We start from the raw sequence: 57,671 nt of genomic DNA, 5'->3' as shown, positions 1-57,671 counted from the left end.
GTTAATTTACGTTACCCGCAAGCATACAGAGACTCGCCAGAAGAGCTAATGTTGTTACCTATTGTAACGCCTACAGGGCAGCGTATAGCACTTGGTGATGTAGCCGATGTATTTATTGAAGATGGACCGCCTGGTATAAAAAGCGAAAATGCACGTTTAAACGGTTGGAGTTTTATTGATATAGATGGCGTTGATATTGGTACTTACGTTGAGCACGCTCAGCAAGTGCTCGATAAAGACCTAATACTACCAGCTGGCTACTCAATTACGTGGGCTGGGCAATATGAATACATGCAGCGCGCTAAAGACAAACTGACTTATGTATTACCACTCACATTAGCAATAATTATTGTGTTGCTTTACCTTAATTTTAGAAGCTTTGCTGAGGTCACTATTATTATGGCTACGTTGCCACTGGCAATGATTGGTGGCGTATGGCTAATGTATTTAGAGGGCTTTAACTTTTCAGTTGCAGTAGGTGTAGGCTTTATTGCCTTAGCTGGGGTAGCGGTAGAAATTGGGGTCATTATGTTGGTGTATTTAAACCAGGCCTATCAAGAAAAATGCATCGAAGCAGAGCAGACTGGTAAGCCACTTAGTTTAGTGCAATTACAGCAAGCTATTATTGAAGGTGCAGGGCTTCGAGTACGCCCGGTTATGATGACTGTTGCGACCATTATTATCGGTTTATTACCTGTACTTTATGGCACGGGCACCGGAAGCGAAGTCATGAGTCGAATAGCTGCGCCTATGGTTGGCGGTATGGGCAGTGCTATTGTACTCACCTTACTTGTTATTCCTGCGGTTTACCTACTGTGGCGCAAACAAGGACTTAAATAATATAAAGCAACAAGACGACAGAGCAGTGCGGTTACTACCCACGCATTGCTCTATAAAAATTACCTATAATTTGTAAGTTATTCTATTAAATTGCTAATTAATATTCATTTTAAAATTAACCTTCTGTTTTTAAATGGTTTTTTAATTGGCACGCTTTACGCAATGTAGTACCTATACAGTCAACTAAGTAAGGAATGCACATGCAAGTTAAAACAATTAAAGAGGTATACGATTGGACCGTTTTGTTTCATACGCAAATGGCGGCTAATTTTCATAGCGTAAAGGATTTACTCGATGAACATAATGCAATGCTGGTGGACTACTACCTAAATTACGAAAAAAAACTCGCTGAAGATTTAGTCGGGTTTAAAGCGATAACCGAAATAAATACGCTCGATACGTACTGTTATGAATACTTTGCTAAAAATCCTGAGCTAATTACTTTCGAAGACATTAGTAAAGACCAGCAATTTGATGAGAAAGTTATTCAAGCTTATTTATCAGAGCAGCATCAAAAGGTAATTGAATTATACGAATACTTACTTGAGCGCGCTGAAACTCAAAGTGGCCAAGAAAAGCTGCAACAAATACTAGAGCTGGAAAAGCAAGGTATAAAGCAAATGATGCAAAGTACGAATCGTCATATGGATATGTAGCTTTATAAGATAACCATTTAAAATAGCCGATGCTTGCATCGGCTTATTTTATGTCTGCGTTAAATAACCCGCAGAGGGCTTTGATAAACTGGCTAAAATAATATGCGTGTCAACAGTGTGGCACGCACATAGGGATGTCAAACTTCTTCTGTATCTACAATTAAATCACTTGTTATTGATTCCAATGCTTCAATGACTTCATCTTTATTCATACCATTGGGTAAAGTAACGGTAGCAACAGCGCTAAAAATAGGCACCCCCCAATTAGGCGCACTTTGCTGCCTTGAATTTAAATGAGTAATGTTAGCGCCTTTGTGGCGTATTACACTCGCCAACTCTTGAACAATACCTGGGCGATCGTTACCTGTAATAACCAGATTGATTTGTTCTAATGTTGATGGTTCAATTTCTGTGTTTCCGGTTTCAATTCGAACGTCTAACTTAGGTAACTTATTTAAAGCGCTTTGTAATGATTGAAAGTGTTCCTCAGCAACTTCAAGTTGAATAATACCTGCAAAATGACCTAATAAATGGCTTAAGTTACTGCTTAGCCAGTTGCCATGATTTTGTAACACGACGGATGAGATACTCTCTACTAAACCAGGGCGATCTTGCCCTAGAATAGTTATAACCAACTGCTTCATAAATAATTCTCTTTTTAAGCCCAAAGAAAGTAAATGCATAGGCATTAAGTGTATTGTCTAATCTAAATTGTGTGTTGTTGCACTTTTTATAAATCGTTGATTTTAAAACAATAAAAATGAATATGGTTGTGTTGACTATACGTGGTATTAATAGTCATTCTTATTTAGTAAGTACTCTTTTAGTATTGACCTCGATAAATGCTTTGTCCAATTATTTTATAATTTAGTTCACTTAAAAATCATCTATATGAGACTTATTTAGCGATTTTCTTCGCTAGTTTTATTTAAAACCGTTTTAACGTGCTTATTATTACTGCTGTAACATTACTGTCATCTTGATGAAATATAATTTATACAACGTTAAGATTTAAGGGTGTTTTGATGACTTCAAATCCGAATAAACCGACTTTTAATACGGATCGAAGCCGTCTATTTAAAGATCGGTTTGCCAAATTTGGTATAACCGCAGGTGGGATAATGGTATTGGTAGCACTGCTATTAATATTCTTTTACCTTCTTTATGTAGTACAGCCAATTTTTGAATCAGCAAAAGTAGAAAAACGCGATAGCTTTCAGGTTGCTAATTCGCAGCAAATAGCAGGCCTAGGTGTAGAAGAGCAAACTGAAGTTGCTTATTTATTAAGTCAGCAAGGGCAGGTTGATTTTTACAGTGTGCAAGATGGCAGCTTTGGTAAAAAGCTTAAAACATTAAACGCCGAGCTACCAAGTGATGCAACAAGCTTTGCAACTAGCGCGCCTTTTCAAGGGCATTATGCGTTTGGTTTAAAAGATGGCACTGTAATGGTCGTAGCACCTAAATTTTTGGTCACCTTTCCTAATAACGAGCGTAAATTAACGCCTCGTTTAGACTTTCCTCTTGGGGAAATGGCTCTGGAAGTAGATGAACAAGGCGCAGCTATTAAACGCTTTGCATTTAGCCACTATGAAGACAGAACAGCCGTTGTCGCACTTACAGAAGACAAACGGGTGCTGTTTAGCAGTTTTGTTGCTGAAGAGAATATGTTTACTGGCGAAGTTGAGTGGGTTGTTGAGCGCACAGAGCTAGATGTTGAAGGGCGTGTAGATGAGCTATTAATGTCGCCAGATACAACCCGTACTTTTGTACGTTCTGCTAATCAAGTTTATGTATACGATACACGTGACCCAAGTGATGTAGAGCAAATTCAGCTACTTTCAGCTAACGAAGAAAATGCCAATATTGTATCTGCACAATTACTAGCAGGTGCAAACTCATTAATGCTTGCAAATGATAACGGCGAAGTTTCGCAGTGGTTTGAAGTTAACACTGACACTGGCCGCGAATATCAAAAAATACGTTCATTTGAAACGACTAAGCAAAGTAAATTAAATGTATTTACAGAGTTCTACCGTCGTACTTTTTTTACGACCAGCAGTAACGGTGAGCTTGGGGTGTACTACACAACAAGCGAAGCAAAATTATGGCAAGGTAAAGTAAGTGAAGGCGCAATACAAAACTTTGCAATTTCACCACGTTCAAATGCTGCATTAATTTTAGCGGATAACAAACTAACAGTATTAGAAATACATAACGAGCATCCAGAAGTTACTTGGTCAGCGCTTTGGCAAGAAGTATGGTACGAAGGTTACCCAGAGCCAGGTTATATATGGCAGTCAACATCAGCCAGTGATGACTTTGAATCTAAGTTTTCATTAGTTCCAATTTCGTTTGGTACATTAAAAGCAGCCCTTTACGCGATGTTATTTGCAGTGCCTATTGCGCTTTCGGCGGCAATTTACACGGCATACTTTATGTCGAGTAAATTACGTAAGGTAGTTAAGCCTACTGTTGAAATAATGGAAGCATTACCCACCGTTATTTTAGGTTTTTTAGCCGGTCTTTGGTTAGCTCCATTGATAGAAGAGCACTTACCTGCAATTGTTGGGTTACTCATATTATTACCTTTAGGTATGTTAGCGACAGGTTTAGCTTGGACTAAATTACCAACCAAAATTCGTCATCGAATTCCTGAAGGATCTCATTCAATTATCCTTATTCCGGTCGTTTTACTTATTGGCTGGTTTTCGTTTGCGATGAGTGAATTTGTTGAGCTTTGGATGTTTGACGGCAATGTACGTCAGTACTTAACAAATGAGCTAGGTATGACATTCGATCAACGTAACTCGCTGGTTGTAGGTATTGCGATGGGGTTTGCAGTTATTCCAACTATATTCTCAATTGCAGAAGACGCCGTATTTAGTGTTCCAAAGCATTTATCAAATGGCTCATTAGCATTAGGTGCAACACAGTGGCAAACACTAATACGTGTTGTATTACTAACAGCAAGCCCTGGTATTTTCTCTGCGGTAATGATGGGACTTGGCCGCGCCGTTGGCGAAACCATGATTGTACTTATGGCAACGGGTAATACACCTATTATGGATTGGAGCATCTTCCAAGGTATGCGTACGCTTGCAGCAAATATTGCAGTTGAAATGCCTGAGTCAGAAGTAGGTAGTTCGCATTACAGAATATTGTTCTTAGCGGCCTTTGTACTATTCATATTCACATTCATTTTTAACACAGTCGCTGAATTTGTTCGCCAGCAACTGCGTGAAAAATATAGCTCAATGTAAGCGGAGAGACATGACATGGTAAAGCAGTGGTTTAAGTCTGGTTCTCCTTGGATTTGGATGACCGGTGGTGCAGTGAGCATCAGTTTAATTTCAGTTCTAGGCTTATTAGCAATGATAGCCTGGAAAGGATTAAGTTTTTTCTGGCCTTCAGAAGTTGTGCAGTTTGAACTTGAAGGGTCAATTTCAAAACAAACCGTTATTGGCGAAGTTTATGACCGTGAATTAGTACCAAAAACGCGTTTAGCCGCGACAGGTGTTGACGTTAGCGGATTTGAAAAAGAAGAAATAGAGCGCTTACTTATTAAAACAGGTAATCGTGAGTATGTAGATTTAGACTTTCGTTGGATATTAGAAACCGACATTAAAAATAAAACAACGCCTGCAACGCTTGCTGTATTTGAGCGTAGTAAAAACGGTAATTTTTATGGTTATGTTGAAAGTGTAATTAAAGATGGTAAACCAGTCGAAGGCGATAAAATTGAAGCTCTACATGAACTTGTAGAGCGTGCCGTGGATTTAAACGACGAAGCACTTGATTTACAAAATGGTGACATTGGGCATATTAACTATGAGCTTGAGCGTCTTCGTTTAAAAGAAAAGGGCTACTTACTAGATAACGCACTCACTGATGAACGTGTTGCTGAGCTTGCTCAAGAGCGTGCTGAATTACGTGCGCAGTATGGTGTACTTGAAAAAGATTTATTTGCACTACGTAAACAAGCTAAACGTGACCACGTAACTGTAAAAGATATGCGCGGTGAAGTAGTTACGATTCCAATGTATCAAGTACTTGATGTTTGGTTTCCAAATGATATGGGCTTTTTTGCAAAGCTAGGGCACTACTTTGTGCAGCTAGGTAAGTTTGTATCTGATGACCCACGAGAAGCAAATACAGAGGGCGGTGTTTTCCCTGCTATATTTGGTACTGTGTTTATGGTTATGCTGATGGCTGTAATAGTGACGCCGTTTGGTGTTGTTGCTGCAATTTACTTACACGAGTATGCCGCTAAAAATGCAGTCACTAAGATGATTCGTATTGCGGTGATTAACTTGGCCGGTGTGCCTTCAATTGTGTACGGTGTATTTGGCCTCGGCTTTTTTGTATACATGTTAGGTGGTAGCTTAGACCAATTATTTTACCCTGAAGCGGCACCAACGCCAGTATTTGGTACGCCAGGTGTAATGTGGTCGGCGTTAACGCTTGCTATATTAACTTTGCCAGTTGTTATTGTATCGACTGAGGAAGGCTTATCTCGTATTCCAAGTACCGTACGTGACGGTTCACTAGCGCTTGGCGCAACAAAGGTTGAAACGTTATGGCGCATAATTATTCCAATGGCAAGCCCTGCAATTATGACTGGTTTAATACTGGCAGTTGCGCGTGCTGCAGGTGAAGTTGCACCATTAATGTTAGTAGGCGTTGTAAAAATGGCCCCTACATTACCACTTGATGGTAACTTCCCGTATTTTCACTTAGATAGAAAGTTCATGCACTTAGGCTTTCATATATACGATGTTGGCTTCCAAAGCCCTAATGTTGAAGCGGCACGTCCGCTGGTATACGCCACTGCCTTTTTATTGGTGTCGGTGATTATTACCCTAAACATAACGGCCATTGGTATACGTAACCATTTACGTGAAAAATTCAGATCGCTTGAACACTAATTAGTAAAGATTTTATAGGTAACAAAAATGATTACAGTCGCTCCACAAGTAAACCAAGCTAATATTGGTCAAAAGTTAGACCTAGAAAATTTAACGGATGATCAAAAAGCGCTAGAGATTAAAGACCTCGATCTTTACTACGGTGATAAGCAGGCGCTTAATAAAGTTAATATGAACATTCCTAAAGGCCAAGTAACTGCGTTTATCGGGCCGTCTGGGTGTGGTAAATCAACATTACTGCGTTGTATTAATCGCATGAATGATTTGGTTGATATTTGCCGTATTGAAGGTGAAATATTACTCCATGGTCAAAATATTTACGATAAGAGCGTAGATGTAGCAGCACTTCGTCGTAATGTAGGCATGGTGTTTCAGCGCCCTAATCCATTTCCTAAATCAATTTATGAAAATGTAGTTTATGGCCTGCGCTTACAAGGCATTAAAGAGAAACGTAAATTAGATGAAGTAGTAGAGCAATCACTTCGTGGTGCTGCTTTGTGGGATGAAGTAAAAGATAGATTGCACGATAGCGCGTTTGGCTTATCGGGTGGTCAGCAACAACGTTTAGTTATAGCTCGCTCAATTGCAATTGAGCCTGAGGTACTTTTACTTGATGAACCAACATCAGCACTCGACCCTATTTCTACTTTGGTAATCGAAGAGCTAATAAACGATTTAAAAAACAAATTTACCGTTGTTATTGTTACACACAACATGCAACAAGCAGCGCGTGTATCTGATCAAACAGCCTTTATGTATATGGGCGAATTGATTGAATACTCAGACACAAATACCTTATTTACTACACCAACGAAGAAAAAGACTGAAGATTACATTACCGGTCGTTACGGTTAATTAGCCCGTTATAGCGTGTTGTACAAGATTAAGAGAGAAGGTAACTATGGAACATAATATTAATAAGCATATTTCTGGGCGCTTTAACCAAGAACTAGAAAATGTACGTAACCATGTATTGAGTATGGGTGGCTTAGTTGAGCAGCAATTAAATAGCGCGCTTGATGCGGTGAGTCGTAACGATGCTGAGCTTGCTCAAAAGGTACGTCAGAACGATTACAAAGTAAATGCAATGGAAGTCAGCATTGATGAAGAATGTACGCGTATCATTGCTCGTCGTCAGCCTGCAGCAAGTGACTTACGTTTAGTGATTGCAATTGCAAAAACTATTGCAGATTTAGAACGTATTGGCGATGAAGCTGAGCGAATTGCTAAAGTTGCACTAGACTCATTTACTAAAGATCAACAAGACTTGCTAGTAAATATTGAGAATATGGGCCGCCAAGTTCTAAAGATGTTACATGATGTACTAGACGCATTTGCACGTATGGATGTGCAGCGCGCATTTCAAGTACATAAAGAAGATGCAAAAGTTGACCGTGAATATGAAGCTATCACACGTCAAATAATGACTTATATGATGGAAGATCCACGCTCAATCCCTAAAATTATGGACTTAGTTTGGTCTGTTCGTTCATTAGAGCGCATAGGGGATCGCTGTCAAAATATTGCGGAATACATTATTTATTTTGTAAATGGCAAAGATATTCGTCATACATCTCAAGAAGATATAGAAAAATCGCTATAATTTTTTACCTATTTTTCTTTTTTATTAAAGCGGCTTAGTGCCGCTTTGTGCATTGCAAGCCTTAGTGAAGTAATAAAAAGCGTTCACAATCTTGGTTAATACTGTAAAATTCATGCTGCAAAGCATATCAATTTGATTAAAGGGTCAGTTATGCCTACAAACGCGTTTTTAGGAGTATTTGCAAAATCTCCTATCAAACCAATGGAAGAACACATCAAGAAGGTTCATCAAGCAAGTAAAGCCTTGATACCTTTTTTTAATCACGTATTTAAAGAAGAGTGGGTACAAGCTGAAGAGCTTCGCATCACTATTCGCAATTTAGAACGTGAAGCTGATGATATGAAAAGAGATATACGTTTACAATTACCACGTGGTTTATTCATGCCGGTAGAGCGTACAGATCTTCTCGAATTAGTAACTCAACAAGATAAAATTGCCAATAAAGCAAAAGATATTGCAGGGCGAGTGATTGGTCGTGAAATGACCATTCCAAAAGTTATGCAAGCTGATTTCTTAGCTTACTTAACCCGTTGTGTAGATGCGACTAAACAAGCATCTAAAGCAATTAACGAATTAGAAGAATTGCTAGAAACGGGTTTTAAAGGTCGAGAAGTCACCTTAGTAGAAAAAATGTTAGTTGAATTGGATGCCATAGAACAAGACACGGACGAAATGCAGATAAAAGTACGCCGCCAGCTACGTGATGTAGAGGGTGAGTTAAATCCAATTGATGTTATGTTTTTGTACAAAATCATTGAGTGGGTTGGCGAGCTTGCAGATATTGCAGAGCGCGTAGGATCACGTCTTGAGCTGATGTTAGCTCGTTAATTTAAAATCAGTTCAAACACGAAAGATTAAGGTTTTACAATGGATATCATTGCATCTTACGGCACGGTATTAATTTTAATTGCCGCAGCAGTCGGCTTTTTTATGGCTTATGGTATTGGCGCGAACGACGTAGCGAACGCCATGGGTACATCTGTAGGTTCAAAAGCGCTAACAATCAAACAAGCTATTTTTATAGCGATGATTTTTGAATTTGCAGGCGCCTATTTAGCAGGTGGTGAGGTTACATCAACAATTCGTAAAGGAATTATTGATGCAGCACCATTTGCAGATATTCCGGAATTAATGGTTCTGGGTATGATTTCGTCTTTATTTGCAGCCGGTGCTTGGTTATTAATGGCCTCGTTCTTAGGTTGGCCTGTATCTACAACTCACTCAATCATTGGTGCAATCATAGGTTTTGCGTTAGTTGCAGTAGGTACTGAGGCGATTCAATGGGATAAAGTAGGTGGTATTGTAGGTAGTTGGATTATAACACCTGCCATATCAGGCTTTATTGCATACTTAATATTCATGAGTGCACAAAAACTTATTTTTAATACAGATGCACCACTAAAAAATGCTAAACGTTATGTCCCTCTTTATATGGGCTTAGCCGGTTTTATCATGGCACTGGTTACAATTAAAAAGGGCTTAAAGCACGTTGGTATAGACCTAGGCTCAGCTGAAGGCTATGCACTGTCAGTGGGTGTTGCAATAGTTGTTGCTGTGATTGGTAAAATTGCCATATCTCGCTTAAATATTGATCCAAAAGCAGATAAACAAATGCAGTTCAACAATGTTGAAAAAGTATTTGCTGTTCTTATGGTACTTACAGCATGTTGTATGGCATTTGCACATGGTTCTAATGATGTTGCTAATGCAATTGGTCCACTAGCAGCTGTTGTAAACATTGTTGAAAACAATGGTGAAATTGCTAAAAAAGCAGCTATTGCTTGGTGGATTCTACCTCTAGGTGGTTTTGGTATTGTTGCTGGTCTCGCTATTTTAGGCAAAAAAGTAATCAAAACAATCGGTGAAGGTATTACACATTTAACACCTAGCCGTGGTTTTGCTGCTGAACTAGCTGCTGCTTCTACCGTTGTTATTGCCTCAGGTACTGGTATGCCAATCTCTACTACTCAAACCCTAGTGGGTGCGGTATTAGGTGTAGGTATGGCACGTGGAATTGGCGCGCTTAACATGGGTGTTATCAGAAACATTGTAGTTTCTTGGGTAATTACATTGCCAGTTGGCGCTGCCCTTGCTATTGTTATTTTCTACGTACTAAGAACCGCATTTGGGGTTTAATAAAAAAGTACTCAAAGACTTTTAGCTTGAAAAGATCTCAATGCCCTAGGTGTTGGGGTCTTTTTATTTGTGGAAAGAAAAAATGACTAACCTTCCAAGTATTAAACAACTACAGTATTTATTAGCTGTTCATCAACATCAGCACTTTGGCAGAGCCGCTAGTGCCTGCTTTATAGGACAATCTACTTTAAGTAGCGCTATTCAAAATCTTGAAGAAACACTAGGCTGTCAGCTAATTGAGCGTGAAAATCGCAGCCTTATGTTTACCAGTATTGGTGAAGAAGTTGTTGAGCGTTCTCGTAAAATAATTAACGATACAATTAGTTTAAAAGAGCTTACAAAAAGCTTTTTAACACCACTAAGTGGTAAGCTGACTGTGGGTGTTATACCTACAATTGCAAGCTTTATAGCGGCTCCGCTTTATCATTTTTGTAAAGAAACCTTTTGTGATTTAGAGCTGGTATTAATTGAAGATACGAGTGACAAGCTACTGGATAAACTTGAACATGGGCATATTGATTTAGCGCTACTTGCACTGCCGTACGAAACAGATAAATTTCATACACAAGTATTGGCAAAAGATCAGTTTAGTTTAGTGCACCATAAGGATTACAGCGCTGCAAAGGGCGTAGTCGACTTTAATCTATTACCAGAGGCTAGCGTATTCTTATTAGAGCGCGAGCACTGCATGACGGGCCATGCGCTTAGTGCATGTCACTTAAACCGTGCCAGTTGTATTAACCCATTTGAAGCTGCAAGCTTACATACTCTATTAAGCATGGTTGAGCATCAGCTCGGGGTGACTTTTTTACCACAGATGGCGATTAATGCGGGTATTTTAGATAATAAAAATATGGTGGCTACACCATCACAAAGTGATGCATATAGAGATATTGGTATCTTGTGGCGTAAAACTACGGGCCGAATTCGAGACTTTAGGCTATTTAGTCAACAGCTTGAGGTGTTTTTAAAGCGTCAATGTAGTTTAGATTTTTCTAAAGCAGAATAATAAGTGAACTAAAGCAGCCTACAAAGGCTGCTTTTGATTTTGAAGATGGCTTTCAAAAGGCTCAAGTTCAGGTAAAAATAATAAATAAATCCATACCACCAAGTTAAAGTAAGGCACACAGCCTAATACAGTAAAAACCTTAACTGGGTAGCCTTTAATATTCGCGTAGCGGTAGCACTGATACGCGATTGCAAAATGTATAATCAGTAATAACATAACTAGTTGTGTCATACCTTCTTCCTTAAAAGCTTAAATAGCTTTGAAACCCACTATAAATATCGGTACTACGCCGCCAAAAGGTAATGTCATGTTTTTAAAGCGAAATACATAAAAAGGCACGACATTTTTTATTTGATGCTGAAAGTATAGGCAAGAAAGGTAATATTGGTAGTAATAAAATGATTAAAATTGTTTAATTTTGTTTATTTTGGGCTAGCTTGTTGTTGGTAAAACGTTTTATTTTTAGAAATTTTTTCGAGTTCATCTTTTACTTTTTCAACAGGTATTGGGCGTGCAATAAAGTAGCCTTGCCCATAATCAACACCAATTTCTTTTAGTGCAAAAAATATCTCTTCGTTTTCAACGTACTCAGCTACAGAGCGCTTATCGAGAGACCGACTAATATCATTTATTGCTTTTACTAACGCTAAATCTATAGGGTCATTGAGCATATCACTTACAAATGAGCCGTCAATTTTCACATGCTGTGCTGGTAGCTGTTTTAAATAATTAAATGTACTAAATCCAGTTCCAAAATCATCGATAGAAAAATGACAGCCTAAGCTATTAAGCTTCTCAATCATTTTACGAGTGGCCTTTAGGTTATTAATACTCGCAGATTCAGTTATTTCAAAAATTACCCGCGAAGCAGGCACGTTATACTTTTCAAGGTTTGATTCAATTAATGGCAATAAGCGTTCATCTAAGAACGATTGTGCTGACAAATTAATAGCAACTTGGTTTAACTCTGGGTGCTTAGATACACAAGCAATAGCATTACGTATAACGCATTGATCCATCAAAAATGTGTCGTTAAGCATTTCTAAAGAGGGAATAAACTGATTTGGGTATACGAGTTCACCTTTTAGTTTTAAGCGTAAAAGCGCTTCAAAATAAGCAACTTTACACTCTTTAAAATCCCAAATAGGTTGGTAATGTAGTTCAATATTATCTTGCTGTAGTGCTTGGCGAATTTCATGGCCCCATTCAAGCCCTGTTTGTAGTGTATTGTTTTGAGCATCTTCTTTTGAATAGCAATGTACTAAGTTACGCCCTAGGTTTTTGGCAATATACAAAGCAATATCGGCTTGTTTTAAACACTCATTAGGGTCGTTATTTTGTGTCGTGATTTGAGTTAAACCAATAGAGCAGCTAATAGTGTATATCTGATCTTCTGATTTAAAAGCATGTTTTTCTATCGCACTACACACACCTTCTGCAATAAGGTGTGCATCCAGTAAATTCATATTGGTAAGTATGACTGCAAATTCATCCCCACCAATTCTGCATACCAGGTGATCGTCGCCAATATTTGCTTTAAATAATTGCGCCACTTCTTTTAAAACTATATCGCCCTGATGATGGCCTTTACTGTCGTTTATTATTTTAAAGTGATCGAGGTCAATATAAATAACAGCATGCTCTATGCCATCATAGGTGTATTTATCTTGGCATATTTTATTAAGCTGTTGATCAAAATAATAACGATTATGTAAACCAGTTAATGGGTCATGGTGTGCTAAATGACGTAGTTGAATCTCAGCTTGCTTTCGTTCGTGTATATTGTCGATAGTTGCGGTTATAGTCGCGTTATTACGACTATTTTTTATTAGCTGCAATCTGCATTCAACCCAAATTAAATTGCCATTTTTGTGGGTTAACTTTACTTCTATTTGTTGCTGTTGCTTACCACCGTGTAAAATATCGTTGATAGTGTAGTCAAGCCTTTCTTTATCTTCGTTATTACAATAAGCGCTTAATGGGTTTTGTAGTGATGATTTAACACCAAAACCGCTTAATGTTTCCCATGCGGGGTTAATAAAACGAATATTACCTTGCTGATCGAGCTCTAAAACAACTGTATTTAAGTGCAATAAAATACGCTGATGAGCTGAAAATAACTCTTTGTAACGCACTTCGCTCACGCTTAATTGTTCTACTTTGTAAGCAAATTCAGCATAACTCACCATAAAATCTTCACGTCGTGCGGCGTGGTCACACACTTTGTTTAAAAATGAAGGATCGTAAGGGGCTCTGATAAAGTCGGTAACACCCGAAAGCAAAAGCTGCTCAGCGTAATCGGCATCGTCACTTTCTATAATTGTAACAATGGCTTGTTTAGAATTGTGCTGGAGGATTTCTTCAACGAGTACACTCGAGCTCTCTGCACTTGATGTAGTGGCATCGAGTAGCACAATTGAAAACTGCTGTTGGTTATAAGCGTTAAGTGCCGCTTTAGCTGAAGTTACATGAGTGATAGCAAAGTTTAACTTTAACTGTTCACTTATTTTGTCGGCCGTATTTTGAAGTGGCTCTAATAATAATAAGTTTAGCCGGCTACTTTTTTCTAAGTGAGTAGATAAAACATTCGCAAGTACTTGAGGGAGCATATCTTTGTGCTCAAACGGTAGTACAGCATCTATCCCATAGCTTCGGGCTGTTGTTTCGGCAATCCGCTCACAGTAAATTGGCGGAATAAGTAAAATTGGTGTGTTTTTTGGTGTTTTTAATAACCCTGAGCGGATCATCCTAGAAAAGCGCCAGCCATCAATTTTACCGACATTAATGCCCGTTATTATAATATCAACAGGGTGTTGTTTTAAAAGCTTTAAAGCTTGTTGGCTGTCTTGGGCATCAATAAAGATAAATACATTTAAGCTCTCTAAAGTGCCCTTAATCGCGCGACGTTCAGCACTACTTGCGTTTAATATTAGCAATTTAAGCTGGTTTGGCACGAGTTGAACACCCCTAATATAACTTATAATAATTTAGCCGAACAAGAATAGTGACATTTAACCATAAGAACAAGAGAATTTAATGGCAAACACGCAAACAGACGTTATAAGTTTGGCTGATTTCTTGAGCTTAATATCCGATACATATACACTTGGCGCGATTTTAAATGATGTGGATTACTAATTATGCGCGTGGCTGACTTTAGCTTTGACTTACCTGATGAATTAATAGCTCGTTTTCCTAAAGCGGACAGAACCAGCAGCCGTCTACTCACTTTAGATGGCCCAAGCGGAACTTTAGAACATAAAGTGTTTAGCGATATACTTGATTTAGTAAACGAAGGCGATTTATTGGTCTTTAACAATACACGCGTTATTCCAGCACGTATGTTTGGTCAAAAAGCTTCAGGCGGAAAAGTTGAAGTACTTGTAGAGCGGGTATTAGATGAGCATCGCGTACTTGCGCATGTACGGGCAAGCAAGTCGCTTAAGGTCGGTAACGAAGTTATTTTAGAAGGCAAAGCCAAGGCAATAATGGTTGCACGCCACGATACTTTATTTGAGCTTGAGTTCGATCATAGCCAAAACGTGTTAGATATACTTAATGATATTGGCCATATGCCACTGCCTCCTTATATTGACCGACCTGATACCGATGCTGACCGCGAGCGTTATCAAACTGTTTATGGAGAAAAGCCAGGTGCAGTTGCAGCACCAACTGCAGGTCTACATTTTGACGATAAGTTAATGACAGCACTCAAAGATAAAGGCGTAAATATGGCTTTTGTTACGCTACACGTTGGCGCTGGTACTTTTCAGCCGGTACGAGTTGATAGTGTTGATGAGCATGTAATGCACTCAGAATACATAGAAGTACCTGATGACGTAGTTGCAGCTGTTGCGCAAACTAAAGCAAATGGTGGGCGTGTAATTGCGATAGGCACAACTTCAGTTCGCTCATTAGAGTCGGCTGCTAAAGTTCACGGCGGCAAGTTAGATACGTATTTTGGTGATACCGATATATTTATTTTTCCGGGTTATCAATTTAATGTTGTTGATGCCATGGTCACAAATTTTCACTTACCAGAATCAACGCTTATAATGTTAGTCAGCGCATTTAGCGGCCAAGACAATATTATGGGCGCTTACAATACTGCAATAGAGCAGCAGTACCGCTTTTTTAGTTATGGCGACGCCATGTTTTTAACACGTAAGTAACAAAATATTGTTTAATACTCAGTAGAATATATTAAAACCCCCAGCTTAGTTGCTGGGGTTTTTGTTTGCGGCAATTGGCGAAACTGAATTTATCGCAGCTAATAGTATTAGTGAGGCAAAAAGGGTAGAATCAGGCGGTTAAATTATAGCTTGTTGGACTGTTTTTCCGACATTGAGGATGATATGAAATTTGAATTAGATTGTACTGACGGAAAAGCGCGCCGCGGCCGCTTAATTTTTGACCGTGGTGTAATAGAAACACCTGCTTTTATGCCTGTTGGTACTTACGGTACTGTAAAAGGTATGACGCCAGATGAAGTTAAAGCCACTGGTGCGCAAATATGTTTAGGTAATACCTTTCATTTAATGCTTCGCCCAGGTACTGAGATCATCAAGCAACATGGTGATTTACACGACTTTATGAATTGGGACTTCCCAATTTTAACTGACTCAGGCGGTTTTCAAGTATTTAGCTTAGGCGCAATGCGTAAAATTACTGAAGAAGGCGTTTTATTTCAATCTCCAGTAAATGGTGATGAAATTATGATGTCGCCTGAAAAGTCGATGGAAGTACAGCGCGACTTAGGCTCAGACATCGTTATGATTTTTGACGAGTGTACGCCATACCCAGCGACTGAAAAAGAAGCTAAAGATTCTATGGAGTTATCTCTTCGTTGGGCTAAGCGCTCAAAAGAAGGGCATGGCGATAATCCATCTGCTTTATTTGGTATTATCCAAGGTGGTATGTACCCAGAATTACGTGCACAATCACAAGCTGGCCTTGAAGAAATTGGTTTTGACGGTTATGCATTAGGTGGCCTATCAGTAGGTGAGCCTAAAAACGAAATGATGAATATCCTTGATCATTGTGCGTTTAAAATGCCAGAAGACAAGCCTCGTTACCTTATGGGTGTAGGCAAGCCAGAAGACTTAGTTGAGTCGGTTCGCCGTGGTATTGATATGTTTGACTGTGTTATGCCAACACGTAATGCGCGTAACGGCCATTTATTTATTACCACGGGTGTAGTAAAAATACGTAACGCAGTGCATAAAACAGATACAGGGCCACTTGACCCTGAGTGTGATTGCCATACGTGTAAAAACTATTCACGAGCTTATTTGCATCACCTTGATAAATGTAACGAAATTTTAGGTGCGCGACTAAACACAATTCATAACTTACGTTACTATCAACGTGTTATGGAAGGTTTACGTAATGCAATTAGCGAAGGTAAATTAGAAGAATTTGTACAAGATTTTTATGCTCGCCGAGGCCAAGATGTGCCAGAGTTAGCAGATATAAAAAATTAAACTTTAAAATTAAAGAGGAAGTATCATGAGTTTATTTATTTCAAATGCACACGCAGCAGCTGGTCAACCTGCGGCAGGCGGTGGTTGGGAAATGCTAATAATGTTAGCTATTTTCGGTTTGGTTTTTTACTTTTTAATCTACCGCCCACAAGCTAAGCGCGTTAAAGAGCACAAAAGCTTAATGAGTATGATGGCTAAAGGTGATGAAGTACTTACCCAAGGCGGTTTAGTGGGTAAAATTGTGAAAATTTCTGAAGAGAAAGATTTCATCGTTATCTCTTTAAACGAGCAAGCAGAAGTTACAGTACAAAAATCTGCAGTATCTGCAGTATTGCCAAAAGGCACAATGAAGTCGCTATAAAAATAATAAGGACGACCCCGTGTTAAACAAGTTTCCAGTTTGGAAGTATTTACTTGTTTTAGCTGTGGTAGCCATTGGCCTTTTATATGCCTCTCCAAACTTGTATGGTCGCGATCCGGCCATACAAGTTTCAGGTGCTAAAGGCGCTGATGTCGATCTCAGTGTTGTAGACAAAGTAAACGCAATCCTTAAAACAAATAATGTAACCGCTAAATCGACAATACTTGAAGATGGACAAATTTTAGTTCGTTTAAAAAATGTTGAAGAGCAACTTAAAGCGCATGACTTACTTCGTGATTCGCTGAGCGATGATTACATTTCTGCTATTAATATGGCACCTGCTCAACCAGCTTGGTTAAAAGCGGTTGGTGGTAACCCTATGAAGCTAGGTCTTGATTTAAGTGGTGGCGTACATTTCACCATGGAAATCGACATGGCAACAGCGGTTGATAACCAGCTTGAGCAAATGGAACAAGATTTTCGCAGTGACCTGCGCGAAGAAAAACTACGTTATCGTAGTGTTCGCCGCGTAGCAGGCTCCGATCGTATGCGTGTAGAAATGCGTACCGAAGAAGACAAAAATGCTGCAGAGAGTTTCTTAGAAACTCGCTACCCGCTAAATGTCTACATTGATGACAGCAGTAACGATAAAGCATTTTTTGCGACAATGAGTGAGCAAAAACTCAAAGAGATTCGTGACTACGCTATCAAGCAAAATGAAACGATTATTCGTAACCGTATCAACCAAATTGGTGTTGCAGAGCCTAACGTACAACGCCAAGGCGCTGAGCGTATTATTGTTCAACTACCAGGCATTCAAGATACTGCACGTGCTAAAGAAATTTTAGGCGCGACAGCAACACTTGAATTTCGTGAAGTAGACGAAAACGCAGATATTAGCGCTGCTGCCCAAGGTCGTATCCCAGCGGGTACTGAAATGATCATGAGCCGCGACGGTTACCCTGTTGTACTTAAAAAGCGTATTATTTTAGAGGGCAGCCATATTACGGGCGCGCAATCTGGCGCTGATGAATACCAACGTCCGCAAGTAAGTATTACGTTAGATAGCAAAGGTGGGGCAAAAATGAATGCCTTTACCAAGCGTGCTATTGGTAAGCGTATGGCAACGGTATTTATTGAGTACAAGCCATCAGGTAAAAAAGATGCAGACGGTAAAGCGCTTCCGCCTATTAAGGTTGAAGAAGTTATTAACGTAGCAACGATTCAAGCCCGTCTTGATCGCTCGTTCCGTATTACCGGCATTGATAACCCAGCAGAAGCACATAACTTAAGCTTACTACTTCGTGCTGGTGCACTTGTAGCGCCAATTCAAATTGTTGAAGAGCGCACAGTAGGTCCAAGCTTAGGACAAGAAAATATTGAAGCGGGTATGACTGCGGTTGCACTTGGCTTTGCGTTTGTACTTTTGTTTATGCTTGTGTACTACAAAGGTTTTGGTATGGTTGCAAATCTTGCGCTTGCGGCTAACTTAGTACTAATTGTAGGTGTTATGTCTTTAATTCCGGGCGCTACACTTACGCTACCTGGTATTGCCGGTATTGTATTAACGGTAGGTATGGCGGTTGATGCTAACGTACTTATTTTTGAACGTATTCGTGAAGAGCTGGCCGATGGCCGTAGCCCTCAACAAGCGATTCATTTTGGTTACGATAGCGCATTTAGTACTATATTTGATGCCAACATCACGACACTAATTGCTGCCATTATACTGTTTGCAGTGGGCACTGGTCCGATTGCGGGCTTTGCAGTGACACTTGCGATTGGTATTTTAACTTCAATGTTTACAGCCATCGTTGGTACCCGTGCGGTAATCAACTTATTTGTTGGTGGTAAACGCATTGATAAACTTTCGATTTAAGGAGCAGACATGCAAATTTTAAGTTTGGGTAGTAGAACCCTTCGTTTCATGTCTCTTCGAAAAGTGGCTATGGGTTTCTCGACGCTACTAATTTTAGCGTCGTTTGCATCAATTTTTATCAAAGGCCTAAACTTTGGTTTAGATTTTACCGGCGGTACTGCGGTAGAAGTGGGTTTTTCACAACCGGCTGACCTTAAAAAAGTACGTGATGCACTAGCTGATAATGGTTTTGCTGATGCATCAGTGCAGCTATTTGGTTCAAGCCAAGAAATTTTAGTTCGCTTAGCACCACGCGGTAGCGATGTAAAAGCTGAGGTGATTGGTAACCAAGTAATCGATGCACTTAAAAAAGCAGACGACAGCGTAGTAATGCGCCGTATTGAATTTGTAGGCCCAAGTGTAGGTGAAGACTTAAAAGAGCAGGGTGGCCTTGCCATGTTAACTGCGCTTATTTGTATCTTAATCTACGTTGCGTTTCGTTTTGAATGGCGCTTTGCAGTAGGTGCGGTAGGTGCACTACTACACGATGTTATCATTACTGTGGGTTTATTTTCGGTATTAGGTTTAGAGTTTGATTTAACTATATTAGCGGCAATTCTTGCGGTAATTGGTTATTCACTCAATGATACGATTGTTGTATCAGACCGTATACGTGAAAACTTCCGTAAGGTACGCATTGACGATACGATAGAAATTATTGATATTTCACTTACGCAAACACTTAACCGTACACTTGTAACATCAATCACGACTATTTTAGTATTGATTGCCTTGTTTGCATGGGGCGGACAAACCATTCATGGTTTTGCAACTGCATTACTGTTTGGTGTGTTTATTGGTACTTATTCTTCGATTTATGTTGCAAGCTCTGTTGCTATTGCGATGGGTGTAAGCAAAGAAGATTTAATACCAGAAGTAATTGAAAAAGAAGGCGCAGACCAAGACGCTATGCCGTAATGGTTTTGTAACTACTTTAAAAAACCGCTCATTGAGCGGTTTTTTATTGCCTGTAATATATTTATGCTCACGATTGTTTTAGCTTTACTGTGCAAGTATGAATAAACAGTGCTAACTTTGTAGAGCACACCATGAGTGTAACGTCGTACTATGTATTTAAGATAAGTATTAATAGCGCGGTTATTAATAAGTACAGTTACATAATATCGTCATCTTATATTTAGGCGCTGGAAGCTGTTTAGCTTAAATAACGCGATAATTTAAACTATCAATAATAACTGTTAAAACTACCGATAATAACTAGGGTGATAATTATGTTGCCATTAAAGTATTTGATTAACGTAGTAAGTTTGTTTGTATGCAGCGCTTTAGCGAGTGAGGTAAATATCGTAAATGTAGCGCAGGAGCAGCGTGTGCAATATGCTCGTGACGACTACCTTAACGAGCTATTAGAAAAAGCATTGGTGAGCGCACAATACCCTGCAGAGATTAACCCCGTTTTAATTCATCCCCATCAACAACGTACTTTAATAGCACTAGATACAAAAAATTTAGATTTATACTGGAGTATGAGCAGCCCCGAAAGAGAGTCTTTAGCTATTGCGATTAAAATCCCATTATTTAAAGGCTACATAGGTAAAAGGGCACTATTAACAAGTAAGAACAGCATTGCTAGATTTAAAGGTGTTACTAGCTTAGAGCAGTTAGGCAGGCTTTCTGCGGTACAAGGTCATGATTGGCCAGATACAAAAATAATGGCGTTTAATGGCCTGCATATAAGGCCGTTTGCAAATTATCAGGCTATGTTTGCCTTAACAAGTGCAGGGCGTATTGATTACTTCCCACGTTCATTTATCGAGGTTAATTCAGAGCTAGCGGCAAATAAACAAAGTAACCTAGTGATAGTACCTAATTTATATATGAGTTATCCGACAGGGTTTTATTATTTTGTATCAAATAGTAAGCCAGAGCTTGCAGTGGCAATTAAAAAAGGGCTTGAGATAATGCAAAAAAATGGCGAGTTTGATGCTTTATTTGATGAATATTTCGCAAAAGATTTAAACTCGTTACCTTACGAAAAAGGTAAAACAGTAGAATTAAAGCTAGATAACCCTTATTTTTAAGCACAAAAAAAGGAGCCTAGGCTCCTTTTTAGTATGCTATTAATAGCATTTAATTAGCGAAGTAATGACTCAGTTAATACTGGACGAATTTCGCGAATAATTGCTTGAGTCAGTTTTGGTGAACCACAGATAATATTGCCGCTGTGGTTATAGTTATTACCACCGGCGAAATCTACAACCATACCGCCCGCTTCTTTAACCATTAGTTCGCCCGCAGCAGAGTTCCAAGGTTTTAAACCAATTTCAAAAAATCCATCAACACGGCCAGCTGCAACGTATGCCATATCTAAAGCAGAACAACCTGCACGGCGAATATCAGCAGTGTGTACAAATAATGCTTTAAACGCTTCAGTGTATGCATCCATGTGGTTTTTGTTTTTAAAAGGGAAACCAGTAGCAAGTACAGTGCCTGCAAGAACCGTAGTTTTGCTAACGCGTAGACGTTTACTGTTTAACTGAGTGCCTTGACCGCGAGATGCAGTGAAAAGCTCACCACGAATTGGATCATAAATAACAGCTTGGTCTAAACGACCTTTAACTTTAAGTGCGATAGAAACCGCGTAATAAGGGATACCTTTGATGAAGTTAGTTGTTCCATCGATAGGATCTACAATCCATTGGTAATCATCATCCTTGCCTTTATGCTCACCTAGTTCTTCACCAACAATTGAGTGAGTAGGGTAAGACTGTAAAATAGTGTCACGAATTACGGCTTCGGCTTCTTTATCAATGTTAGTTACTAAGTCGTTAGCGCCTTTTTGTTGCACTTCAACTTTTGATAAATCTTCACTTGCGCGAAGTAAAATTTTGCCTGCGTTGCGCGCAGCGCGAACCGCAATGTTTAACATTGGATGCATGGTATTACCTTTGGGTTGTAAAAGAACGTTTATATATTTCAGCCGGCGTATTTTAGCGACTTTTGCCATAAAGTAAACAATAAACCCCAAATACTTGTGTTTGTTTTTTATACAAGATTGAAAAGTTTATATATTTTTAAAAAATAATTATCTGCATTTAAATAAATTAAATTTAAATAACACTTTACCTAAAGTTAACTTGAGGTTTTATCGTGCTCCTAACTTAACTGATAGGATAACATTATGTATTTAGAGCACGTAAACTTAGTCGCGAGTGATATAGATAGTATGCTTACATTTTATCGCGCTGTATTTCCACATTGGTCGATTAGAAGTGAGGGCAGAGGTGATTGGCATGGAAAACCAAGACGCTGGGTACACTTTGGAGATGACACGCATTACATTGCGATAAGCAGTCATGGTGAAGGTGAAAACAGAAACTTATCGGGCCATCAAATTGGTTTTGCACACTTTGCTTATGTAACTAATAATTTAAGCGCAGTAGTAATGCGCTTAAATAAAGCGGGTTTTACTCTAAGCAAGCTAGGTAGCGAGAATCCTTTCAGAAAGAATGTCTACTTTATTGATCCTGCAGGGTTTGAAGTTGAGTTTGTAGAGTATTTAAGTGATATACCAAGCGAGCGAAATAACGATTTATAATAAAATACCAAGCAGCACGTTAAAGTGCTGCTACTCAATTATAGTGAGCGGTTATTATTACCCGTGCCAAACTGGGTTTTTAGCTCATTTGCAAAGCTTATAAATTTTTCTTTAATTGTGCGCTTTATTTTCACTTCAACCGAGCCCATTACTGCCTTTCCTTCAATATGAATTGTAGGGCCTTGGCGTTTGTTAAGCGACACAGATTTATTTTCAAGGCTACTTAAAATACAAAACATTTTAGACACTACATTGACATGCTCTGGTACGTAAATTTCATCGCTACCAAAAATACAGTTAACGTGAATAGTTACATTTTGATGCGCAAAAATAGCATCGGTAAAATCAAGCACCACCGATCCCATAAAGTTACTCAGATATATATTTTTTGGCACAACCCACTGACCACTTCGCTCGTTAGATCCTAAAATACTGCGTAATGTAAAATCATCATCACTGTTTTGCTGTGCACTATAATGTGGTGTAAATTGCGATTGTTTTTCTGCTTTATATTGCTGATCGGTATTAAGTGTTAAATCTTCTACTAAGGCTAGTAGTACTTCGTTATTAGGTGCATCCATCGCATTATCTAAACGTCTTTCAAATGCATCAACAGAAATAACACCATGACTGTAATTATAAATTAATTGATCAATCACTTGTTCGCGTACTTGTTCTATTGGGCGGTCTTCAACTTTTACAGACATGAGTTATTCCTTCTTATATTTACTATTGATACTGCTCTTGTAGTTAAGCTGCAAACCGCGTACCAAATATAATTTCATTAATTATCAATTGGTTATTTTTAACGGTGTTTTTTGTTTTGTTATATTAACGATAGATTAACCAAAAGAGCAACTATCTAGCTATTTTCACTATTTGAGAAAGTTTTACCGAGTAGCCTGTAAATAGTTACACAAACATAGATAAGGTTTTATCTTTTAATTAACTCAAGCCCTTGAATTTTAAGTATAAATAAAGTTGGCCTGAAGCTCGCATTAGTTAAAGTGTCTTTAATCAAAAGGAGAAAGATTATGAAAACATTTAACAAATCTATTATCGCAGCTCTAGTTCTTGGTACTACGGCTATGGGTGCCCAAGCAAACAGCTGGGAAAACGAAAGTAAAGATGCTTGGATTGATGGTAAGGCAGAAACCGTTCTACTTATGAACACTAATCTAAACAACTTTGACATTAACACTGATGTAAAAAATGGCAAGGTAGTACTTACAGGTAAAGTTAATAGCGAACTTGATAAAGAGCTAGCAGAAGAACTTGTACTTAGCCTAGATGGTGTAACTGATGTTGATAACAGCCTTACTGTTGTTAAAAGCATGGACACCGAAGATAAAAGCAACGACATGATGGACGATGATGATAACGACCTAACGGACGCTAAAATCACCACTGTAATCACAACTCGATTCCTGTTTGACTCAGAAGTAGGTGGTACAGACATTGATGTTGATACCGACAACGGTGTGGTAACTCTGAATGGCTCTGTAGAGTCTGAAGCTGAAAAGCAACTAGCAGTTAAAATTGCTAAAAATGCTGAAGATGTTCGCGACGTAGTTGATAAACTAGCTATTGTTGCTGAATAATACAGTATGGTTAAGGCCCAGTAATGCTGGGCTTTAAGTCTTTTTAATGCTTAATTTAAATGGAGTTTGATCATGGATATTATTCGTATAATACTTTCGGTTTTATTACCGCCATTAGGTGTGTTTTTGCAAGTTGGCTTAGGTATGCATTTTTGGTTAAATATTCTATTAACACTGCTAGGTTATTTCCCAGGGTTAATACATGCAATCTACATTATTGCGAAAAAATAATGACAGATTATATATTGTGTAAGCCGACTACTGAGGTTTAGCTAAATACTTCAGTACCGATCGGCTCACAATATTAGTTTTTAGAGAGTTTTTAGATAGTTTTTAGGTTAAATCCAATTTTTAAAGCTCTTCAACCCATTAATTCACTTCCTTAACCCACTCCCAATATTATTTTAAAACTATATTTATTGTTTACTAATAAGCTTTCCAGCTAACAGTCGCGCTCAGTTTCTGACTTGATGCCATTTAGGAAATCTTCAACATTAGTGTGTTTATACATCTACAATATACAATCAAATACTTTATTATTTAGTGACAATATTACCTTCACTTCTAGTGTTATCATTAAACTAGGTTCTAGGCATATTGAGGTAGTTAATTGAATATTCGACTTATAATGTCAGGCGTTGTGTCTTTCGTTTTTTATTTTAGTTGGGCCTACTGGGCAAATAGTGCGGCAGACATTGCTAAATCGGTCACTCTTCAAGCTGCATTAGTGCAAGGTTTGTATAGTGGATTTGTAACGCTGTTTTTTACCTTTATTTTAGAAAAGGTCGTCAACAAGTATAAGTTTAGTTATGTAACGCTTGCGTTCGTAACTCCAATTATTTGTATGTTTCATTCTAAAACACCACAAAACGTAGCAATACGACAAAGTTTTAATAATGCAATTAACTCTAGCGCTTCGTATTTAAGTAATAAAAAAATAGCAGGCGTACTTTTGGCGCCTATTATTCCGATTACTGTTCAATCGAGCTTAGTGATTATGGTGAATGTAGTTAATCAGACACCTAATTTGGCACTGACAGTAGCCCCAAGCATATTTTTTACAGCCTTGTATGCCTATACATATATGTTAGCTTTGCTTAAAAAGTAGAGGGTTAAATATAAAAGACTATATGGGATAGGGTTTTTTATAATTTAATGCAGTGAATAGCACGGGAAATATCTTACATTTTATGTTTATTCCCACTTAAAAGATTACTATTTAAGCAGTTAGCTTGTTGATTGTTAAAATAAAGGTTTTTGGTAGTGACAAGCACCTAAAAAGTTTTTATACTGCAACCCGCTTTAGTCGCTCTGTGACTGAACGCTTCAAAAATTAACTGCCTGGCAGTTATATAAAGTTGGCCCCTTAGCTCAGTTGGTTAGAGCACACGACTCATAATCGTTAGGTCCCCAGTTCGAGTCTGGGAGGGGCCACCACTTTTACAAAATTCCCAAGTAAATACCTACTAACCGAAATTACCCTGTGCTACCTCTGTGCTACTTTTCACTATAAATCAATTATTAAAAATAGTCCTATCAAATTAATTGATATTGCAATTAATATCTTTAAAGTACGCATTTGGTCTCTTTTTAATAGAGCTAACTAAAAAGGATTCATTGCAGTCATTATTTTATTGGCTGTTAAAGCATATGAGGCAATATATGGATAATGGCTATACCCTACTGATTTCTATACTAAGTGGCTTATTTGGAGCCCTAATATCAGCTTTCTTGAGTTTTAAAGTTAGAGTTATAGCCCAAAATAAAATAAAAAAGGACTTAGAACATCGTATTGAATCGCCCCGTGTTTGCCAGAGACTCAATAACTTGAGAAACTGGAACTATGAAAAAATCAAATCGCTATACATCAGAATTTCGTGAACGTGCAATTAGGCTTGTTACCACACAACAGCATGAATACCCTTCTCTTTGGGCTGCGCTAGTATCGATTTCAGATAAACTGGGATGTACCCCAGAAACACTTAGAGCATGGGTCAAGAAATCTCAAGCTCAACCGTCTAAACCCTCTTCTAATACGCAATCAACTGAAGAACGCCTTGCCGTCTTAGAGCGCGAGAATAAAGAGCTCAAGCGAACGAATGATATCCTGAGGCAAGCTGCCGCTTTTTTCGCCCAAGCGGAGCTCGACCGCAAACAGAAGTAATAGTGGATTTTATTGATGCTTGCAGAGAGCATTACGGTGTCGAGTCAATTTGCAAGGAATTGCCGATTGCACCATCAACGTATTATTCTCATAAACAGATACAAAGAGAGCCTGAGCGACTGTCTAACCGCAAAAAGCGTGATGCTGAGCTGATAATACTCATTCGCGAAGTGTGGGAGGATAATATGTCAGTTTATGGTGCAAGAAAAATATGGAAGCAGCTACAGCTTGACGACCATCAAGTCGCCCGCTGTACAGTCGAACGATTGATGCGAGTTATGGGAATTCAAGGTGTTCGTCGGGGTAAAGCACATAAGACAACGATACCTGACGAGCAACAAGATAAGCCACTTGATTTAGTTAATCGTCAATTTACTGCTGAGCAGCCAAATCAACTTTGGGTAGCTGACATCACCTATGGTGTGCCCGGAGTTCAGCACTAGCAAGGAATGCTTTAATGAACCACGAGTCTATCTGAAATACATGAGCAATACGGTAGGAGCCAAATTGTTTATGGCACTATCTGGTTGTGCAGATAGTTGAGTCTGAGCGGCAGTGACTTATCGTATGCTGATAAGGTGATGGAACTCGCTGACAACGGGGAGTGAGGCGAATTCGTTACGCCAAGATGCTCTTCTAGACTAAGTATTGGACGGATGAAGTACATGAACCGATTAACCCGCATCTATGGGCTGAAACGTCGCCATTGCCTACACGAATTAACAGGCAATATGATGCTGCAATAATACTAAATGTATGAGTATTATTGCCGACTTGATAAATCACACGTAGGTATTTATCAATGGATAAACGCTAAATCACAATTCAGCGTTTAAGTATTATCACCTTACAGCACGATAAGGTTAAAGACTGCGATCGGCATCCACCCCAATATGTTCGAGTTCAGATAGGTAAACCGGGGAAGGTTTGTTTGAATGCTAAGGGAGCACGACCCCGATGACAAACAAGCTGGCGGAGCGTTCGTAGTAGTCTGAGATGGGGAAAGCCCATTACATGGCGAAGGGGCGCAGTTTAATTGATTTGCGCAAGCAAATTACCTGACCTTAATGAGGTGAAGACCTGTGATAATCAGCGAACTGCAACGTAAATTAGCAACATGGACAGCAACAGATAAAGCGCGTCGCGTTAATCGATTACTGCGCCTTATCAGTCACCCACAATGGCTTTGCCAAGCGGCTGAAGTAACGCTTTCTTCAAAAGGTGCCAAAACACCTGGCGTTGATGGAATAACTAAAATTCACTTACAGGATAAGCTGACTGATTACTTAGATGGGATCAGAAATGATTTACTCTCGGGTAATTATCAACCAATGCCTGCCAGACGAATTTATATTCCTAAAGCGAATGGAAAGCAACGCCCTTTAGGCATACCCACCTTAAGAGACAGAATAGTGCAACGTGCCATGCTCATGGCAATGGAGCCGATATGGGAAAATGATTTTCATTCACTATCCTATGGTTTTAGACCTGAACGCAGTGTCCATCACGCCATTAGAACTGTTAAGTTACAAATGACAGGCTCAAGTGAACCACGTGGGCGCTGGGTAATTGAAGGGGATTTATCAAGTTATTTTGATACAGTCCACCATCAATTACTGATGACATGTGTGCGTAAGCGTATCAATTGTCGACGATTTAATGAATTGCTCTGGCGGTTCATCAAAGCAGGACATATTGAACGTAATCTATTCTGTGCAACAAGCGAAGGCGTACCACAAGGTGGTGTCATTTCTCCATTATTGTCAAATATCATGCTCAACGAATTTGATCAGTATTTGGATAAATGCTACTTGAGCAAGAAAGCACGTAAAGATCGCTGGTACTGGAATCGTACAATCCAAGATAAGCGTACCATTGCACTAGAGGAAAATAGACAATGGAAACCTGGGGTTGCTTATTGTCGTTATGCCGATGACTTTCTTGTGATTGTCAAAGGTAACAAACAACAAGCAGAAGCCATTCGTGATCAGTGTCGAAATTTTCTTGAAGGTAAACTTAAACTCACACTTAACATGGAGAAAACCCATATTACGCATGTGAATGATGGATTTATCTTCCTTGGTCATAGGATCATAAGGAAACGTGGTCCTAAAGGGAATATGCGTGTGGTGTCTGGTATTCCACATGGTAAGGCTAAAGCATTTTCTCATTCCTTGAGCCAAGCTTTATCCAGTGATCACAGTTGTAGCAAGATAGACAAAGTTGAACAACTCAGCCGCAAGCTTAAAGGCTGGGCGCAATTTTATCGTCATACTGATTATACCGCTAAAGTTTACAGTAAAATTGATCGTATAGTTTTCTGGAAATTAGCAAAATGGCTAGCGCGGAAATATCGTTGCTCCGTTAAGTCATTAATGATGAAGTGGATAAAACGACCGACGCCAAATCAGGCCAAGACTTGGGTATTATTTGGTAAAAGCAATCGAGGTAATTTATGTAGCGCTTCACTATATCGACTGGTGAGCAGTCCTAAGTTGCCCTTCCGTTGGCGATTACCTGAATCAAACCCTTATCTTAGAGATGAAATGAGAAATACTGTCACATCTCGCTACAGCGATGTTGTAATGGCTGTAAGCCACAATTAAGCGGAGAGCTGTATGCGCTGAAAGGTGCACGTACGGTTCGGAGAGGAGAGGCAGAAAAATAGTTCGACTACGTTCTGCCTCTTACTCTACTTGCCACATGGAGTGGGTTTGTTTATGTCGCTTTCGTGATAGATGTTTTTTCACGATACATTGTAGGTTGGCGTGTATCAACGACAATGCACACAGAGCTTATTCTTGATGCGTTAGAGCAAGCTATTTGGCATCGTGGCAACCCCGAAGGGTTAATTCACCACAGCGACAGAGGCAGCCAATATTTGTCTATACGATACACTGAGCGACTTGCTGAAGCTGGAATTCAAGCGTCTGTAGGCAGTGTGGGTGACTCTTATGACAATGCATTGGCTGAAACAATAAATGGATTATTTAAAACAGAGATTATTCGCAGAAATGGCCCGTGGAAGAATGTTGATGCTGTTGAATACGCAACGTTAGAGTGGGTTAATTGGTTTAATAATCAACGCCTATTATCTTCAATTGGGTATATTTCACCAGCTCAATATGAAACAGACTACTATGATAATTTAAACGAGTCAGGTAAAGTGGCCTGACTTAAACAAACTGGTCTCCGATGAACTCGGGGCGATTCATATTGCTTATGTTTATGTATCACAGTTAAGTTTTTTGGTTGCTGCAAATGCATGGTTACAATCTTTTTTTGAGAAAATAGAAGCCCAAGTAGACACTCCGATCCCTGAAAATGAGTTTACTTTTTCACACGCGATATCAATTATCTTTGAGGATATGATTAGAGAAAACAATAGTCATTCATACGAAAATATAGTTGGTTTTGAGGGATTAGTAGAGCTTCATATTGACAACCTAACAAAGACTTATCTGACATTTGAACAACAAGCTGAACTACCGAAAGATGCTCTTATCTTTTACCAACGTTATGAGAAGAAACTAAAAAATGTTGTTGTAATTATTAAGCAATTTAGCTCGTACCTTTCAGATAAAGAGCAGTTCTTAAAGCTTGATGCCATTCAAATTTATCAAGCAATCGAAAATATTAAACTATTTCTTGATTCAGCAGGGTTGCTGCGTACAGCAATGATTAAGTTCGGGAAAATAAATCAAGCTGAAGCTAACTTAATGCTTGAGCAACAATTACAAACTATTGAAAAAGATATTTTAGTAGCAGGTAAAAATAAGGTGCAACTATCAAAAGCAAGACAATTTTTAATTAGAGAAGGGGCAATTAAAAAGTGAAAGATATCAAGTCCAAGTTAATGTTACCTTGAAATCAATGTTTTATGTTGTCCATAAAAACTCTATTGATTATAAAGATCGGCTGGTAAGTAGCGTCGGAATATGCACATGATTGAACTTTTACAGTATTTTTGGAGATAACATGACATTATTTTGGGCTGCTATTAGTGCGGTTTTAGTTTTTTATTTTAGGGAGTCAATAAAAGTTGCACATCAACAGCGAAATATAACATCAAAACTTGATGCTTATTTGGTTCACTGGTCTTTGAAAATAATAGAGGGTGATGACACTGTCTTTAAGTTATCTAGTGTAGGTTTAAGCTGGGCTGAAAAGCATCAGAATTGTAATAGTATTGAAGAAGTATTAAAAATAAATGAAGAGTTCAAAGTAAAGCTTCAGGAAATGAAAAGTTAGTTATTTTTAGAAGGTGTATTTGAAGAAGTGCTCTCAAGTGCTAACCAGAAAGTGAAAAGCAGTGGGCTTAGCTTAGATCAAATCTCGAAAATGCTAACAGAGTATCGTCGTGATTTTATAGACGGAAAGTTGTACCCAAGCGATAATGACTTATCTGTACTCTCTCCATCAACGGCTAGGTTAGCTATATCCTTAAAGCTTAATATAATATCTATACTTGAGGGGTTGGTAATATTATTGGTTAAGATTGAAAAAGCTCCAAATCAAATGGAATCAAAAGATGAATTATTTGATTTATATATTTGCTGGCTTAAAGTTGTTCGAGATAAACACTTATTGATCAAGTCAAATCGAGAGCTACTGTCTGAAGGGGTATTTAGGATTGCCTGCGGTAACTTCATTTCTGGTTTATGAAGCTGGGCTCAAAAAGCTGATCAATTAAGTGTTATTACGTATTACCTTAAATAAACCTCAGTAATTTCAGCCCTGAAGTGACCTAGCTCCTGTGACACTGTTTCAAGAGCTATTTGCCTACTAAGCCCCAAACCTTTAAGTTCATCCATTCTCTCTTGCGCGTAGCTATGTCTAAGACCATGTCCGCCATTAGAAAAAAAGAGTGTACGACTAGATGCTTTTGAGAATGAGCATGACCATTTATGACCACCACCAATATCATAACGTTGCAAATAGTTAATTTCCCTATCACGAACCGTTATAGGCTGCGCTAAGCGCCTTTGTTCTAGCTGCGTAGCTAGAGCGCTAGGTATTAGTACATCACGGATTAGGCCGCCTTTGCCTTTTACTGTATAAATACGACCTTCTCGACCAAGCCATTTACTGTTTAACGCAGGGCGGCTATCAGCTTTACGCTCTGATACTTTGGCAATTGTTAAAAGTTCATGGGCTCTTAATCCTGCTGCGTAGGCTATTTGTGTAGATAAATTATATTTTCTAGTTTGATGCTCACTGATTGCTTGAGCTTGGGCTGGAGTGTAGGCGCGAGACTTTTCGATTATCTCTTTTTCAGATTTTATTACAGTCAGCGTCTCTTTAGGGCCGAGTTTGCCACTGAGTTTAAACATAGCTTGAATTGCTTGCCGTTCCATATCCAGTGTTTTTTGGCCTGCAAACTCACTGCGGTAATCAAGATATTTATAAGCATCTTGAAGGCTCATACCCTGTACACCATTAATTCCAATATCTTTTGACCACCGAGCTATTTTTATAAGTGCCGTTTTATAATTACGAGCAGTGCCAAGCGATTTAATAACTTTGTGCTTGTATAAGTTTTTAGCTAGCTTCTTCGCTTGCGTTTCAGGCTTTGCGAACTTAGGCATTTTTATCAATCCATCGTTTTACAGTGCTCCAATGTGTTTTTACTCCTTTACGTAAAAGCCGACGTTGTAAACAAGCAATACTTGTTGCTTCTTTATGAAGCGCTAGTAGCTTGTGTTTATGAATATCGAGCTTTGATGGCTTGAATCGTTTTTTACTGATTAGCTTTTTCATTTTTCAGGCGCAATGCTTCTGCCTTAGCATCAAAGGTCATAGTTATTCTCCGATGTGTTTGTAAGAAAAACTGGCTGATTAAGCTCAGCGACTAACGCCTATTCGCCCCTAAAAATCAAAAAACTTGGTTTTATAATGAAGCTGAAAGCTTCTGAAGTGGGGATTACAGAGAATGTAACAACGTGTTGAAGGTAGCAGGAAAGCGCCTGTTTTTTTCTTGCCCGTAGGGCTTGATTAACATTTAGATTAGTAGCTTTAATTTAAATTTCAATCTGCAAATAGAAATCCACGTGTAAGATGCTCAAGAGCCCATACCCCGCTATGTGCAAAGCCCAGAAAAAAGGAGGTAATTGCTCATGATGCCTCATTTTGAAATAGCAACAAGGCAATATAATCACTAAAAACATGCATTGACAAGTGTAACGTTACACGTTACTATTTTGATTGATCAGTGACTACATCCTCTATAGTGAAGGCTAAAAGCATAAAGTAATTCAATAGTTAGGCATTAGTTTGTTGATAAAACAATATAAAAAACCAATAAGGTAAAATTATGACTAATTATATAAATTATACGGAATGCGAAGGAGGTGTGGCATGGCAATTAAAAGTTTTAAACATAAAGGACTTAAAAGGTTCTTTTACGATGACAACCCAAGTGGAATTCAAAGCGACCACTTAAAAAAAGTTGGATATATACTAGATGCTATAGACTCTTCCCATCATCCTAAAGATTTGAAAGCCCTTTATAATAGTAAGTTTTCAGAGAAAAAGGGTTCTGGTGAAGGTGTTTTCAGTATTGAGGTTAATGGTAATTGGCGAATCACGTTTCAAATAAAAGATGATGGCGCCGTATTATTAGATTATCGTGATTATCATGGTAAAAACATCAAAGCAGGCTAGTTTTATCCATAAAAAGGCTGTTAATTATTTTAACAGCCCCTCCCCTAAATAAGGGAAATTTGGAGATTAAAATGAGACAAACTAGAAAACCATCACATCCTGGTGAGTTTTTCAAGTTCACTATACTGGATGAAAGAAGCATATCTATTACTAAAGCCGCTGAGTATCTTGGTATATCTAGAAAGGCGTTGAGTGAGTTTGTGAATGGTAAAGCAAAATGCTCTCATGCTATGGCTAGAAGGCTTTCTGAAGCTACAGGTACAGGAGTATCTATCTGGATCAATATGCAGGCAAAGTTAGATACTTGGGAGGCTGAAAACATGGTCCTTCCTGATGTAGTTAGAGTTATCCCCACACTAAAATATGCTTAATAGTAAAAATAAAAACCAGCTTAATAGCTGGTTTTTGGTTTTTTCTATTCGTATATCAAAAACTAGAGCTAGCTTGGGAGTTCATTGAGGCAAGAGAAAAGCTAGAGGGACGTAGAATTCTACCTATTACCTTTATCGATCTCTTCTTACTTTTCAGAAGGTTATAAGGAAACTTAGGTTGAAGTTTGGTAGTTAAAATCAAGTGAATTTATTAGTCAAAAAGAGCAAGGGTCAAACACGTTTTTATCACAATAACGTTCAGGCGATAGAACATTACTTAGATGAAAAATTCATTAGAGGTTACCTTGAGGGTCTTATAAAATCACCATCCAGATCAAAAAAACGAACTTTAGAAGTGTTTATGTTTTTAAATTTAATTAACTCGAAACCAGTGCAAAACTCAAAGCTTTCAGACTTCGTGCTTGATTCTAGAACGAGTGAAAAAAGCGAGTATATAGCCAAGTTGTTGAGCGAGCTATCTCTTCCCAACTTCAAGTCGTAAATAAAGCTTCAGGTATCCAAAGATAGTAAGTAAAAAGCCCCTATTGGGGCTTTTTACTTACTAGTGTTTACTTTTATTGCTCAAAACTACAAGAGTTAACTAATTTTTACGGTATATCTCATGCTCAATATCGTAAATATTTACGCTTAGACTGTCTGATGCTCTGCAATATGTTTTTAAACATGAAAGTAGCAGTTCGCTTAACATTTGTTTTTGCTCAATTGAGCGTCCTGCCAAAATATGTACCGCGATATGTATAAACCCTGATTTTCCTGCGCCAAGTTGATATTGCTGATAAGCAATAGCACGTGTTTTTATGGTTTCTAATTCAAACAAGTTACTTTCGAAAGCGGTTGTATGAATTTTTTCTACCAGTACTTGAGGTAAAACGGGGAGGTCTTCTGAGTGTTCAATAATAATGTGCGGCATTTAGGCGTTTCCTATTATGAGTTACTGCATGAGCGAGAGGTAATTGTATCAAATACAAGAGGGGTCACTAAACCCTGAGCTATCTAAAATCTTTACTTTAAACTAATTTAGTCGTATTTATTTTTGATGTTAGTATAAAAACAAACAGGTGAACCTTCGCTTAGTAACTCATCTACTAAGTTACCTATATATTCATTAAGGATAAGTATGAAATTACCACAAAAATTTAAACGTTTAGCTTTACTTGCAGGTGCAATTGTTACGTTAAGTGCTTGCTCTGACGATGTTGCGTCGGTAAGCCTTGGGTTATTTACAACTAAAGATGTTGTGGTGAATTCGCAGCAAGATCCTATTGTTGAGGGCGTTACTTGTCATATTAGTCATATAGAGGCTAATTTGGACTTTTCTGATCCCTCTGATATGTCTATAGCGTGTCGTCAAACGGGGCCTATTACAGCGCAGCAGCTACAAAAAATAGACCGTAGCAAATCGGGCGAAGTGATCTTTAAATCATCTAAAAGTATATTATTTAAATCACTAAAAGTGCGTCGTATTTACGATGCTGAAAATCGTACTTTATTGTACTTATCGTACTCAACTAAAGAGTCCAGTGGTAGCCACCACCATGCGCTATCAACAGTGCCGCTATACAATACTCAAGCGTGGGACTGGGCTCTTACACAAAAAGACTAAGTTAGCACCTACGTAAGCACCTAAACTAAAACCTAAAAGAGCACACTATGTTAGCTTTATTTAAATCAAAGCCATTATTAGAGCAGCAAGAACAGCAATGGCTTATTGATACATTTATTTGGGCTGTAGAAAACTTTGATGCTGAGTTTTTTACAAAGCACACTCAAATAATACTGCCAACGGCCACTTTTTTCCCTGATTCGGTATCGAGCATTGAAGAAATGGCGAGTAATGTTTTTAACCGCGTTACTAATTACGCGGGTATGAACGCATGGCCTATCCAACTAGTTGCACCGCAGCAATTACAACCGCAAGTTTTTCCACACTTTGAATTTAGCAATGAAATACGTGGCGAAGGCAGCCATTTAATTGTGCCGCCAAGCCATACGATTAATATTTCTTTTAATCCTAATCAGATTAATCAGCCACAAGATTTAGTGGCAAGTTATGCGGGTACTCTGGCTACTATACTTATTCATCACGTTGGGGTGCTGCCGCCTGGTGGTAGGGAGTATTTACCACAAGCTGCTGATGCACTTGCTTGTTTTTTAGGGTTTGGTGTGATGATGAGCAACACGGTGTATCAGTTTAAAGGCGGGTGTGGCTCTTGCTATAACCCATACGCTAACCGTGAAGCTAAGTTAAGTGAAACGCATACGGTATTTATGCATGCCCTAATTAGTTACTTTAAAAACGATAAGGTGTCTAAAAAGCACTTAAAGCCGCATTTACGTGGTCAGTTTAAAAAAGCACAAAAAGAAATTAAAGCATTGGTAAATAACTCGGCCAACCCGCTGTTATTAGCTTATTCGCCAAACTAGCAAGGACCTGCGTGGAATACTTAGATGAATTTTTACTGATTGTTATTGCTCATTTTTTTGCAGTAGCAAGCCCCGGGCCTGACTTTGCCGTAGTACTTAAGCAAAGCGTGCAGCAAGGTAGGCGCAATGCATTGTGGACAAGCGCCGGTGTTGGCGCTGCTATTTTACTGCACGTTGCCTATTGCGTTTTAGGTGTTGCGCTTATTTTAACGCAATCGCCTAGTTTATTTATGGCACTTAAGTATCTTGCCGGTGCATATTTAGCTTATTTAGGCGTACAAGCACTCAGAGCTGCAAAACCTCCAGCAAGTAATGAAGGCGAGGCTGCAAAAGATGTTGAAAACAAAACCGTCCAAGAAGAATCCGTTTGGCTTGCTTTTAGGCGCGGCTTTTTCACAAATGCATTAAACCCAAAAGCCACGTTATTTTTTATGTCGTTATTTACACTCGTGATTAGCCCAACAACACCGACTAGCGTACAGGTCGGTTACGGTGTGTACATGGCATTGGCTACTTGGGCGTGGTTTTCAATGCTTTCAATAATACTTTCTAGAAATAATGTAAGGGGTTTTTTCCAACAACGCGGTTATTGGTTTGACCGTGGAATTGGCATTATTTTAATTGCCCTTGCAGTACGTGTTGTTATTTAACTTATTTAAAAAGTACAGGAGATAAAATGCCGTTATATAATTTTTCGTTTGGCTCTAATATGTCATCTAACCGTTTGTTAGCGCGCTTGCCCAATGTAAAGCGTGTAGGAACCGCGGTACTTAAGGGCTACGAGCTTACTTTTGATATGCTATTTAAAGATGGCTCAGGTAAATGCAGTATTTGTCCAAGCGATAAAGAAGATGCATTGGTTTACGGCGTTATTTATGAGCTCAATGAAGAAGAAAAAGCTATTTTAGATGGTATTGAGGGCGTAGGTTATGACTGCGTAGATATAGCCCCAACGCTTTTAACGGGTGAGACTGTAGCCGCACATTGTTATATAGCTAATACCCATGACAGCAATGTACTCCCATATGATTGGTACATAAAACACGTTCATCGCGGATCACTTGAAGCGGGCGTACCAAAAGAATACAGTGATGCGATATTAAATCGCGCACAAAAAAGCGATACCAATCAAGAGCGCGCAGCAATTGAATTTGCAGTTCATCAAAAATAATAAAATAGGATTGATATGAAATTAACCAAACTTGCCGCAATTGCACTACTAGCAGGCACTTCGTTTAGTAGCTGGGCACAAGTTGATACCAACAAAATTGATGACGTTATTAAAGCGTCAATGGCGCGTTTTGACGTACCCGGTATGGCAGTCGCCATTGTTGAAAACGATAAAGTAATATTTGCTAAAGGCTTTGGTGTAACTAATCTCGATACCAACAAAAAAGTAAACAAAGACACCTTGTTTGGTATTGCTTCAAACACGAAAGCGTTTACAACAGCAGCGCTTGCCAAGTTGGTTGATGAGGGGAAGTTAAGCTGGGATGACCGCGTAATTGATCATTTACCAGAGTTTAGGTTGTACGATTCGTACGTAACACGCGAAATGCGTATTCGTGATTTATTAAGTCACCGCAGTGGGCTTGGGCTTGGGCAAGGCGATTTAATGATTTGGCCAAGTACCGACAAGTCAGTTGATGAAATTTTAGCGGGATTACAGTATTTAAAACCAGCGAGCAGTTTTCGTAGTAAGTACGCTTATAACAACCTGATGTTTGTTACCGCTGGTGAAGTGGTTGCACGTGTGTCGAGGATGAGCTGGAACGATTACATCGAAAAAAATATATTACAACCGCTACACATGGACAACTCACGCGCGGGATTTTCACGTATTCCAAAAAGTAATAAAAACTGGGCGACAGGTCATATTCCTATGGATGGCACGCTTCATCCATTTTTTGTGAATTACCTAGAAGATTTTAGAGGCGCAGGCGCCATTGCTTCAAGTGTAAGCGATATGAGTCAATGGCTTCGTACGCAATTAGCGGGCGGTAAAATGCCAAGTGGCGAGCAGCTGTTTAGTGAAAAGCAACAAGCGCAAATGTGGCACCCACATATTACGTCTATGGCGTCTAAAAGTGCGTTTGAATCGTATCATCAGCAGTTTAGGGGTTATGGGTTAGGCTGGAGCATTGAAGACTACCACGGCTTTAAAAAGCTAGGTCACGGCGGTGGTATTTTGGGAATGGTATCGCAAGTTACTTTATTGCCTGAGAAAAACCTCGGTATTGTTATTTTATCTAATCAACAAGCTTTTGGTGCACTTTCGGCAGTAACCCATGAAGTGCTTGAAGATGCACTTGAACTTGAAAATAAAGACTGGGTAGAAGATTTAGCTAAAAGTCATTTTGAAGGCAAGCAACAAGCGTATGCTAATGCAAAACCAGAAGCCCCCGCTGACTACCAACCACAATTACCAAATATTAATTACACCGGAACATTGCACGATGACTGGTACGGCGATGTAATTATTGAGCAGTTAGATGGTAAATTACGCATTGATTTTACGCACACTAAACGCTTGAAAGGCACTCTTGAGCATTACACTGGTAATACATTTATTGTTAAGTGGGATGAAAAATTACTAGAAGCAGATGCGTTTATTCGTTTTGAAATGAGCTCACAAAATCGTGTAAACAGTGCCAAAATGCGTGCGGTATCAACACAAGTGACCGACTTTAGCTTTGACTTTAGAAACCTACATTTAAAAGCAAAATAGCTAATATTGATATTTAAAGTATTGATATAAACCAAAGTAGCAAAGCCACCCATCGGTGGCTTTGCTATATTAAGTTTTTACACCTTGTAAGGGACTTTTTATGCGTACCGCTGTTATTTCTCATCCTCATTGCCGTAAGCATAAAATGATAGACGATCACCCCGAGTGCCCAGAACGTCTAGATGCCATAACAGACCGATTACTTGCCAGCGGCGTAGATGTTGGCTTAACACACCTACAAGCACCCAAGGCCGAGCGTGAGCATTATTTACTTGCTCACGATGAAGCTTTACTTAAACACGTAGAAAATACGCTACCAACAGAAGGGCTCGCTAATTTAGATGGCGATACGTGGCTGTGCCCCGATTCGTTTAAAGCGATTGAGCGGGCAGTAGGTGCAGGATTGTTAGCGGTTGATGAAATACTTGCCGATAAACTCGATGCTGCTTTTTGCTCAGTGCGCCCGCCAGGGCATCACGCTAACAAAAACTCATCATCTGGGTTTTGTGTGTTTAATAACTTAGCTATTGCTGTTAAGTACGCACAAAGCAAAGGGGTTAAGCGCATTGCTATTGCGGATTTTGATGTACACCACGGTAATGGCACGCAAGATATTTTTATTGATGACGAAAATGTACTGCTTTGTTCGTTATTTCAGTATCCGTTTTATCCAAATACAGCGGTTAAAAATAATAGCCATATAGTTAATTCACCTCTGCCAATTGCCAGTAATGGCGACGATTTAAAAGAGGTGTTTACTGGGCAATGGCTACCAAAATTAAAAGCGTTTAAACCTGAATTACTTTTTATAAGCGCAGGGTTCGATGCTCACCTAGAAGATGATATGGCAAGCTTAAAATTTGTTGAAGATGACTATATTTGGCTTACCGAGCAACTATGTGGTGTTGCTAAAGAGAGCGGTTGCAAAGGGGTTATTTCGTATTTAGAAGGTGGCTATGCGCTATCAGCTTTAGGTCGCAGTGCTGTAGCGCATATAAAAGTGCTTACTGAGGTTTAAATAAAGAGAGTGTTTATAGCCCTAGTAAATCAAACGCCTGCGCTGTGCTTAGGGTTTTGATTTTACCAAGGCAGCATTGTCCTTCATTTAATAAGTAAGCTGTAACAAGCTGTGCTAGTTGCTCGCCATTCAATTTAGGGCAAACAGTGCCTTGTAAATTAAGGTAGTCACCTTGCTTGTTAAGTACTCGCACATCGCTTAGCTCACTTTGCGTAACGCTGTGCAAGCACTCTTGTTGCTCTTGTTGGTTATGGGCTATCTCAAGCTCATTATAAATAACCAATAATTGTGGGTAGCTGTTTAACATAGCCCGTTAGCCTACGGTTACTTCATAAGACGTAAATTTACGTATATTAATAACGCCTTTTTCAAAGATTAAGTACTGACCTTTAATACCTTGTAAAACACCGCTTACAACAGGGTCTTTATCAAAGTTAAATGAGCTGATTTTTGTTGGGTATTCGGTTACTGGAAAGTTTAAATCAACCACATCTTCATCAAGTTGCTCTATGGCTGTTGCGCCAAATAATTCACTGAGCTCGTTTAGCTTTTCACTAATTTGTGGGATCAGCTCGGCTGCCGCTGCTTTTAAGTCAATTGCGTCGTTTTGACCTTTTAGCATATTGCGCCAATTAGTTTTGTCGGCAATAAATTCAGCCAATGCAACTTCTACTAAACCTGATTGCAGGCGAGTTTGCACTTTAAAAATAGGTAATGCCTGAGTGGCGCCTTGATCAACCCAGCGAGTCGGTATTTGTGTGTGGCGGGTAATACCTACCTTTAAACCTGAGGTGTTAGCGAGATATACATAGTGTGGGATCATGCAGTTTTCTTCGCCCCACTGCGGCTCTCGGCAAGTGCCTTGATCGTAGTGGCAGGTTTCTGGTTTCATTATGCACATATCGCAACTAGCAAGCTTGCGCATACATACAAAACAGTGACCTTGAGAATAGCTTTTTTTGGTTTTTTTACCGCAGTTAGAACATAAAATAGTGCCACTAAAGGTAAGCGTAAGCTCCTTACCTATAAATGCATTTAAGTCTACTAAGTGTTCACCTACAGGTAAGTGATATTGTACTGGTTCGGTTAAGCTCGATTTTAGTTTACGCAGTGTGCCTTGCATCTTTACTTGGCCCCTAAAGATGTTAAAAAGAGGAGTCTAACATTTTTAAGCTATATTGGCTTTTTAAGAAGTGTAAATAGTCGGTGTAAGGCAGTGCTTTTGCGTATAAATAACCTTGGGCGGAATCAGCGTTCATATCTTTGAGCAAGTGATGGATTTCTTGGGTTTCTACCCCCTCAATTGTTATTGATAAATTGAGGTTATGCGCCATATCAATGGCTGTTTGTACAATAACTTGGTGAGTTGGGTTGTTAGGCAAATCAAAAACAAATGACTTATCTATTTTAAGCTCACTAAAGTGATAATTAACTAAGTAGCTAAGTGACGCGTAGCCTGTCCCAAAGTCATCTAGTACCACTTTAATACCTAATGCGGTTAACTCATCAATTAACTCTAAAAGTGCATCTTGACTATCTACGAAGGCTGATTCGGTTAGTTCAAATTTAAGTAAGTGTGCCGGCACTTGGTATTTAATTAAAATATTTTCTACTTTTTCGGCTAAATTATTTATGGTTAAGTTTTTAGCACTTAAATTTACGCTAATTGTGTGCTCGTTATAGCCATTTTTAGTAAGCTCAACTATGTCTTTACAAGCTTGCTCTATTACCCACAGTGTTAGCTCGTTAATAATACCTGTGTGTTCAGCAAGTATTATTAGCTCTTCAATTGATAAGTTGCTGTAAGTTGGGTCGGGCCAACGTAATAAAGCTTCAGCACCACTTACGTGGTTACTTAATAAGTTTATTTGAGGTTGGTAATAAAGCGCCAGTTGATTTGTTTTGATTGCTTGTTGCAGCTTAGCGGCTAGAGCAACGTCCATCATCAGGTTATTACCGTTTGACGATGACCCAACTTGATTAACGCTACCTTTTGCTTTTTTAAGCGCTAAATAACCATGCTTTAACCAATATTCAAAGTCGTTAGTCTTGCCTGCACTACTAATACCTATACTGTAACTAAGCTGCAGGTTTAGCCCTTTAATTTCATATTGTTTTGGTAGGCTACTAATTATTTTAGTCAGTAGTGCTTCTAGCATTTCTTGGTTTTGTGTTTTTGTAGAAATACAGGCAAATACACCACTGCTTAAATCGGCTAAGCGAGGACTGGTGTTTAAATCTGTTTCGAGGTTTGTAAATTCACGTTCATGGCTGAGTTCTAATTCAAGTTCTTTGGCTATATGCTTCATAAGTGTGTAGCCCTGAGAAGAGGTAATAATTGTATTGAGTGAATTAAAGTGACGTATTTTTATTAAACACAACGTTGTTGAGCGGTTTTGGCTTTGTAGTGCCATAAATGCTTGTTTTAGCTTGGAGCTATTAAGTAATCGTGTTTGTTGTGTATGCGTGGCATGATAAAGCGCACGTTCTCGCTGATACCTTACCCTGTCTGCTAATGCCATCGCCATTAAAATAACTTCACACAAAATAGCGACTAAAAAGGCATGTCGGGTTGCAAAGGTATACGGTAAAACACCAGTGAGTTCCATAGGCTGAATTGCCGCACCAAAAATTAGCGGTATCCATGATAAAACATAAAACTTAGCCCACCTAAAACCACTGCGTAACTTGTTATATATTAAAATAATACAAGTAATATAAAGCAGTACCATTACACCAAAAAATATAGGAGCCGCTATATTTTCAGGAATAAACAAGCTACATACAGCAAGAGTAAACATTAGCCAAAGTAGAGCTATGCTCATTTTGTAACGCCAACATTTATCTTTATGATAGCGCAAAAACATGGTGCAAAAAGCAAGGGTGAAAAAGGCGACCCCATAATTACTAAATACAATTTGTTCGTGAATAAAGAGCTGCCATTGCTTAGGCCATAAATAAAAACCAAAGCCCAGTACTGCACCCATTAGCGTAATAGCGCTGACGATGTAGCCAATATAAATTAAATAAACACGGTCTTTTATACCAAAATAAAGCACCAAGTTGTAAAGCGCAGCCATCAATAGCACGCCTACAAAAATACCCCAGATCCCAGTTTGAGATCGCACTAAGTCAATAAACTCTTTATCACGATACAAGTTTACAGGTGTTTTACTTATGCCGATTGTGTCTATTTTTATTACTAGGCGTTGTGATGATTTTCTTTCTACTAAAAAGCGAATATGCGGTACGCTGTATTCAAACAAAGAGAGGGCTTCTTCTTTATCGCCGAGTTTGTATGTTTCAACTAGTTTGTTATTTTTATCGAGGCGATAAACCGTAAGGTGATCGACCATAGGGTTGTCAAAATGTGCCACAACATTTTGCTTGTTAAGACTTTTATTTTCTAAATCAAGAAACAACCAATAATTTTGTTGGCTAAAGCTCCATGGAACATCTGAAAATGGTTGATGAGTAAGTAATTCAGGTTGGTTAATGATGGTATCGAATGTTTTAGTTTTGGTTTCGTCAATATAGTAGGCGTAATCGAGGTACATTGGAGCCGTTTTATCAATTGTATATCGTGTAGGCACGACGAGGTTTGATGCCAATGTACTGATTATAAAAAATATAAAAATCAGTATGGCAACAGCAATTGCATGGTAACGTAAAGTTCTTAGTTCCAACGTTAATTTACTTTTAAAAAACCTTTTAATTAGTGTAGCACTAAAAAAGCGCAGGGAAACTGCGCTTTTTTAGTTAAATTAATTGGTTATACCAATGAATAGGTATTATAGGCTATTGCTCGCGTGCAATAGCACGGTAAGCTATATCTGTACGATATTCCATACCATCCCAGCTAATTTGTTTAACAAGCTCATAGGCGCGTTGCTGCGCTTGCGTAACAGTGTTACCAAGTGCTGTTGCGCATAATACGCGACCGCCTGCGGTTACAACGTCATTGCCACTTTGTTTAGTACCCGCATGAAACACTTTTTCACCTGCAGGGTAATCCACTTTTAGCCCCGAAATAGCGTCACCTTTAGGGTAATCACCAGGGTAACCTTTAGCGGCAAGTACAACACCAACGGCTGCGCGTGGGTCAAACTCAATTGTTGTTTTATCAAGTTCTACACGGTTAGCAGCTTCAATCAATTCAACCAAATCTGATTGCAAACGTAGCATCATTGGTTGAGTTTCAGGATCGCCAAAGCGACAATTGTACTCAATTACTTTAGGGGTGCCTGTTTCGTCAATCATTAAACCTGCATATAAAAAGCCGGTGTACGGATGGCCTTCGCTTGCCATGCCTTCTACCGTAGGGTAGATCACTTCGTTCATAATACGCTGGTGGATTTCATCAGTAACAACTGGCGCGGGTGAGTATGCACCCATGCCACCCGTGTTAGGACCCGCATCGCCATTGTAAGCGCGTTTATGATCTTGACTGGTTGCAAATGGTAATACGTTTTTACCATCAACCATTACGATGAAAGACGCTTCTTCACCGTCTAAAAACTCTTCAATAACAACACGACTTCCCGCATCGCCAAAAGCATTACCCGCAAGCATATCGCGAATCGCTTCTTCGGCATCGGCCTCCGTCATGGCTACAATTACGCCTTTACCCGCAGCCAAACCATCTGCTTTTACAACAATTGGCGCGCCTTTCTCTTTTAAATAAGCAAGGGCAGGCTCAATTTGTTCAAACGTTTGGTAATCGCCCGTAGGGATTTTATGACGTGCTAAAAAGTCTTTAGTAAACGATTTCGAACCTTCAAGCTGAGCTGCGCCCGCCGTTGGTCCAAAAATAGCCATGTTATGTTCACGAAACTTATCAACAACACCCAGTACTAACGGTATTTCAGGACCTACAATAGTAAGCTCTACCTTATTTTGCTGTGCAAAATTAAGTAAACCATCTAAGTCGTCAACGTTTATTGCTACGTTTTCAAGTTTTGGTTCAAGTGCAGTACCTGCATTACCAGGGGCTACAAATACAGTATTTACTTTGGTGTTTTGAGCGGCTTTAAACGCAAGTGCGTGTTCGCGGCCGCCGCTGCCAATGACTAAAACATTCATGGCGAAAATTCCTATTTAAAGCGGTTTCTTAAATTTCAGCGTCATGCGGTCGCTTTCACCAATGGCTTTATATTTGTCAGCATCTTGTTCGCCGAGTCTTAAGCTTGGTGGTAGCGTCCATACACCTTTTGGGTGATCGGCTGTATCTTTTGGATTTGCATTTATTTCACTGCTTGCTACTAATTCAAACCCAGCTTGTTCAGCAAGGTCTACTACGTAGCTCTGCTTCATATAACCTGATGTTTTTTGATCTTCATCAGCACGTTCTTCAGCTAAACGGTGTTCAACTAAACCTAATGTACCACCTGGTTTAAGGGCTTTATAAAAAGCTTGGAATGCACTTAATGCACCGCTTTTATCTTTGCCCATATACCAGTTATGTACATTACGAAATGTTAAAACCATATCGGCACTGCCAGCTGGCGCAATATCTAAATGTGTTACAGGTGCAAATTCAGTAATTTTAACGCTACTAAAGCGCTCATCTTCAGCTACTTTTTGTTTAAAGCCTGCAAGAGAGCGCTGGTAGTAGCCAACTGATGAATCAGCAGGAAAGTGCGCGGCATAATAAGTGCCTTGCTCTTTTAATGCTGGCGCTAAAATTTCACTATACCAACCACCACCGGGTGCAATTTCAACAACTGTCATGGTTGGTTTAAAGCCAAAAAATGCAAGTGTTTGAGCTGGGTGACGATATTCATCACGAGCGCTGTTTTTAGCATTGCGTTCGCTTGATTGAAGTGCATGTTCAAGGCTTGATTTGTGGTTATGGCTAAGCGCCATAGTCGATGTCATCGTTAGTGTGGCTACAAGTAGCGATTTTAGCGCAAATTTCATTGTTTGTTCCTTCACATTATAATTTTAAATAGGTTATTGAATAATCAGAATACGTGAATTTATAGCAAACAAAAAGGGTTAAACCAACGTTTAACCCTTTGTGTGATTAGTGGCGGAAATGGCGCATACCAGTAAGTACCATTGCCATGCCAGCTTCATCAGCAGCTGCAATCACTTCTTCATCACGCATTGAGCCACCTGGCTGAATTACCGCAGTAATACCAGCGGCTGCTGCTGCGTCAATTCCATCACGGAATGGGAAGAATGCATCAGACGCCATAACTGAACCTTTAACTTCAAGGTTTTCGTCGGCAGCTTTTATGCCTGCAATTTTAGCTGAGTATACGCGGCTCATTTGGCCTGCGCCTACACCAATGGTCATACCGTCACGGGCATAAACAATTGCGTTTGATTTAACAAATTTAGCTACTTTCCAGCAAAATAGTAAATCTTTAAGTTCTTGCTCAGAAGGCTGGCGCTTAGAAACAACTTTTAAGTCGCCTTGCGTTACCATGCCTAAGTCGCGGTCTTGAACTAAAATACCGCCGTTAACGCGTTTAATATCTTGGCCTGCGGCTTTACCTGTCCACTGTCCACACTCTAATAGGCGCACGTTCTTTTTAGCTTCAACAATTTTTGCAGCGTCGCTCGAAATACTAGGTGCAATAATTACTTCAACAAACTGACGGTCAACAATTGCTTGTGCAGTTGCTGCATCTAGCTCTCGGTTAAAGGCAATAATGCCACCAAATGCTGATGTAGGGTCTGTTTTAAAAGCGCGCTCGTATGCTTGTAGAATGTTGTCGCCAATTGAAACACCACACGGATTAGCATGTTTTACAATTACGCACGCAGGTACGTCAAATTCTTTAACACATTCAAGTGCTGCATCGGTATCTGCAATGTTGTTAAACGAAAGGGCCTTACCTTGCAATTGAGTTGCTGTTGCAACTGATGCTTCAGCAATGTCACTTTCAACATAAAAAGCAGCATCTTGATGTGAGTTTTCACCGTAACGCATATCTTGCTTTTTAGTGAACTGCATATTGATAGTGCGTGGGAATTTAGTCTCTACAGCAGCTTCCTCGGTGTAATCAGGCACCATTTTACCGAAGTAGTTAGCAATCATGCCATCGTATTGTGCAGTGTGCTCGTAGGCGGCAATCGCTAAATCAAAACGTGTTTTGTACGTTGTTGAACCATTGTTGTTTTGCATTTCGCTAATAACACGGTCGTAGTCGCTCGCGTTTACCACGATTGTTACATCTTTGTGGTTTTTAGCTGCTGCACGAACCATTGTAGGGCCGCCAATATCAATATTTTCAATGGCATCTTCAAGGCTGCAGTTTTCTTGAGCGACTGTATTCGCAAAGGGGTATAAGTTAACTACAACTATGTCGATAGCAGAAATGTTGTTATCTGCCATTACGCTTTCATCTTGTCCGCGACGGGCTAATATGCCGCCGTGAATTTTTGGGTGAAGAGTTTTTACGCGACCATCCATGATTTCAGGGTGGCCTGTGTGATCTGATACTTCAGTCACTTTTATGGCGTTATCAGCAAGTAGTTTACATGTGCCGCCAGTTGATAAAATATCAACGCCTTGCGCTTCAAGTGCGCGGGCAAATTCAACAATACCGGTTTTATCAGACACACTTAATAGTGCGCGACGAATGGGACGATGAGTATCCATTGTAGTTTGATTTCCTCAGTTAATGAGCTAGCTTAGAAGCGGGCATTTTAACTGATTACTACTCAAAAAACGACTTATAAAGGCTCAATAAGCGTGAGCATTTTGCAATTTAGTTAATAAACTGTAGGCATAAAAAAAGCACCCTAAGGTGCTTTTTTTGCATAATACCAGTTGTATTGGATTAGTAAGTAGTAATAACGATAGAAGAACAAGTCTATAACAAGGCAAAAATTTTGCAGTGTAGTTATTCTACATAAAAAATTTTTAACGACGTTATGGGCTTGTTTAGCTCGTTAGAATACTTACGCTTTCAATATAATTGGTATTAGTTCATGCCGTATTTTTTAAGCTTTTTACGTAAAGTACCACGGTTGATACCTAGTAAAATTGCTGCACGAGTTTGGTTACCACGTGTATATGTCATTACTTCTTCAAGTAATGGCGCTTCTAGCTCTGAAAGAACAAGGTCGTAAACGTCTTGCACATCTTGACCGTTAAGCTGCTTTAAATAGTGGTGAACAGCTTTTTTTACTGCATCACGCAATGGCTGCGGTTTCTCGTGTGACTGAACATGAGGGTTAGTGATAAATGGAGAAGTCACGTTTTGTTCGAACATTATTAAGTCTCTTTCTTTCTTAGTTAGCTGCTAGTGTTTTAAAGTATTGCTCTAATGCGACGACCTGTGCCTGTGGGTTGTCGAGCGCATTAAATACTCGCCTAAACTGACCATCACTGTCATGGGTTTGCAAATACCAAGATACATGTTTGCGAGCAATTCGCGCTCCCATTGGCTCACCGTAAAACATATGGAGGTTTGTTAAATGCTCCATTAATATACTGCGCACCTCTGCAATAGCAGGTGGCTGTAAATGTTCCCCAGTTCGCAAATAGTGGTCTATCTCCCTAAATATCCAAGGGCGACCTTGGGCGGCTCGGCCAATCATAATGGCATCTGCACCCGTATAGTCTAAAACCTGTTTTGCTTTTTCTGGTGATGTAATATCACCATTGGCAACAACAGGAATCGACACTGAACGTTTTATATCCCTAATCGTGGCGTACTCAGCATCACCTTTGTACATACATGCGCGCGTACGCCCATGTACAGCAAGTGATGCAATGCCATAACGTTCAGCTATTCTCGCAATCTCTACACCATTACGGTTATCCGGATCCCATCCTGTACGGATTTTAAGTGTCACAGGTATATCAACAGCATTAACGACTGCATCAATAATCTCTTCCACAAGTTCAGGAAACTGTAATAAGGCAGAGCCTGCGAGTTTCTTGTTCACTTTTTTTGCTGGGCACCCCATATTGATATCTATGATCTGTGCACCATTAGCAACATTGAATTGTGCGGCCTGCGCCATAAGCTCAGGATCTGCTCCTGCAATTTGCACCGCGCGTATACCCGACTCACCGCTGTGATCCATACGGTTCATCGACTTTTCTGTTTTCCAAACCTTAGGATTTGACGATAGCATTTCAGACACAGCTAAGCCCGCACCTAAGCGTCGACAAAGTTGTCTGAATGGTCTGTCTGTAATGCCTGCCATTGGCGCGACAATTACATTATTCTCAAGTTGGTATTTACCGATACGCACTATATTCAATAGGCCTCTTTTCAAGGGGCGCTAAGTTTACGGTTTTTTTCACAAAAATCAAAGGCTATAAATTGAACAAAAGTAACTTTTTTTTGCCCTTTTCGTATTGACATTTGATAACCACATGACAAGTAGGTTGATTTGTTTGAAATTCATACAGATTTTATTTTTTACAAGATAACTAGAAAATTTTTGGATATGTAAAAAAATAGTAAAGCCTGTTAAATACAGGCTTTACATGCATGTTTTGAGTTAATGCTCTAGATTTGATTGTTCGATTTATTACGCTTTTTTAGTGCCACTTACTCGAGTCCAATCACCTTCAACGGCAATGTCATCTAGTTCAATGAACGGTGCATAAATGTCAGCAACCGATTGCGCTTGTTCTTCTAAAATACCCGACATGGCAATTTTACCACCTGGCTTTAATAACCCTAAAATCACACTATGTAATTCGCGAAGTGGCTGCGCTAAAATATTAGCCACTACTATATCTGCACTAAACTCAGGTTGGTTTTCTGGAAGGTATACTTCGAGTTTGTCTGCAACACCATTTCGGTTCGCGTTATCAAGGCTTGCTTCAAGCGCTTGAGGGTCAATATCTATCCCAATCATACGCTCTGCACCTAGTTTTATAGCTGCAATACCTAAAATGCCTGAACCACAACCAAAATCAACAACCGTTTTACCCGTCAGATCTTGGCTTTCTAACCATTTAAGGCACAAGGCCGTTGTTGCATGTGTGCCCGTGCCAAAAGCAAGGCCAGGGTCTAGCAATACATTTACAGCATCAGGGTCAGGAATATCGCGCCAGCTTGGGCAAATCCATAGTTTTTCGCCAAATTGAATAGGGTGGAAGTTATCCATCCATTCACGTTCCCAGTCTTTATCTTCAAGTTGCTCGATTTTGTATACTAAATTGTCTTTTAGCTCATCATGGCGCTTTAATAACGCAACGACTGCGTTCATATCATGATTAGCTTCGAACAAGCCAATAACTGTGGTATCAGCCCAGAACACAACGGTGCCAATTTTAGGCTCGTAGATAGGGGTGTCTTTTGCGTCAATAAAGGTTACTGAAGCACTACCAGCTTCCATTAATAGATCGCTTACGGCATCAGCTGTTGCAGCATTGGCATTAATACGAATTTGGATCCAAGCCATGGTTATTTCCTTCAAATAGAAAAAAGGCCGCTATAGCGGCCTTTTTAGTTTATATAGTAGCGCTAAATTATTTAGCGTCTAAAAAGCTTTTCAGTAAATCTGAGCGAGAAGGGTGGCGTAATTTACGCAGCGCTTTCGCTTCTATTTGACGAATACGTTCACGTGTTACGTCAAACTGTTTACCTACTTCTTCTAAGGTGTGGTCGGTATTCATATCAATACCAAAACGCATACGTAGTACTTTAGCTTCACGAGCTGTTAAGCCTGCAAGTACATCGTTAGTTGCGCCACGAAGAGATTCCATTGTTGCCGAATCGATTGGCGAATCAATAGTTGTATCTTCGATAAAGTCACCTAAGTGAGAATCTTCATCATCACCGATTGGTGTTTCCATTGAAATTGGCTCTTTAGCAATCTTAAGTACCTTACGGATTTTATCCTCAGGCATCATCATGCGTTCTGCTAATTCTTCTGGATTTGGCTCACGACCCATTTCTTGTAACATTTGACGAGAGATACGGTTAAGTTTATTAATCGTTTCAATCATATGTACAGGGATACGGATTGTTCTTGCTTGGTCAGCAATAGAGCGTGTGATTGCTTGACGTATCCACCACGTAGCATAAGTAGAGAACTTATAACCACGGCGATATTCAAACTTATCAACCGCTTTCATCAGGCCAATGTTACCTTCTTGGATTAAATCTAAGAATTGTAAACCACGGTTTGTGTATTTTTTAGCAATTGAGATTACAAGACGTAAGTTAGCTTCAACCATTTCTTTTTTCGCACGGCGTGCTTTCGCTTCACCTATGCTCATTCGACGGTTGATGTCTTTAATACGCTCAATGCTTAAACCTGTTGTTTGTTCAATAACAGATAATTTATTAATGCTACGAATGATTTCTGGCTTAACTTCTTCAAGTTTAGCTGAATACTTTTCGTTACCTGAAATTTCTAAATCAACCCAAGAAGCGTCAGTTTCGTTATTAGCAAAATGCTTAACGAATGTTTTCTTTGGTAATTTAGCAATTTGAACAGCTTGCTTCATGATTAGGCGTTCTTGAACACGAACACGATCCATCATTTCACGCATGTTATTTACCATGCGGTCAAACTGTTTAGGTATTAATTTAAATGTTCTGAAAAGCTCACCAATTTCAAAAATGGCTGCTTGTGATTCAGGATGCGAACGACCTTTAGCTTCAAACGTATCACGTGCTTTATTATATAAATCACGTAAATTTTCAAAATGAATACGAGCTTCTTCAGGATCTGGCCCTGTGTCTATCTCTTCTTCATCTTCATCATCGCTATCAGCATCATCTTTGTCACCTTTATCGTCGTCCTCAAGTTGCTTAGCACTTAATTCTGAACCGATGTTAGTTGCTGAAATTGGCGCTGTATCTTCATTAGGATCGATAAAGCCAACGATAATATCGCTTAAACGCATTTCTTCAGCTTCAAACTTATCCCACTGCTCTAGTAGGTAAGTGATTGCTTCAGGGTACTCTGCAACAGAAATCTGTACTTGATTAATGCCTTCTTCAATACGTTTAGCGATTACAATTTCGCCTTCACGTGTAAGAAGTTCAACAGTACCCATTTCGCGCATGTACATGCGAACTGGATCCGTTGTACGGCCGATTTCTTTTTCTACAGTCGCAAGGGCTGCAGCGGCAGCTTCAGCTGCGTCTTCGTCTGTCGTTGTTTCTTGCATCATTAATTCATCAGCATCAGGCGCGTTTTCGCTAACCTTGATACCCATGTCATTAATCATGCTTATGATATCTTCTACTTGATCTGAGTCTATAATGTCTTGTGGAAGGTGATCATTTACTTCTGCAAAAGTTAAGTAGCCTTGCTCTTTACCTTTCTGAATCAGAAGTTTTAATTGTGACTGAGGAGTTGGATCCATAGAGATTGTTTCTTCCACTCTGATAAGTTGATACAACAGGCGCCATCATGTAGTTTGCATTAAAGCTAACTAGAATAATGTGACGCAGTGAATAGCACAGTATAACAGTTTAAATCAATTTTGACTAGGGTCTGTTGGTCTTTCAGGATTAAAGTTTGTTCTATCCAAGGGGGGTTTAATCGCGGCGCGAGGTTTGTAACCTAGTGGGCTAAGTAAAAACCGAGCAACAAAGAATAAACCTCCCTTGGGTCGAACCCAAAGGGCAGCGCGTGTTTGGCATTTATGCTGCGTTATCGCCTATTTATGTGGAATAACCACACTACATAGGCTCTGTCTTGCCTAAATACCAAACACACTGCTGTAAACTTAACCTCGAAAGATAAACAGACCCTAGCTGTTAGTCGCTTTTAACGCTGTCATTAACAAATGACACTCAAGCCTTTCATCGCTACTAAGGCCTTGTGTCTTGTCCTTTATTAATAGGGTCTCGAGTCGATAATTTAAACACTGATCTTCAATAAACTTGAAAGTATTTTTAAAAACCGTCTCTAAACGTTCTTCATTTATCTCATGTTGCCACGTTGCAAGCTTGATTAATGGCTCGTAATCTTCAGTTCCTCGAAAAAACTCGAGCAGTTGCGCAGTGGTCACATTTTCTTTTTCTAAAGCTTGTTCTTGTAATCGTAATAACAGCCCTATGCCAGCAATGTTCATTTGTGCAAGCTCAGGTAAATACGGCACACTTTTAGCTAAATTAGGGTGCTGGATCAATATACCGATAGCTTGGCGCATAGGTGTTATTTTAAATTTACGTTCAATAGAGTGTTGTTGTTTAGGCGTTTTTAAACGGCTATTCAACTGCTCACGCGTTCTGCCAATTAAGCGTCCTAATTGTTCAAGAATGTTTTCTTGATAAAACTCACTTGGAATTTTTTCAATTAGTGGAAGTGCTGCACTAAGAAGTTTAGCTTTTCCTGAATCGAGTGTTAAATCAACCTCTTGGCTTAATTTATTAAACAATACTTTGGTAAAGTCATCTGCTTGGCTTAGGCGCAATTCGAATTGCTCCTTACCTTCTTTTTGTACAAGCGAGTCAGGGTCTTCGCCATCTGGTAAAAATGCAAATTGTAGTGCTTTACCATCGTTTAAATAAGGGAGTGCATTTTCAAGTGCCCGCCAAGCAGCGTCACGGCCAGCCCTGTCGCCATCGTAACAACAGATTACTTTATCAGTAGTTCTAAATAAAGTGTGCATGTGCTCGCTTGTTGTTGCTGTCCCCAGTGATGCAACTGCATATTCAATCCCTTGTTCAGCTAAGGCAACAACATCCATATAACCTTCAACAATCATTACATGATCAAGTTTTTTATGGGCTTGCTTTGCTTCGTAAAGCCCATAAAGCTCAAAGCCTTTATGGAAAATTCGGGTTTCTGGCGAGTTTAGATATTTTGGCCCTTGGTCGGCTTGCATTACACGCCCACCAAATGCAATAACGCGTCCGCGTTTATCGCGAATAGGGAACATTAGGCGATCGCGGAAAAAATCAAATTGTCTGCCTGGTGTTTTTTCTGAAGCTAGCTTTAGCTCAACCAATTGCTCTTTTTGTTCTTTATTACGACCAAGCTGTAGGCATAGCCCATCCCATTCACTGGGAGCGTAGCCAATCATAAATTTTTTAACAGTTTCACCGCTTAAACCACGGCCTTTAACATACTCAATAACAGCAGCAGAATTACTATGGTGTTTTAATTGGTGCTGATAAAAGCGAGCAGTATGAAGCATTAAGTCGTAATCGGAGCGCTTTTGCGCAGCCGTACGCTCTGGTGCTGAGTTTGCGCCTTGTTCTCGAGGTACTTCTAAGTTAAGCATGCTAGCTATTTCTTCAATAGCATCTACAAACTCTAGCTTTTCGTACTCCATTACAAACGAAATAGCATTACCATTAGCGCCACACCCAAAGCAGTGATAAAACTGTTTGTCTTGCGATACAGTAAATGAGGGAGATTTTTCGTTATGAAATGGGCAGCAAGCTTGATAATCCTTACCTGCTTTTTTTAGACCTACTTTTGAGTCTATCAGGTCGACAATATCGGTTCTGGCAAGTAAATCGTCTATAAAGTTACGTGGGATCTTTCCGGCCATTAGTAAAATACAGTCCTGAAATAATAAGAAGAAGAACGAATATGAAATTTACTTTTTTATACTTGCTTGATGCAAAATATAGTGTGCTTTAACTTACCAAAATGACAGCGAAATAAATAGGGAAGCTATAAAAAATTTCATTTTAAAGCAACCTAATCGGTGTACTTTTTATTAAAGTTAAAAACAAAGAAACCGAGCGCTAGGCTCGGTTTACTTCAATCATACTTTGATGTATGTGGGAGTATTAGGCAGTTAATCGTTGCTTAATTAAACCAGAAATCTTACCCATATCGGCTCGACCTTCAGCTTTGCTTTTGATTATACCCATTACTTTACCCATGTCTTGCATACCTGCTGCATTAGTATCAGCAATAGCCGCGTCAATGAGAGCAATTATTTCTTCTTCACTCAATTGTTGAGGTAAAAAAGTTTCAAGCGCTACTATTTCATTGGCTTCAATATCAGCTAAATCATCACGCCCAGCATCTTTGTACTGAGTGTAAGAGTCACGACGTTGTTTAACAAGCTTCACTATAACGGAGGTAATACCTGCGTCGTCTAGTGTTATTTGCTCGTCAATTTCACGTTGCTTGATTGCAGCAAGTACCATACGAATAGGGTTAAGACGTTGCTTGTCTTTAGCTCTCATCGCATCTTTTTGCGCATCTTTTAGCGTTATTAAAAGGCTCATTTATACAAGACCTAATATATTAGTATAATTTAACGCGACGAGCGTTATCACGAGAAAGTTTTTTCATGTGACGTTTAACTGCAGCAGCTTTTTTACGCTTACGCTCAGCTGTTGGTTTTTCATAGTGCTCGCGACGACGAACTTCTGAAAGGATTCCTGCTTTTTCACATGAACGCTTGAAGCGACGAAGTGCTACGTCAAACGGTTCGTTCTCTCTTACTTTAATTACTGGCATTAAAAATTCACCTACCTAAATTATGAGCGTTGCTCAAGTTGATCAAACATTGATCAAGTGGTTCAAAAATGGTGCGGTATTGTAATCCGAAGCAACACCACATGTAAAGGACAATATTAACAGAAACGCATTACGTTAAACAGTATTAATTTGCTTGGCGCTGGTACAGTTGGCAAAGTACTTGCCCCGCCTTTTTTTCTTTAATTAACAACCAGTTGGTTGGCGTTTCCAAGGTGGCTAGCTCTGCCTCTACTTCAACATAAATTAATGCGTCGTTGCTTAACCATTGGTTTTTTTCTAATAAATCGCAGGTTGTTTGCGCTAAATCTTTACGAAATGGTGGGTCAACAAATACAAGATTAAAGGCTTCGTTTGTGTTTTTTTGCTCTAAAAAGGAGAGCGAATTGGTATGTTTAACGTATGCGTTGTCGAGCTTTAAAGTGCTAATATTTTGTTCTAATTGTTTAGCAGCTAATGAGTCGAGCTCGATAAATGTAGCGCTTTTAGCAAATCGTGATAGCGCTTCAAATCCCAATCCACCAGAACCGGCAAAACAATCAAGTACATTTGCGTCACGCGTATCTTGCATTAGCCAATTAAATACAGTTTCTTTAATTCGATCGGTAGTAGGTCTCAAGCCTTCTACGTTTTTAACAGGGAGTTTACGGCCTCGAAACTGACCACTAATCACTCTAATAAAGCCATCACTGGGCTTGTTAGTAGCTTTATTTTGCGTTGTTTTTTTTCTCATTTAGCTCACTAAAAAATGGTATATGGTATCTAGCTCAGATAATATTATGGGCGATTACGTGTAGCTTCATTTTTCAACCGCATTAAAAGTGTTACTATTGAACACTTACGTTTTGAATGGTTGTATTTATTAGCAACTATTGCTGGGCATTGCCAAGCTATTTCAAATTTTAGTTTATCAGATTTTTATAAGTGGTTATTAGCAAGTATGACAAAAAAAAGTAAATTCATGTCGTGGCTCGGTTTTGGCAAGTCAGATAAAAAAGAAGCAGAGCAAAAAGCAGCAGCTGATAAACAACAAGTATTAGCGCAAGAAGAGGCGCAGAAGCTAGAGCAAGAAAAACTAGCGCAGCAAGCTGAAGCTGAACGTATAAAAGCTAAGGCTGAAACAGAGCGCTTAGAGCAAGAAAAACTAGCGCAGGAGCAAGCTGAAGCTGAACGGTTAAAAGCAGAGGCTGAAACAGAGCGTTTAGAACAAGAACGCCAGCGTGCTGAAAACGCGGAAAAGATTGCCATTGAGCAGGCCAATGCTGAATTGCTTGCAAAACAGCAAGCAGATGCCGAGGTGCAAAGACAAGAACATGCGCAACGTTTAGCCGATCAAGAAAAAGAGATGCGCTTAGAGCAAGAACGATTAGCGGCAGAAAAAGTAGAGGCTGAGCGACTAGAGCAAATACGCCTTGAAAAACAAGATGAGGCAATCAAAGCCGAAAAGCTTGCAATAGAGCAAGCGAATGCTGAGTTATTAGCAAAAGAACAAGCGGATGCTGAAGCTCAAAGGCAAGAGCAAGCGAAGCGCTTAGCAGAACAAGAAGCGCAGATGCTTTTAGAGCAAGAACGCATTGCGGCTGAAAAAGCAGAAAATGAGCGCTTAGAGCAAGTACGTATTGCAGCTGAAAAAGCAGAAAATGAACGTTTAGAGCAAGAACGCCTTGCAGCTGAAAAAGCAGAAAATGAACGTTTAGAGCAAGAACGCCTTGCAGCTGAACAAGCAGAGAATGAACGATTAGAGCAAGAACGCCTTGCAGCTGAACAAGCAGAAAATGAGCGTTTAGAGCAAGAACGTATTGCAGCTGAAGAAGTAGAAAATGAGCGTTTAGAACAAGAACGCCTTGCAGCTGAAAAAGCAGAAAATGAGCGTTTAGAACAAGAACGTATCACAGCAGAACTTGCAATTGAAGAAGCTAAAAAAGCCGAAAAGCCAAAAAAAGAAGGGTTTTTCTCTCGCCTTAAAAAAGGCTTGTTAAAGACTCGCGTTAATATAGGTTCTGGTTTTGCGTCTATTTTTAGTGGAAAAAAAATAGACGACGAATTATTTGAAGATCTTGAAACTCAATTACTCACCGCCGATTTAGGCGTTGATACTACCATGAAGTTGATTGATCGTTTAACTGATGCAGCGAACCGTAAACAGTTAAAAGATGGTGATGCGCTTTATGAGTTAATGAAACAAGAAATGGCTGCGATGCTTAAAACGGCAGAACAGCCTTTAGTCATAAGCGAAGATAAAAAGCCGTTTGTTATTTTAATGGTAGGCGTAAATGGTGTTGGTAAAACAACGACTATTGGTAAAATGGCTAAGCAATTTCAAAACGAAGGTAAGTCGGTTATGCTGGCTGCTGGTGATACGTTTAGAGCGGCAGCTGTTGAGCAGCTTCAGGTTTGGGGTGAACGTAACAGCATTCCCGTTATTGCACAGCATACAGGTGCAGATAGTGCATCAGTTGTGTTTGATGCATTCCAAGCGGCTAAAGCACGTAATATAGATGTGTTAATTGCTGATACAGCTGGGCGCTTGCAAAATAAAGATAATTTAATGCAAGAGCTTGAAAAAATAGCTCGTGTAATGAAAAAGATTGATCCTGATGCGCCGCACGAAGTGATGCTAACTATCGATGCAGGCACAGGGCAAAATGCAATTAGCCAAGTAAACCTGTTTAATCAATGTGTTGGTTTAACTGGTATTACGCTTTCAAAACTTGATGGAACTGCAAAGGGTGGTGTTATTTTTGCGGTTGCAGATAAGTTTAATATTCCAATTCGTTACATTGGTGTTGGTGAAGGTATTGATG

Annotated in this window: 56 protein-coding genes, 1 tRNA gene, 1 pseudogene and 1 other annotated feature (2 of these 59 running past the window's edge); of the genes and pseudogenes, 36 read left to right on the top strand and 22 right to left on the bottom strand. The window is 39.3% G+C overall.

Annotation, left to right across the window (positions count from 1 at the left end):
* Both RB214_RS15255 and RB214_RS15250 read left to right on the top strand, forming a co-directional pair.
* A protein-coding gene (locus tag RB214_RS15255) for an efflux RND transporter permease subunit (RefSeq protein WP_309167725.1) crosses the window boundary here: on the top strand, positions 1 to 840 show its 3' end. It extends 2,280 nt beyond the left edge of the window; 840 of the gene's 3,120 nt are visible here — the last part of the coding sequence; its start codon lies beyond the left edge, outside the window; it ends in the stop codon at positions 838 to 840.
* A 200-nt stretch (positions 841 to 1,040) separates the two neighbouring features.
* The gene (locus RB214_RS15250) at positions 1,041 to 1,496 is read left to right on the top strand and encodes a hypothetical protein (protein WP_002957844.1); all 456 of its coding nucleotides are present in this window, start codon (positions 1,041 to 1,043) and stop codon (positions 1,494 to 1,496) included.
* Positions 1,497 to 1,633: 137 nt separating this feature from the next.
* On the opposite strand, the gene RB214_RS15245 is transcribed toward RB214_RS15250, so the two are convergent.
* The gene (locus tag RB214_RS15245) at positions 1,634 to 2,140 is read right to left on the bottom strand and encodes a glycine cleavage system protein R (protein ID WP_002957843.1); all 507 of its coding nucleotides are present in this window, start codon (positions 2,138 to 2,140) and stop codon (positions 1,634 to 1,636) included.
* 381 nt (positions 2,141 to 2,521) lie between these two features.
* On the opposite strand from RB214_RS15245, the gene RB214_RS15240 reads away from it, so the two are divergent.
* The 7 genes from RB214_RS15240 to RB214_RS15210 all read left to right on the top strand — a co-directional run bounded on the left by RB214_RS15240 (position 2,522) and on the right by RB214_RS15210 (position 11,169).
* The gene (locus RB214_RS15240) at positions 2,522 to 4,756 is read left to right on the top strand and encodes an ABC transporter permease subunit (RefSeq protein ID WP_033020494.1); all 2,235 of its coding nucleotides are present in this window, start codon (positions 2,522 to 2,524) and stop codon (positions 4,754 to 4,756) included.
* A 15-nt stretch (positions 4,757 to 4,771) separates the two neighbouring features.
* Positions 4,772 to 6,421: a phosphate ABC transporter permease PstA gene (pstA, locus tag RB214_RS15235; protein ID WP_309167724.1), complete on the top strand. Its 1,650-nt coding sequence runs from the start codon at positions 4,772 to 4,774 to the stop codon at positions 6,419 to 6,421.
* 27 nt (positions 6,422 to 6,448) lie between these two features.
* Complete coding sequence (gene pstB, locus RB214_RS15230) at positions 6,449 to 7,276, top strand: phosphate ABC transporter ATP-binding protein PstB (RefSeq protein ID WP_002957840.1); 828 nt, start codon at positions 6,449 to 6,451, stop codon at positions 7,274 to 7,276.
* 46 nt (positions 7,277 to 7,322) lie between these two features.
* Positions 7,323 to 8,024 carry a phosphate signaling complex protein PhoU gene (gene phoU, locus RB214_RS15225; protein ID WP_007586465.1) on the top strand — a complete coding sequence of 234 codons (702 nt, stop codon included), beginning with the start codon at positions 7,323 to 7,325 and terminating at the stop codon, positions 8,022 to 8,024.
* Between the two features lie 150 nt (positions 8,025 to 8,174).
* Positions 8,175 to 8,852, top strand: coding sequence for a TIGR00153 family protein (locus RB214_RS15220; protein ID WP_002957838.1), 678 nt, complete (start codon positions 8,175 to 8,177; stop codon positions 8,850 to 8,852).
* A gap of 39 nt (positions 8,853 to 8,891) precedes the next feature.
* Positions 8,892 to 10,160: an inorganic phosphate transporter gene (locus tag RB214_RS15215; protein WP_024597536.1), complete on the top strand. Its 1,269-nt coding sequence runs from the start codon at positions 8,892 to 8,894 to the stop codon at positions 10,158 to 10,160.
* A gap of 82 nt (positions 10,161 to 10,242) precedes the next feature.
* Positions 10,243 to 11,169 carry a hydrogen peroxide-inducible genes activator gene (locus tag RB214_RS15210; protein WP_002957836.1) on the top strand — a complete coding sequence of 309 codons (927 nt, stop codon included), beginning with the start codon at positions 10,243 to 10,245 and terminating at the stop codon, positions 11,167 to 11,169.
* Between the two features lie 18 nt (positions 11,170 to 11,187).
* Here the strand turns inward: RB214_RS15210 and RB214_RS15205 are convergent, their stop codons facing one another.
* Both RB214_RS15205 and RB214_RS15200 read right to left on the bottom strand, forming a co-directional pair.
* Positions 11,188 to 11,400: a hypothetical protein gene (locus tag RB214_RS15205; RefSeq protein WP_002957835.1), complete on the bottom strand. Its 213-nt coding sequence runs from the start codon at positions 11,398 to 11,400 to the stop codon at positions 11,188 to 11,190.
* Between the two features lie 191 nt (positions 11,401 to 11,591).
* Complete coding sequence (locus tag RB214_RS15200; RefSeq protein ID WP_309167723.1) at positions 11,592 to 14,123, bottom strand: EAL domain-containing protein; 2,532 nt, start codon at positions 14,121 to 14,123, stop codon at positions 11,592 to 11,594.
* Positions 14,124 to 14,309: 186 nt separating this feature from the next.
* Between RB214_RS15200 and queA the strand changes: the two genes are divergently transcribed.
* From queA to RB214_RS15170, 6 genes are all read left to right on the top strand, one after another.
* On the top strand, positions 14,310 to 15,341 hold the full coding sequence (queA, locus tag RB214_RS15195; RefSeq protein WP_024605593.1) for a tRNA preQ1(34) S-adenosylmethionine ribosyltransferase-isomerase QueA: 1,032 nt from the start codon (positions 14,310 to 14,312) through the stop codon (positions 15,339 to 15,341).
* A 183-nt stretch (positions 15,342 to 15,524) separates the two neighbouring features.
* A complete protein-coding gene (gene tgt / locus RB214_RS15190; protein ID WP_002957831.1) occupies positions 15,525 to 16,652 on the top strand; it encodes a tRNA guanosine(34) transglycosylase Tgt in 1,128 nt (375 codons plus the stop codon).
* Positions 16,653 to 16,677: 25 nt separating this feature from the next.
* Complete coding sequence (gene yajC / locus RB214_RS15185) at positions 16,678 to 17,013, top strand: preprotein translocase subunit YajC (protein WP_002957830.1); 336 nt, start codon at positions 16,678 to 16,680, stop codon at positions 17,011 to 17,013.
* A 19-nt stretch (positions 17,014 to 17,032) separates the two neighbouring features.
* Positions 17,033 to 18,892 carry a protein translocase subunit SecD gene (gene secD, locus RB214_RS15180; RefSeq protein WP_309167722.1) on the top strand — a complete coding sequence of 620 codons (1,860 nt, stop codon included), beginning with the start codon at positions 17,033 to 17,035 and terminating at the stop codon, positions 18,890 to 18,892.
* 9 nt (positions 18,893 to 18,901) lie between these two features.
* Positions 18,902 to 19,849 carry a protein translocase subunit SecF gene (secF, locus tag RB214_RS15175; protein WP_002957828.1) on the top strand — a complete coding sequence of 316 codons (948 nt, stop codon included), beginning with the start codon at positions 18,902 to 18,904 and terminating at the stop codon, positions 19,847 to 19,849.
* Between the two features lie 314 nt (positions 19,850 to 20,163).
* Positions 20,164 to 20,973 carry an ABC transporter substrate-binding protein gene (locus RB214_RS15170; protein ID WP_149603277.1) on the top strand — a complete coding sequence of 270 codons (810 nt, stop codon included), beginning with the start codon at positions 20,164 to 20,166 and terminating at the stop codon, positions 20,971 to 20,973.
* A gap of 53 nt (positions 20,974 to 21,026) precedes the next feature.
* Here the strand turns inward: RB214_RS15170 and suhB are convergent, their stop codons facing one another.
* Positions 21,027 to 21,830 (bottom strand): inositol-1-monophosphatase, encoded by an 804-nt coding sequence (gene suhB / locus RB214_RS15165; protein ID WP_309167721.1) that lies wholly within the window; start codon positions 21,828 to 21,830, stop codon positions 21,027 to 21,029.
* A gap of 243 nt (positions 21,831 to 22,073) precedes the next feature.
* Here suhB and RB214_RS15160 point away from each other — a divergent pair, with 243 nt between their 5' ends.
* Positions 22,074 to 22,490: a VOC family protein gene (locus RB214_RS15160; protein WP_309167720.1), complete on the top strand. Its 417-nt coding sequence runs from the start codon at positions 22,074 to 22,076 to the stop codon at positions 22,488 to 22,490.
* A gap of 38 nt (positions 22,491 to 22,528) precedes the next feature.
* Here RB214_RS15160 and RB214_RS15155 read toward each other — a convergent pair whose 3' ends face one another.
* Entirely contained in the window at positions 22,529 to 23,197 is a 669-nt protein-coding gene (locus RB214_RS15155; RefSeq protein WP_309167719.1) for a LiaF domain-containing protein, read from the bottom strand.
* Between the two features lie 327 nt (positions 23,198 to 23,524).
* Here RB214_RS15155 and RB214_RS15150 point away from each other — a divergent pair, with 327 nt between their 5' ends.
* The 11 genes and pseudogenes from RB214_RS15150 to RB214_RS15100 all read left to right on the top strand — a co-directional run bounded on the left by RB214_RS15150 (position 23,525) and on the right by RB214_RS15100 (position 30,920).
* Entirely contained in the window at positions 23,525 to 24,091 is a 567-nt protein-coding gene (locus tag RB214_RS15150) for a BON domain-containing protein (RefSeq protein WP_024597541.1), read from the top strand.
* Between the two features lie 72 nt (positions 24,092 to 24,163).
* Positions 24,164 to 24,322: a YqaE/Pmp3 family membrane protein gene (locus RB214_RS15145; protein WP_002957822.1), complete on the top strand. Its 159-nt coding sequence runs from the start codon at positions 24,164 to 24,166 to the stop codon at positions 24,320 to 24,322.
* A gap of 379 nt (positions 24,323 to 24,701) precedes the next feature.
* Positions 24,702 to 25,199, top strand: a complete 498-nt coding sequence (locus tag RB214_RS15140; protein WP_370660272.1) for a hypothetical protein — start codon at positions 24,702 to 24,704, stop codon at positions 25,197 to 25,199.
* Between the two features lie 252 nt (positions 25,200 to 25,451).
* Positions 25,452 to 25,528: transfer RNA gene (locus tag RB214_RS15135), tRNA-Ile, on the top strand.
* Positions 25,529 to 25,934: 406 nt separating this feature from the next.
* On the top strand, positions 25,935 to 26,255 hold the full coding sequence (locus RB214_RS15130; protein WP_008130909.1) for a transposase: 321 nt from the start codon (positions 25,935 to 25,937) through the stop codon (positions 26,253 to 26,255).
* Positions 26,213 to 26,329 (top strand) — a sequence feature (AL1L pseudoknot). Its footprint overlaps the gene before it by 43 nt.
* Positions 26,315 to 26,698 carry an IS3 family transposase gene (locus tag RB214_RS15125; RefSeq protein ID WP_225740975.1) on the top strand — a complete coding sequence of 128 codons (384 nt, stop codon included), beginning with the start codon at positions 26,315 to 26,317 and terminating at the stop codon, positions 26,696 to 26,698. (Overlaps the previous feature by 15 nt.)
* Positions 26,699 to 27,337: 639 nt before the next feature.
* Positions 27,338 to 28,861: a group II intron reverse transcriptase/maturase gene (gene ltrA / locus RB214_RS15120; RefSeq protein ID WP_008109360.1), complete on the top strand. Its 1,524-nt coding sequence runs from the start codon at positions 27,338 to 27,340 to the stop codon at positions 28,859 to 28,861.
* Between the two features lie 68 nt (positions 28,862 to 28,929).
* Positions 28,930 to 29,430, top strand: a pseudogene (locus tag RB214_RS15115) (IS3 family transposase); the annotation flags it as partial.
* A 73-nt stretch (positions 29,431 to 29,503) separates the two neighbouring features.
* Entirely contained in the window at positions 29,504 to 30,091 is a 588-nt protein-coding gene (locus tag RB214_RS15110) for a hypothetical protein (RefSeq protein ID WP_309167718.1), read from the top strand.
* 142 nt (positions 30,092 to 30,233) lie between these two features.
* On the top strand, positions 30,234 to 30,506 hold the full coding sequence (locus RB214_RS15105) for a hypothetical protein (protein WP_309167717.1): 273 nt from the start codon (positions 30,234 to 30,236) through the stop codon (positions 30,504 to 30,506).
* A gap of 51 nt (positions 30,507 to 30,557) precedes the next feature.
* Complete coding sequence (locus RB214_RS15100) at positions 30,558 to 30,920, top strand: hypothetical protein (RefSeq protein WP_309167716.1); 363 nt, start codon at positions 30,558 to 30,560, stop codon at positions 30,918 to 30,920.
* Between the two features lie 41 nt (positions 30,921 to 30,961).
* On the opposite strand, the gene RB214_RS15095 is transcribed toward RB214_RS15100, so the two are convergent.
* The gene (locus RB214_RS15095) at positions 30,962 to 31,843 is read right to left on the bottom strand and encodes a site-specific integrase (RefSeq protein WP_309167715.1); all 882 of its coding nucleotides are present in this window, start codon (positions 31,841 to 31,843) and stop codon (positions 30,962 to 30,964) included.
* The gene (locus RB214_RS15090; protein WP_309167714.1) at positions 31,836 to 32,015 is read right to left on the bottom strand and encodes a hypothetical protein; all 180 of its coding nucleotides are present in this window, start codon (positions 32,013 to 32,015) and stop codon (positions 31,836 to 31,838) included. Before RB214_RS15090 ends, RB214_RS15095 begins: the two co-directional genes overlap by 8 nt.
* Before the next feature lie 597 nt (positions 32,016 to 32,612).
* On the opposite strand from RB214_RS15090, the gene RB214_RS15085 reads away from it, so the two are divergent.
* Positions 32,613 to 32,918, top strand: coding sequence for a type II toxin-antitoxin system RelE/ParE family toxin (locus RB214_RS15085; RefSeq protein ID WP_309167713.1), 306 nt, complete (start codon positions 32,613 to 32,615; stop codon positions 32,916 to 32,918).
* A 71-nt stretch (positions 32,919 to 32,989) separates the two neighbouring features.
* A complete protein-coding gene (locus RB214_RS15080) occupies positions 32,990 to 33,289 on the top strand; it encodes a HigA family addiction module antitoxin (protein ID WP_309167712.1) in 300 nt (99 codons plus the stop codon).
* A 601-nt stretch (positions 33,290 to 33,890) separates the two neighbouring features.
* Here the strand turns inward: RB214_RS15080 and RB214_RS15075 are convergent.
* A complete protein-coding gene (locus RB214_RS15075) occupies positions 33,891 to 34,220 on the bottom strand; it encodes a 5-carboxymethyl-2-hydroxymuconate Delta-isomerase (RefSeq protein ID WP_002957818.1) in 330 nt (109 codons plus the stop codon).
* Between the two features lie 207 nt (positions 34,221 to 34,427).
* On the opposite strand from RB214_RS15075, the gene RB214_RS15070 reads away from it, so the two are divergent.
* From RB214_RS15070 to RB214_RS15045, 6 genes are all read left to right on the top strand, one after another.
* A complete protein-coding gene (locus tag RB214_RS15070; RefSeq protein WP_002957817.1) occupies positions 34,428 to 34,913 on the top strand; it encodes a CreA family protein in 486 nt (161 codons plus the stop codon).
* A 47-nt stretch (positions 34,914 to 34,960) separates the two neighbouring features.
* On the top strand, positions 34,961 to 35,734 hold the full coding sequence (locus tag RB214_RS15065) for a hypothetical protein (protein WP_002957816.1): 774 nt from the start codon (positions 34,961 to 34,963) through the stop codon (positions 35,732 to 35,734).
* An 11-nt stretch (positions 35,735 to 35,745) separates the two neighbouring features.
* A complete protein-coding gene (locus RB214_RS15060) occupies positions 35,746 to 36,384 on the top strand; it encodes a LysE family translocator (RefSeq protein ID WP_197111575.1) in 639 nt (212 codons plus the stop codon).
* Between the two features lie 26 nt (positions 36,385 to 36,410).
* The gene (locus RB214_RS15055; RefSeq protein ID WP_182747947.1) at positions 36,411 to 36,905 is read left to right on the top strand and encodes a gamma-glutamylcyclotransferase family protein; all 495 of its coding nucleotides are present in this window, start codon (positions 36,411 to 36,413) and stop codon (positions 36,903 to 36,905) included.
* Positions 36,906 to 36,920: 15 nt separating this feature from the next.
* On the top strand, positions 36,921 to 38,462 hold the full coding sequence (locus RB214_RS15050) for a serine hydrolase (protein ID WP_309167711.1): 1,542 nt from the start codon (positions 36,921 to 36,923) through the stop codon (positions 38,460 to 38,462).
* A gap of 100 nt (positions 38,463 to 38,562) precedes the next feature.
* Positions 38,563 to 39,480 carry a histone deacetylase family protein gene (locus RB214_RS15045; protein ID WP_309167710.1) on the top strand — a complete coding sequence of 306 codons (918 nt, stop codon included), beginning with the start codon at positions 38,563 to 38,565 and terminating at the stop codon, positions 39,478 to 39,480.
* Positions 39,481 to 39,493: 13 nt separating this feature from the next.
* Here the strand turns inward: RB214_RS15045 and RB214_RS15040 are convergent, their stop codons facing one another.
* From RB214_RS15040 to rsmD, 14 genes are all read right to left on the bottom strand, one after another.
* Positions 39,494 to 39,787, bottom strand: a complete 294-nt coding sequence (locus tag RB214_RS15040) for a hypothetical protein (RefSeq protein ID WP_002957811.1) — start codon at positions 39,785 to 39,787, stop codon at positions 39,494 to 39,496.
* Between the two features lie 6 nt (positions 39,788 to 39,793).
* Positions 39,794 to 40,603 carry a DUF2797 domain-containing protein gene (locus RB214_RS15035; RefSeq protein WP_024597548.1) on the bottom strand — a complete coding sequence of 270 codons (810 nt, stop codon included), beginning with the start codon at positions 40,601 to 40,603 and terminating at the stop codon, positions 39,794 to 39,796.
* Between the two features lie 22 nt (positions 40,604 to 40,625).
* On the bottom strand, positions 40,626 to 43,166 hold the full coding sequence (locus RB214_RS15030) for an EAL domain-containing protein (RefSeq protein WP_309167709.1): 2,541 nt from the start codon (positions 43,164 to 43,166) through the stop codon (positions 40,626 to 40,628).
* A 112-nt stretch (positions 43,167 to 43,278) separates the two neighbouring features.
* Complete coding sequence (gene purD, locus RB214_RS15025; protein ID WP_165744701.1) at positions 43,279 to 44,562, bottom strand: phosphoribosylamine--glycine ligase; 1,284 nt, start codon at positions 44,560 to 44,562, stop codon at positions 43,279 to 43,281.
* Positions 44,563 to 44,577: 15 nt separating this feature from the next.
* Positions 44,578 to 45,399 (bottom strand): methyltransferase, encoded by an 822-nt coding sequence (locus tag RB214_RS15020; RefSeq protein WP_309167708.1) that lies wholly within the window; start codon positions 45,397 to 45,399, stop codon positions 44,578 to 44,580.
* A gap of 106 nt (positions 45,400 to 45,505) precedes the next feature.
* On the bottom strand, positions 45,506 to 47,092 hold the full coding sequence (gene purH, locus RB214_RS15015) for a bifunctional phosphoribosylaminoimidazolecarboxamide formyltransferase/IMP cyclohydrolase (protein WP_309167707.1): 1,587 nt from the start codon (positions 47,090 to 47,092) through the stop codon (positions 45,506 to 45,508).
* A gap of 325 nt (positions 47,093 to 47,417) precedes the next feature.
* Entirely contained in the window at positions 47,418 to 47,708 is a 291-nt protein-coding gene (gene fis, locus RB214_RS15010; protein WP_002957804.1) for a DNA-binding transcriptional regulator Fis, read from the bottom strand.
* A 19-nt stretch (positions 47,709 to 47,727) separates the two neighbouring features.
* Complete coding sequence (dusB, locus tag RB214_RS15005; RefSeq protein WP_024603689.1) at positions 47,728 to 48,699, bottom strand: tRNA dihydrouridine synthase DusB; 972 nt, start codon at positions 48,697 to 48,699, stop codon at positions 47,728 to 47,730.
* Between the two features lie 282 nt (positions 48,700 to 48,981).
* Positions 48,982 to 49,863 carry a 50S ribosomal protein L11 methyltransferase gene (gene prmA / locus RB214_RS15000; protein ID WP_002957801.1) on the bottom strand — a complete coding sequence of 294 codons (882 nt, stop codon included), beginning with the start codon at positions 49,861 to 49,863 and terminating at the stop codon, positions 48,982 to 48,984.
* 67 nt (positions 49,864 to 49,930) lie between these two features.
* Complete coding sequence (gene rpoD / locus RB214_RS14995; RefSeq protein ID WP_309167706.1) at positions 49,931 to 51,781, bottom strand: RNA polymerase sigma factor RpoD; 1,851 nt, start codon at positions 51,779 to 51,781, stop codon at positions 49,931 to 49,933.
* A 390-nt stretch (positions 51,782 to 52,171) separates the two neighbouring features.
* On the bottom strand, positions 52,172 to 53,923 hold the full coding sequence (gene dnaG, locus RB214_RS14990) for a DNA primase (protein ID WP_165744708.1): 1,752 nt from the start codon (positions 53,921 to 53,923) through the stop codon (positions 52,172 to 52,174).
* A 244-nt stretch (positions 53,924 to 54,167) separates the two neighbouring features.
* On the bottom strand, positions 54,168 to 54,614 hold the full coding sequence (locus RB214_RS14985) for a GatB/YqeY domain-containing protein (protein ID WP_007376027.1): 447 nt from the start codon (positions 54,612 to 54,614) through the stop codon (positions 54,168 to 54,170).
* A 19-nt stretch (positions 54,615 to 54,633) separates the two neighbouring features.
* Positions 54,634 to 54,849, bottom strand: a complete 216-nt coding sequence (gene rpsU / locus RB214_RS14980) for a 30S ribosomal protein S21 (protein ID WP_002957797.1) — start codon at positions 54,847 to 54,849, stop codon at positions 54,634 to 54,636.
* Between the two features lie 145 nt (positions 54,850 to 54,994).
* Positions 54,995 to 55,600, bottom strand: coding sequence for a 16S rRNA (guanine(966)-N(2))-methyltransferase RsmD (rsmD, locus tag RB214_RS14975; protein ID WP_165744710.1), 606 nt, complete (start codon positions 55,598 to 55,600; stop codon positions 54,995 to 54,997).
* A 207-nt stretch (positions 55,601 to 55,807) separates the two neighbouring features.
* Here rsmD and ftsY point away from each other — a divergent pair, with 207 nt between their 5' ends.
* Positions 55,808 to 57,671, top strand: partial view of a signal recognition particle-docking protein FtsY gene (ftsY, locus tag RB214_RS14970; RefSeq protein WP_309167705.1) — the 5' portion only. 68 nt of this gene lie beyond the right edge of the window; the window shows 1,864 of its 1,932 coding nt (coding positions 1-1,864); its start codon is at positions 55,808 to 55,810; its stop codon lies off the right edge, out of view.

The organism is Pseudoalteromonas sp. HL-AS1 (assembly GCF_031198785.1).
GTDB classification, from domain to species: domain Bacteria; phylum Pseudomonadota; class Gammaproteobacteria; order Enterobacterales; family Alteromonadaceae; genus Pseudoalteromonas; species Pseudoalteromonas distincta.
The sequence above is the reverse complement of the archived record's forward strand: the minus strand, read 5'-3'. Positions and strand labels throughout refer to the sequence as shown.

What these genes read in the sequence shown, in the direction of transcription:
- RB214_RS15250 (WP_002957844.1), top strand. Translation starts at nt 1,041, where the DNA reads ATGCAAGTTAAAACAATTAAAGAGGTATACGATTGGACCGTTTTGTTT.
- RB214_RS15245 (WP_002957843.1), bottom strand. Translation starts at nt 2,140, where the DNA reads ATGAAGCAGTTGGTTATAACTATTCTAGGGCAAGATCGCCCTGGTTTA.
- RB214_RS15240 (WP_033020494.1), top strand. Translation starts at nt 2,522, where the DNA reads ATGACTTCAAATCCGAATAAACCGACTTTTAATACGGATCGAAGCCGT.
- pstA (WP_309167724.1), top strand. Translation starts at nt 4,772, where the DNA reads ATGGTAAAGCAGTGGTTTAAGTCTGGTTCTCCTTGGATTTGGATGACC.
- pstB (WP_002957840.1), top strand. Translation starts at nt 6,449, where the DNA reads ATGATTACAGTCGCTCCACAAGTAAACCAAGCTAATATTGGTCAAAAG.
- phoU (WP_007586465.1), top strand. Translation starts at nt 7,323, where the DNA reads ATGGAACATAATATTAATAAGCATATTTCTGGGCGCTTTAACCAAGAA.
- RB214_RS15220 (WP_002957838.1), top strand. Translation starts at nt 8,175, where the DNA reads ATGCCTACAAACGCGTTTTTAGGAGTATTTGCAAAATCTCCTATCAAA.
- RB214_RS15215 (WP_024597536.1), top strand. Translation starts at nt 8,892, where the DNA reads ATGGATATCATTGCATCTTACGGCACGGTATTAATTTTAATTGCCGCA.
- RB214_RS15210 (WP_002957836.1), top strand. Translation starts at nt 10,243, where the DNA reads ATGACTAACCTTCCAAGTATTAAACAACTACAGTATTTATTAGCTGTT.
- RB214_RS15205 (WP_002957835.1), bottom strand. Translation starts at nt 11,400, where the DNA reads ATGACACAACTAGTTATGTTATTACTGATTATACATTTTGCAATCGCG.
- queA (WP_024605593.1), top strand. Translation starts at nt 14,310, where the DNA reads ATGCGCGTGGCTGACTTTAGCTTTGACTTACCTGATGAATTAATAGCT.
- tgt (WP_002957831.1), top strand. Translation starts at nt 15,525, where the DNA reads ATGAAATTTGAATTAGATTGTACTGACGGAAAAGCGCGCCGCGGCCGC.
- yajC (WP_002957830.1), top strand. Translation starts at nt 16,678, where the DNA reads ATGAGTTTATTTATTTCAAATGCACACGCAGCAGCTGGTCAACCTGCG.
- secF (WP_002957828.1), top strand. Translation starts at nt 18,902, where the DNA reads ATGCAAATTTTAAGTTTGGGTAGTAGAACCCTTCGTTTCATGTCTCTT.
- RB214_RS15170 (WP_149603277.1), top strand. Translation starts at nt 20,164, where the DNA reads ATGTTGCCATTAAAGTATTTGATTAACGTAGTAAGTTTGTTTGTATGC.
- suhB (WP_309167721.1), bottom strand. Translation starts at nt 21,830, where the DNA reads ATGCATCCAATGTTAAACATTGCGGTTCGCGCTGCGCGCAACGCAGGC.
- RB214_RS15160 (WP_309167720.1), top strand. Translation starts at nt 22,074, where the DNA reads ATGTATTTAGAGCACGTAAACTTAGTCGCGAGTGATATAGATAGTATG.
- RB214_RS15155 (WP_309167719.1), bottom strand. Translation starts at nt 23,197, where the DNA reads ATGTCTGTAAAAGTTGAAGACCGCCCAATAGAACAAGTACGCGAACAA.
- RB214_RS15150 (WP_024597541.1), top strand. Translation starts at nt 23,525, where the DNA reads ATGAAAACATTTAACAAATCTATTATCGCAGCTCTAGTTCTTGGTACT.
- RB214_RS15145 (WP_002957822.1), top strand. Translation starts at nt 24,164, where the DNA reads ATGGATATTATTCGTATAATACTTTCGGTTTTATTACCGCCATTAGGT.
- RB214_RS15130 (WP_008130909.1), top strand. Translation starts at nt 25,935, where the DNA reads ATGAAAAAATCAAATCGCTATACATCAGAATTTCGTGAACGTGCAATT.
- RB214_RS15105 (WP_309167717.1), top strand. Translation starts at nt 30,234, where the DNA reads ATGACATTATTTTGGGCTGCTATTAGTGCGGTTTTAGTTTTTTATTTT.
- RB214_RS15095 (WP_309167715.1), bottom strand. Translation starts at nt 31,843, where the DNA reads ATGCCTAAGTTCGCAAAGCCTGAAACGCAAGCGAAGAAGCTAGCTAAA.
- RB214_RS15090 (WP_309167714.1), bottom strand. Translation starts at nt 32,015, where the DNA reads ATGAAAAAGCTAATCAGTAAAAAACGATTCAAGCCATCAAAGCTCGAT.
- RB214_RS15085 (WP_309167713.1), top strand. Translation starts at nt 32,613, where the DNA reads ATGGCAATTAAAAGTTTTAAACATAAAGGACTTAAAAGGTTCTTTTAC.
- RB214_RS15080 (WP_309167712.1), top strand. Translation starts at nt 32,990, where the DNA reads ATGAGACAAACTAGAAAACCATCACATCCTGGTGAGTTTTTCAAGTTC.
- RB214_RS15075 (WP_002957818.1), bottom strand. Translation starts at nt 34,220, where the DNA reads ATGCCGCACATTATTATTGAACACTCAGAAGACCTCCCCGTTTTACCT.
- RB214_RS15070 (WP_002957817.1), top strand. Translation starts at nt 34,428, where the DNA reads ATGAAATTACCACAAAAATTTAAACGTTTAGCTTTACTTGCAGGTGCA.
- RB214_RS15065 (WP_002957816.1), top strand. Translation starts at nt 34,961, where the DNA reads ATGTTAGCTTTATTTAAATCAAAGCCATTATTAGAGCAGCAAGAACAG.
- RB214_RS15055 (WP_182747947.1), top strand. Translation starts at nt 36,411, where the DNA reads ATGCCGTTATATAATTTTTCGTTTGGCTCTAATATGTCATCTAACCGT.
- RB214_RS15050 (WP_309167711.1), top strand. Translation starts at nt 36,921, where the DNA reads ATGAAATTAACCAAACTTGCCGCAATTGCACTACTAGCAGGCACTTCG.
- RB214_RS15045 (WP_309167710.1), top strand. Translation starts at nt 38,563, where the DNA reads ATGCGTACCGCTGTTATTTCTCATCCTCATTGCCGTAAGCATAAAATG.
- RB214_RS15040 (WP_002957811.1), bottom strand. Translation starts at nt 39,787, where the DNA reads ATGTTAAACAGCTACCCACAATTATTGGTTATTTATAATGAGCTTGAG.
- RB214_RS15035 (WP_024597548.1), bottom strand. Translation starts at nt 40,603, where the DNA reads ATGCAAGGCACACTGCGTAAACTAAAATCGAGCTTAACCGAACCAGTA.
- purD (WP_165744701.1), bottom strand. Translation starts at nt 44,562, where the DNA reads ATGAATGTTTTAGTCATTGGCAGCGGCGGCCGCGAACACGCACTTGCG.
- RB214_RS15020 (WP_309167708.1), bottom strand. Translation starts at nt 45,399, where the DNA reads ATGAAATTTGCGCTAAAATCGCTACTTGTAGCCACACTAACGATGACA.
- purH (WP_309167707.1), bottom strand. Translation starts at nt 47,092, where the DNA reads ATGGATACTCATCGTCCCATTCGTCGCGCACTATTAAGTGTGTCTGAT.
- fis (WP_002957804.1), bottom strand. Translation starts at nt 47,708, where the DNA reads ATGTTCGAACAAAACGTGACTTCTCCATTTATCACTAACCCTCATGTT.
- prmA (WP_002957801.1), bottom strand. Translation starts at nt 49,863, where the DNA reads ATGGCTTGGATCCAAATTCGTATTAATGCCAATGCTGCAACAGCTGAT.
- rpoD (WP_309167706.1), bottom strand. Translation starts at nt 51,781, where the DNA reads ATGGATCCAACTCCTCAGTCACAATTAAAACTTCTGATTCAGAAAGGT.
- dnaG (WP_165744708.1), bottom strand. Translation starts at nt 53,923, where the DNA reads ATGGCCGGAAAGATCCCACGTAACTTTATAGACGATTTACTTGCCAGA.
- RB214_RS14985 (WP_007376027.1), bottom strand. Translation starts at nt 54,614, where the DNA reads ATGAGCCTTTTAATAACGCTAAAAGATGCGCAAAAAGATGCGATGAGA.
- rpsU (WP_002957797.1), bottom strand. Translation starts at nt 54,849, where the DNA reads ATGCCAGTAATTAAAGTAAGAGAGAACGAACCGTTTGACGTAGCACTT.
- rsmD (WP_165744710.1), bottom strand. Translation starts at nt 55,600, where the DNA reads ATGAGAAAAAAAACAACGCAAAATAAAGCTACTAACAAGCCCAGTGAT.